Source organism: Cupriavidus sp. SHE (genome assembly GCF_000812445.1).
Taxonomy (GTDB): domain Bacteria; phylum Pseudomonadota; class Gammaproteobacteria; order Burkholderiales; family Burkholderiaceae; genus Cupriavidus; species Cupriavidus metallidurans.
In genome coordinates, this window is the sequence record NZ_JWMB01000015.1 from 1 (window position 1) to 57,671 (window position 57,671).

At 62.0% G+C, this 57,671-nt stretch carries 37 protein-coding genes (2 of these 37 only partly in view); 13 read left to right on the forward strand and 24 right to left on the reverse strand.

Annotated elements, in window-relative coordinates; translation table 11 throughout:
• Positions 1-110: 110 nt before the first annotated feature.
• A complete protein-coding gene (locus RN01_RS06975) occupies positions 111-1,130 on the forward strand; it encodes an inovirus-type Gp2 protein (protein WP_152536326.1) in 1,020 nt (339 codons plus the stop codon).
• A 110-nt stretch (positions 1,131-1,240) separates the two neighbouring features.
• Here RN01_RS06975 and RN01_RS06980 read toward each other — a convergent pair whose 3' ends face one another.
• Together RN01_RS06980 and RN01_RS06985 are read right to left on the reverse strand one after the other, a co-directional pair.
• Positions 1,241-4,444, reverse strand: a complete 3,204-nt coding sequence (locus tag RN01_RS06980) for a hypothetical protein (protein ID WP_152536327.1) — start codon at positions 4,442-4,444, stop codon at positions 1,241-1,243.
• A 1,264-nt stretch (positions 4,445-5,708) separates the two neighbouring features.
• A complete protein-coding gene (locus RN01_RS06985) occupies positions 5,709-6,371 on the reverse strand; it encodes an ABC transporter ATP-binding protein (protein ID WP_024569303.1) in 663 nt (220 codons plus the stop codon).
• Between RN01_RS06985 and RN01_RS06990 the strand changes: the two genes are divergently transcribed.
• From RN01_RS06990 to RN01_RS07005, 4 genes are all read left to right on the forward strand, one after another.
• Positions 6,371-7,717: a glycosyltransferase family 1 protein gene (locus RN01_RS06990; protein WP_133258093.1), complete on the forward strand. Its 1,347-nt coding sequence runs from the start codon at positions 6,371-6,373 to the stop codon at positions 7,715-7,717. The two genes, RN01_RS06985 and RN01_RS06990, sit on opposite strands and share 1 nt — an antisense overlap.
• A gap of 33 nt (positions 7,718-7,750) precedes the next feature.
• Positions 7,751-9,070 carry a glycosyltransferase family 1 protein gene (locus RN01_RS06995; RefSeq protein ID WP_051069004.1) on the forward strand — a complete coding sequence of 440 codons (1,320 nt, stop codon included), beginning with the start codon at positions 7,751-7,753 and terminating at the stop codon, positions 9,068-9,070.
• A gap of 101 nt (positions 9,071-9,171) precedes the next feature.
• Positions 9,172-10,218, forward strand: coding sequence for a polysaccharide biosynthesis/export family protein (locus tag RN01_RS07000; protein WP_160171249.1), 1,047 nt, complete (start codon positions 9,172-9,174; stop codon positions 10,216-10,218).
• A 38-nt stretch (positions 10,219-10,256) separates the two neighbouring features.
• The gene (locus RN01_RS07005; RefSeq protein ID WP_128646616.1) at positions 10,257-10,997 is read left to right on the forward strand and encodes a hypothetical protein; all 741 of its coding nucleotides are present in this window, start codon (positions 10,257-10,259) and stop codon (positions 10,995-10,997) included.
• Positions 10,998-11,378: 381 nt separating this feature from the next.
• On the opposite strand, the gene RN01_RS33815 is transcribed toward RN01_RS07005, so the two are convergent.
• Positions 11,379-12,707 (reverse strand): hypothetical protein, encoded by a 1,329-nt coding sequence (locus RN01_RS33815; RefSeq protein ID WP_128646618.1) that lies wholly within the window; start codon positions 12,705-12,707, stop codon positions 11,379-11,381.
• A gap of 684 nt (positions 12,708-13,391) precedes the next feature.
• On the opposite strand from RN01_RS33815, the gene RN01_RS35000 reads away from it, so the two are divergent.
• Positions 13,392-14,984, forward strand: a complete 1,593-nt coding sequence (locus RN01_RS35000) for a methyl-accepting chemotaxis protein (protein WP_024569305.1) — start codon at positions 13,392-13,394, stop codon at positions 14,982-14,984.
• A 102-nt stretch (positions 14,985-15,086) separates the two neighbouring features.
• Here the strand turns inward: RN01_RS35000 and RN01_RS07020 are convergent, their stop codons facing one another.
• Positions 15,087-15,368: a hypothetical protein gene (locus RN01_RS07020; RefSeq protein WP_024569306.1), complete on the reverse strand. Its 282-nt coding sequence runs from the start codon at positions 15,366-15,368 to the stop codon at positions 15,087-15,089.
• Between the two features lie 100 nt (positions 15,369-15,468).
• Here RN01_RS07020 and RN01_RS07025 point away from each other — a divergent pair, with 100 nt between their 5' ends.
• The gene (locus RN01_RS07025; protein ID WP_017516191.1) at positions 15,469-15,741 is read left to right on the forward strand and encodes a hypothetical protein; all 273 of its coding nucleotides are present in this window, start codon (positions 15,469-15,471) and stop codon (positions 15,739-15,741) included.
• Between the two features lie 324 nt (positions 15,742-16,065).
• Here RN01_RS07025 and RN01_RS32455 read toward each other — a convergent pair whose 3' ends face one another.
• The 3 genes from RN01_RS32455 to RN01_RS07040 form a co-directional block, all read right to left on the reverse strand.
• Positions 16,066-16,728: a PIN domain-containing protein gene (locus RN01_RS32455; RefSeq protein WP_024569307.1), complete on the reverse strand. Its 663-nt coding sequence runs from the start codon at positions 16,726-16,728 to the stop codon at positions 16,066-16,068.
• A 124-nt stretch (positions 16,729-16,852) separates the two neighbouring features.
• On the reverse strand, positions 16,853-17,941 hold the full coding sequence (locus tag RN01_RS32460; protein WP_024569308.1) for a LuxR C-terminal-related transcriptional regulator: 1,089 nt from the start codon (positions 17,939-17,941) through the stop codon (positions 16,853-16,855).
• 457 nt (positions 17,942-18,398) lie between these two features.
• A complete protein-coding gene (locus RN01_RS07040) occupies positions 18,399-19,652 on the reverse strand; it encodes an Ig-like domain-containing protein (RefSeq protein ID WP_160171250.1) in 1,254 nt (417 codons plus the stop codon).
• Positions 19,653-20,479: 827 nt separating this feature from the next.
• Here RN01_RS07040 and RN01_RS07045 point away from each other — a divergent pair.
• Positions 20,480-22,837 carry a YncE family protein gene (locus tag RN01_RS07045; protein ID WP_024569310.1) on the forward strand — a complete coding sequence of 786 codons (2,358 nt, stop codon included), beginning with the start codon at positions 20,480-20,482 and terminating at the stop codon, positions 22,835-22,837.
• 144 nt (positions 22,838-22,981) lie between these two features.
• Here RN01_RS07045 and RN01_RS07050 read toward each other — a convergent pair whose 3' ends face one another.
• From RN01_RS07050 to RN01_RS07095, 10 genes are all read right to left on the reverse strand, one after another.
• Entirely contained in the window at positions 22,982-23,707 is a 726-nt protein-coding gene (locus RN01_RS07050) for a class I SAM-dependent methyltransferase (protein WP_017514312.1), read from the reverse strand.
• An 11-nt stretch (positions 23,708-23,718) separates the two neighbouring features.
• Positions 23,719-24,447, reverse strand: a complete 729-nt coding sequence (locus tag RN01_RS32465; RefSeq protein WP_128646636.1) for a class I SAM-dependent methyltransferase — start codon at positions 24,445-24,447, stop codon at positions 23,719-23,721.
• Positions 24,448-24,468: 21 nt separating this feature from the next.
• Positions 24,469-25,140, reverse strand: coding sequence for a hypothetical protein (locus RN01_RS07060; RefSeq protein ID WP_133258084.1), 672 nt, complete (start codon positions 25,138-25,140; stop codon positions 24,469-24,471).
• 154 nt (positions 25,141-25,294) lie between these two features.
• Positions 25,295-26,797: a mannose-1-phosphate guanylyltransferase/mannose-6-phosphate isomerase gene (locus RN01_RS07065; protein ID WP_024569311.1), complete on the reverse strand. Its 1,503-nt coding sequence runs from the start codon at positions 26,795-26,797 to the stop codon at positions 25,295-25,297.
• 8 nt (positions 26,798-26,805) lie between these two features.
• A complete protein-coding gene (locus RN01_RS07070) occupies positions 26,806-29,292 on the reverse strand; it encodes a glycosyltransferase (protein ID WP_024569312.1) in 2,487 nt (828 codons plus the stop codon).
• A 14-nt stretch (positions 29,293-29,306) separates the two neighbouring features.
• Positions 29,307-30,482: a hypothetical protein gene (locus RN01_RS07075; RefSeq protein ID WP_017512911.1), complete on the reverse strand. Its 1,176-nt coding sequence runs from the start codon at positions 30,480-30,482 to the stop codon at positions 29,307-29,309.
• A 13-nt stretch (positions 30,483-30,495) separates the two neighbouring features.
• On the reverse strand, positions 30,496-31,233 hold the full coding sequence (locus RN01_RS07080; protein WP_017512912.1) for an ABC transporter permease: 738 nt from the start codon (positions 31,231-31,233) through the stop codon (positions 30,496-30,498).
• A 46-nt stretch (positions 31,234-31,279) separates the two neighbouring features.
• The gene (locus RN01_RS07085) at positions 31,280-32,524 is read right to left on the reverse strand and encodes a glycosyltransferase family 1 protein (RefSeq protein ID WP_017512913.1); all 1,245 of its coding nucleotides are present in this window, start codon (positions 32,522-32,524) and stop codon (positions 31,280-31,282) included.
• On the reverse strand, positions 32,521-33,801 hold the full coding sequence (locus RN01_RS07090) for a capsule biosynthesis protein (RefSeq protein ID WP_024569314.1): 1,281 nt from the start codon (positions 33,799-33,801) through the stop codon (positions 32,521-32,523). The genes RN01_RS07085 and RN01_RS07090 overlap by 4 nt, the downstream gene beginning before the upstream one ends.
• A complete protein-coding gene (locus RN01_RS07095) occupies positions 33,798-35,660 on the reverse strand; it encodes a hypothetical protein (RefSeq protein ID WP_080672733.1) in 1,863 nt (620 codons plus the stop codon). Before RN01_RS07095 ends, RN01_RS07090 begins: the two co-directional genes overlap by 4 nt.
• A gap of 375 nt (positions 35,661-36,035) precedes the next feature.
• Between RN01_RS07095 and RN01_RS07100 the strand changes: the two genes are divergently transcribed.
• Together RN01_RS07100 and RN01_RS07105 are read left to right on the forward strand one after the other, a co-directional pair.
• Complete coding sequence (locus tag RN01_RS07100) at positions 36,036-48,074, forward strand: filamentous haemagglutinin family protein (protein WP_024569316.1); 12,039 nt, start codon at positions 36,036-36,038, stop codon at positions 48,072-48,074.
• Between the two features lie 273 nt (positions 48,075-48,347).
• The gene (locus RN01_RS07105) at positions 48,348-49,622 is read left to right on the forward strand and encodes a Hint domain-containing protein (protein WP_024569317.1); all 1,275 of its coding nucleotides are present in this window, start codon (positions 48,348-48,350) and stop codon (positions 49,620-49,622) included.
• Between the two features lie 187 nt (positions 49,623-49,809).
• Here the strand turns inward: RN01_RS07105 and RN01_RS07110 are convergent, their stop codons facing one another.
• Positions 49,810-50,862 carry a substrate-binding domain-containing protein gene (locus RN01_RS07110; protein ID WP_024569318.1) on the reverse strand — a complete coding sequence of 351 codons (1,053 nt, stop codon included), beginning with the start codon at positions 50,860-50,862 and terminating at the stop codon, positions 49,810-49,812.
• Positions 50,863-51,106: 244 nt separating this feature from the next.
• Positions 51,107-52,309 carry a substrate-binding domain-containing protein gene (locus RN01_RS07115; RefSeq protein WP_017513032.1) on the reverse strand — a complete coding sequence of 401 codons (1,203 nt, stop codon included), beginning with the start codon at positions 52,307-52,309 and terminating at the stop codon, positions 51,107-51,109.
• 566 nt (positions 52,310-52,875) lie between these two features.
• Here RN01_RS07115 and RN01_RS07120 point away from each other — a divergent pair.
• The 3 genes from RN01_RS07120 to RN01_RS07130 are packed head-to-tail and all read left to right on the forward strand — an operon-like array spanning position 52,876 to position 55,000.
• A complete protein-coding gene (locus RN01_RS07120) occupies positions 52,876-53,592 on the forward strand; it encodes a hypothetical protein (protein WP_024569321.1) in 717 nt (238 codons plus the stop codon).
• Positions 53,589-54,566 (forward strand): type II secretion system minor pseudopilin GspK, encoded by a 978-nt coding sequence (gene gspK, locus RN01_RS07125; protein ID WP_024569322.1) that lies wholly within the window; start codon positions 53,589-53,591, stop codon positions 54,564-54,566. Before RN01_RS07120 ends, gspK begins: the two co-directional genes overlap by 4 nt.
• On the forward strand, positions 54,554-55,000 hold the full coding sequence (locus tag RN01_RS07130; RefSeq protein ID WP_017514307.1) for a lytic transglycosylase domain-containing protein: 447 nt from the start codon (positions 54,554-54,556) through the stop codon (positions 54,998-55,000). Before gspK ends, RN01_RS07130 begins: the two co-directional genes overlap by 13 nt.
• Here the strand turns inward: RN01_RS07130 and gspM are convergent.
• Positions 54,997-55,509 (reverse strand): type II secretion system protein GspM, encoded by a 513-nt coding sequence (gene gspM / locus RN01_RS07135; protein ID WP_017514306.1) that lies wholly within the window; start codon positions 55,507-55,509, stop codon positions 54,997-54,999. The genes RN01_RS07130 and gspM overlap by 4 nt on opposite strands.
• Positions 55,506-56,696 (reverse strand): type II secretion system protein GspL, encoded by a 1,191-nt coding sequence (gspL, locus tag RN01_RS07140; RefSeq protein ID WP_017514305.1) that lies wholly within the window; start codon positions 56,694-56,696, stop codon positions 55,506-55,508. Before gspL ends, gspM begins: the two co-directional genes overlap by 4 nt.
• Positions 56,693-57,316, reverse strand: coding sequence for a type II secretion system protein J (locus tag RN01_RS32470; protein ID WP_017514304.1), 624 nt, complete (start codon positions 57,314-57,316; stop codon positions 56,693-56,695). Before RN01_RS32470 ends, gspL begins: the two co-directional genes overlap by 4 nt.
• Positions 57,313-57,671, reverse strand: partial view of a type II secretion system minor pseudopilin GspI gene (gene gspI / locus RN01_RS07150; protein WP_080672737.1) — the 3' portion only. The gene runs 52 nt beyond the window's last position; the window shows 359 of its 411 coding nt (coding positions 53-411); its start codon lies beyond the right edge, outside the window — the gene reads right to left on this strand; its stop codon occupies positions 57,313-57,315. The genes RN01_RS32470 and gspI overlap by 4 nt, the downstream gene beginning before the upstream one ends.
• Positions 57,668-57,671: the 3' portion of a GspH/FimT family pseudopilin gene (locus tag RN01_RS07155; RefSeq protein ID WP_017514302.1), read on the reverse strand. 464 nt of this gene lie beyond the right edge of the window; only the last 4 of its 468 coding nucleotides appear in the window; its start codon lies off the right edge, out of view — the gene reads right to left on this strand; it ends in the stop codon at positions 57,668-57,670. Before RN01_RS07155 ends, gspI begins: the two co-directional genes overlap by 56 nt.

Genomic DNA, 57,671 nt, shown 5'->3' on the forward strand with positions numbered 1-57,671 from the left:
AAGTGATCACGTTCCGCCGAAACCAGCGATCAGCTTCCCGCCGAAACAGGTGATCACGTTCCCCCGAAATCGCTGATCACGCGCCCCGAAATACGCACTTTCTCGATGCCGTGCTGGAAACGGAGCAGGTGCCGTTTGATGTCCGGCATCAGGTGGGACGTCAGCAGGCGGTGCGCAATCCAGTGGGTGTGTCGGGGTACAGAAGCCTGGCAGGATTCCTGCCGCTGTGCGGTCAATGGATGGACCTGTACTGGCCGGCGTACGCCTACAGCGTTGATTTGCAGCTCTTCTTTGACTGCTTCATGCAGCATCCACTGGCTCGCATGCTCGGATGCGGTGTGCGGGACGGGATCGCTGACAAGTCAATGGCAGCGAGCCTGTACAACGACTTTGTCGGAACGCTGCGCATGGAGGCAGTGCGACGTGGGGTGAGGAAGTGGCTGTCTGATTGGCGAGGCAATCTCGATGACCAGGAGAGGGCGATCAGGCGGTACCTGGGCGCTTTGTCGGAACAATATCGTTGCCTGGTACCGGTGCGGGTGGATCTCTATTACGCGGACTATGCGACCGCTGACGCCAGCGCGATGGCGCGCACGGGCTGGGCGGCATCTGAGAATGGGGTGTGGGTGCCGATGCCATCAAACGTGGCAATCGGACATGGCAGGCCCGAGACACGTGCTCGAATCGACGCGGCTGTCGCCATCCAAGATCGGGATCGCTTTTTTGAGAATCGCCGTGGAGCCGACCGGCTGCTTTTCGATCGCATGGTGGGCTACATCTGGAAGCTCGAACAGGGCGGGCGGCATTGTGCTAACCATTTCCACTGCATCTTCTTTCTGGATCCCGCGAAGCTGACGCAAGCGGAGCTGTGCCAGTTGAAGTGCCTGATCGGCGATCGCTGGCGCCGCGTGACCCGTGGGCAGGGCTTGATGTACGATTGCCATGCGAGACTCGATCGCGAGGCACTCAGAGCCCGCGGTCAGTGGGCGGTTGATCCAATAGCAAGCGCCGACCCAATGCAACTTGCAACACTCGCCAACTATGTAGTTCGTTACTTTGCGAAGGACGATGACCAGATGGTTCGTGCGAAGCCAACGGCGAGGGCGCGTACGTTGACAATGGGGCGATAGGTCGGGCTACCCCCTCCAGTTTCTTGTGTACTCGCAACTCGAGGCTAGTGCGAGCAGAAGCTTCAGGACATGGCTTACGAGGACACTTGGTCGACCACCGCAAACCACAGTCATTCGAATCGACCGTCCCGATCTCGGTCGCGTTTGGTTTCCCGTTGTCGTTCTTCTATTACAGCTCGGGCGAGTTCAGCTTTCGCTTGCAGTACCATTTCCCTCGCTTCTGCGAGTGCCTGCACTTCGTTGCTATCCAACAGTCGGGAGTTCTCCTCCGCGATTGCGGCCCGGGAACCGCTCCAAGAAGTCGGCCAAAATCGTTCAATGAAAACTTTGAGCACACTCAGTGCATTCGGCGCGGCCGCGAGGAGTGCGGTTGCATGTTCCGACCAGCCGCGCGGCTGATTGCCATCGGCCCGACGCGAAAAAGTGACCACGGAGGCTGCCAGCGGATATCGGACGATTGGATCCTCAGCGCACCAGGCCGTTAGTACATTGGATGGAATGGCGTCCGCCCAGTTTGGCCGATGGTCTACGATGTAATCGAAGTGATAAATTACCGCTTCGCGTTGCTCTTCGTCCCCCCCAAACATGGCGTCCAGAACAGCCTTTGGCTGCGCTGCTGCCAGTGCTGAAAGGAAATCTGCACATTCGAGTGCATAGGTCTGATGAGATTCCACAGCACGCAGCACCGCTAGAACGGCGTCGGTTGCGACTAGGGCGGCATCGGGGCCCGTGAGACAGCATTCGACCAACTGGCTCAGGTTGTAGTCATCCTGAGTTTTGCGCTTTTGAAACGTAACGCGCCGAAGGAGTTCTCTACCTGCTTCGAGTAGCTCAGGGGCCACCATTCGCCCATTGGCTCGGTCTGCGAACATGCGCATGTGGAGTATGTCCAATGCAACGTAGTAGCCCTCGGGATGGTCAGCAATATGGGCGAGCAGGTCGCAAAATGCTCGCGCGTCCAGTTGAGCGGTAGCTCCCCCGTACGTCAAATTCTCAAACATCCTGATAGGCACCTGCTCGCAGCGCAACGCTCGCTTCATTCGCTCCACGCTGCGCCCGTCCAGCGCCACCGATGAATTGAGTAGCGGGAGTAATGGCAAAAGCGCTTGAGACGAGAACGCAGCATCCAGGAATTGCTGGGCAAGCTCCCTATCACTCTCCCAGAGCGCAGCGAGAAAGCCCATTAGTACGCGAACGTCTAACTCCTCGCGCGAAGTACGCTCAGTTTCGCCAACGAGCTTTTCCCAAGTGGCGGGAACGTCCCGAGACCCGCTGGCAAGACCGCGGCCAAACGCCCAGGCTCTAGTTCCGCCTCTCAACAGGTTTGGCAAGATTTGAGCAAGAACAGCATCGTCAGCCGCGACTGCGGCGCCGAGCTCAACAGCCAGTGCTTCCGTTCGCTGAAGAGTACTCGTTGCATCGGGGGCAGCAATCAGTTCGTCTGGACCAGTCCTACCATCCCAATCGCCGCGAATCACCGCGCGCGCCTTGTCTGCAAGGACGGTAGGTCGAAGGGCAACCTCTAAGGCGTTAAGACGTGACTTCAAGTCAGACTGAAAGCCGCTTCCATCGAAGCGGATCGTCTGTCGGCACCCCATCCATCCGTCGAGCCAGAAACAGTTGGACGCAATCCTGATAGACAGCGCTTCCAGCTCGGGATGCATGCCGGCCCACGTCCAAAGTGAACGAAAGCGGTCCCCGAGCAGACCGAGGAGTTCCGAGTTGAGGATTTCCTCGTCAAGCGCTAAGCGCTCGATCATCGAGAGGGTAGCGCTGTACCACTGAACCTCATCAGCTCTGTTTCGAGGCTGATAACCATAATCGCGCGATCGGGCGCCAAAACTGTAGTCATGGAACGCATGAAAGTGGATCGCCTGCAGGACGTTGGCCAACGCTGCCAGGCCGAGTTGACGCGCTCGGCCGTCAGTGGATTTCAGCAGCTTCTCCACAACCCCCAGGCGTTGCTCTATGGTGGCGTGCGTTCCGGAAAGATAAAGTTTGAACAAAGAAGCAAACGTGTCAGACGCTTGCTTGCGGAATTGATCGTCTCGTCCGTCTACCGCTACTCGTGCCAACAGTTCGACACTACGCTCGAAAAGAGACGGCTCATAGGCGATCAGGCGTAGTAGGGAGAAGTACTCCTGCCACGAGGAAGCGGCGATGTCAGGAGCATTTACACCGATCCGTTCAAGTGCCGAAAGGGAGGACTCTGGCAACACCGGGGCGACATTCTTGAACATTGCCATTTCGAGTTCGTCGAACGACTCTGGCGTGCCAAGAAGACCGTCTGGGGCGAGCCAGGACTCGACGATCTTTTCCACCATCGGCTGATCATGCAAATACGACAGTCGTCGCGAAAAAGATCTCGCAAGCCGATCGGATCCATTCTGAAGCAGGTTCTGCTTGATGAATTCGTATGGAATGCTCTCAAGCGCTCCCGCTGCTAGGCGATTCGCGATGGCGTGAGGGAGCACGGCCCGCCAAACACCACGCCGCTGCATCAAGTTGCGACGAAGCAGCTCGCCGATGTGGCGGTACATTTCTGCAGGCGCTTGGCCTGCAAGCGCAGCAATACGCCCAAGTTCGACCCCTGCGCCCGACAGTGTCTCCCCCTCGAACGAGTAAACAAGCGCGCACGCTTGGGCCGCCGCATACAAAGCGTTGTCAGGCTCATGCCGTTGTCGAAAGAGCCTTTGGAAAAGCTCATCATTCGAGAGACCGGCTATTGAGTCTGAGCGTTCAACCGTTTCGGCAAGCGCTATCGCAATTCTCGCGTTGCCGCCAGAGGCTTCGGCGATCGCGTGGATGTCTACTCTTGAAAGGTGTGAATACCGCCGTCCGACCAGACGCTCGATCAATTCTGCGGAAGACGTGTCCAAGGTGATGACCTTGGTTCGCTCGGGTTGGTCGTCACGTATGTCGTACTCAATGGTGAGCACGCTGACAGAGCTGTTCTGCTTGCTGCACAGTTCGGCAAGCCTGTGATGCAAGTCCGGCGGGCAATTGTCAACGATCAAGACTGCACGCATGTTGCTGGCGAGCATGTCTGACGCTAGTCCAATTGGTTGCGGGGTCGGCTCGTCGGAGAGGTTGGCATAAACGGCGAGGGATTGCGACAAAGGCCGCGCCCCAAGACTTGAGTCGAACAAGGCCTGGGCTAACCTCGTTTTCCCGACGCCGGACAATCCAACGAGTCGCACAACTCTGCCGGCTTGGGCCAATTCGTCCCGCAGTTCGTCGATAGCTTGAGCAATTGGTTGTGCGGGCGCATCGACTCGCTGGCCCATGTGCAGTCGAAGCTTGTCATCAAGCAAGTACTCGGCGTCGTCTCCTGCGCCCGCCCATGGACCGTATGGATGCCAGCCCACAAGAGCTCTGCCAACGCGCTCTTTCACCCATGTGACAAGCCCCGGAAACCGGCGAACCCAAGTCGCCAAGCGCGTCCGATCATAAAAGTCCGTCTGGAGCCGATCAGCATTTGGAACGTCGTTCAGCGCCTCCCGTAGGGCATTTTGCCGTGCGAGCAATGTGCGATCAGCGGTCGATCCTTGAGAGCTCACGACAATGTAAGCCCCCGCCGCGTTTGCAAGGTCCTGGATGACAGAGCGGATCCTCCCTGAGGGCCGCATTTCTGCAAGGATCTTCGCCCTTGGCATATCCGGAGTTTTGACCTGAAAACCGGTCAAGCCACGTGGAACGAACCCGTCAATGCTTGCGCCCTTTGCAAGGGTGACTCGTACGTCCAGACCCCCATCCGGGGCCGTTTGATTGCCCCCCCATGTCACCGCCGACGTCGAAAGCCCGCGCGCAAACAGTTCCGCTTCGCAGAGCCGTCCAACCAATTCCCGCAGGTCAATGTCGTTTAGTCGAGCAATCTCGTCTGGCGTGATATCGAACACTGTGTATCTCGGTGGTGAGCTTGAATGCGGCCGAGTGGGGCCTGGTGCTATTCGAGGAAACGAGGTGCCTGGCTGCAAGATGCCATGCAATGAGGTCTGTGCCTTCGCAACTCCGTAACGGCACTTTAACACTGGGACTGTCGTCGATACGAATGCGACCGCGGAAGTTTGACGGAACGGTGAATTCGTATCCTGGGAGCGCTGGCTCAGTCGTAAAGACCTGCAATTTTCGAAGCTCTTGGGAAGGTGCCGCAGTCTTGCGACTGGGTGCGCCCTAGGCAAACGAAGTCCATCTGGCCAGGACGTCAAGGTGCTGTCTGGGGAGAAGGCGGAGTGAGGTCGGTACGTGTCAGCGGCTCTTGACGATCCTGCAGGGACTAGACCGCGCGCGCTGCATTGCTCGCCTGCAGTGCAAATTGGTAATCCTCCTCCGTAGCATTCCGTCGCACACAGTAGAGATGAGGGGCGACTGCCTCGGCGGGGTTGAGAACTCGGGTATGCCTCGCGCAGCCAGGCGGAGAGCGACGAAGTCGTGCAAGGGGAACCAAAGCCGATAACGAATCCGGTTAGTTCGGCGGCGGAGTATATGTCAAATTTTTTTCAGAATCTCAGTAATGGATGACGCAGGTGCGTCACGCTACACCGTCACCCTTCACACCCGTGTCGGACGAGGTTCCCGTCAAGCCGGTACCTCTTGCAGATCATGATGGGCTTTGAGCGCGTCGCTGATGGTGCTGAACAGATGGAGTTGTCCGTCATGCAGAACGGCTCCGCTGCTGCAGAAATCCGTGAGCGTGGAGGGGTCATGAGAGACCATCATCAGCGCAGCGTTGGCCAGGCGAGTACGTAGTGCGTCATGGCAACGCTGGCGAAATCTTGCATCGCCAGCGGCGGTGACCTCGTCGATCAGATAGCAGTCGAAATCCACGGCTAACGAGATTGCGAATGCGAGCCGCGCAGACATGCCCGCCGAGTAGGAACTGACGGGCATCCTGAAATAGCGGCCCAGTTCGGCGAAGTCGTTGACATAGGCAAGGGTTTCGCCGATGGGCTTGCCGTAGACGCGCGCGATAAAGCGCGTATTGTCGGCGCCCGTAAGGCTGCTCTGAAACGCGCTGCTGTAGCCCAGCGGCCACGACACCGAGAACGTACGTTGCACCTGGCCGGAGGTGGGTAGCTCCACACCTGCTGCCAGACGCATCAGCGTGGACTTGCCTGCGCCATTGGCTCCACAGATGCCAAGCGCGGTGCCGCGCTCAATGTTGAAGGAAACGTTTTGAAGGACGGTGGTCGAAACATGCCCCACGAGATAGCTTTTGCTCACGTTCTGAAAGGAGATCATTGGCGTTGCCCGATGTGGTGCGCGGAGTTGATCGGTGCGGAATTATGAGCACGATCCTTCGTAGCGATCAATCGTGGTCGCGGCAAGATACTGCCCGACACCGGGTTGGTCCCCCGGCGACGCCTCCCTGGCTTAGCAATGACTTGTCATCGGGATTGGGGCTGCGCGTAGGTATCGATGCGCGTACGTGGTCGCTTGGGGCAGGCACTGGCGTCGCGACTTACACGCGCACCCTTGGTGATTGCCTTGCGCGTTCGGGCGTACAGGTCCAATGGTTGAGCGGAGGCGTCGCGCATCGCGCGACGGGTGGGGCGTCGCGCGAACCAGTGCTGTCGCGCTGGGGCAGCGCCATCAGGCGCGGTGCGCGCGCGGCAATCTTCGAGTTCCATGAGCAGGGGATCGACGCGCAGCGATGCACGCATGATGGTGGCCGGCTGTTTCGTGAAGCGCAAACTTATTTCACCATCCATCGCAAACTGATGCACGTACGTTGCGCAACACCGCCAGCGGTGATGCACTGGACTTATCCGCTGCCGATCTTTCTTGAAGGGACGTGCAACGTCTACACCGTGCACGATCTGATTCCGCTTACGCATCCGCGCCTGACAGGCGTTGCGTCGGCGCGGCACAGGAGATTGCTCGAGCAGATACTGGCGCACGCACAGCACCTGGTGACCGTATCCGATGCGTCGCGCGAGGACATCATCAATACCTTTGGCTGCGCACGCTCGTTCGTCACGAATACCTCGCAGGCAATACGAGCCCCCTTGCAGCGCGATCCCGTCTTGCCTGCAGGGCTGCGGCCGGGCAGCTACTTCATCTGCTGCGGTATGCCGGAGGCGAGGAAGAATCTTCCACGCCTGGTGGCAGCCCATCGCACCGCGCAACCCGCTCGTTCTCTTGTGGTGGTCGGGCCGCTCTCGCGCGACATTCCTGAGATTGAATCGATGCTCGCGCGCGCGCCAGGTGTGATTCGCCTGCCAATGCTGCCCCATGCAGAGTTGATCGCGCTGATCCGGCAGGCGCGCGCCATGTTGTTCCCGTCGCTAGCCGAAGGGTTTGGGCTGCCTGTGGCGGAGGCGATGGCACTCGGCACACCGGTCATGACCAGCGATGCCGGCGCCTTGCGTGAGGTGGGGGGCGGCAATGCCCTGCATGTGGATCCCTGTGACATTCACGCGATGGCCAAGGCTATCCGTGCGCTCGACACGGACGATCACCTGTGCAGGCGATTGCGGGCTGCAGGTTTCGAGCAGGCGGCCGCGTTTTCACCCCGCGGCTATGTCGATCGGATGGTGATGCTGTACGCGCGCATCTGTGGCGCGCCGGCACTCGGCGCTGTGTAGACGCAGCGGATCGTCATGAAAGAAGATTCAAGCATGCGCATCGGTGTTGACGGTTTTAATCTCGCACTTCCCAACGGGTCCGGAGTCGCCACGTACGCGCGGACACTCGCCTGGTCGCTCAGGCAGATGGGACATCAGGTGGACCTGTTCTACGACTTGCCGGTCGGTCCGCGGGCGCCCGCACGGATGCGCGAAGTGCTTTTCTACGATGCGCTGGATCGCCCGCGCCGAGCGCGTCGCGGGCGTGCCGGAGCCATCGGCGCCATTGCGGCCGTTGGGTCCGCAATAGGGGACGCATTTGGTCGTACAGCGGTCTATGTGCCTCGTGCCGGTGGCGTGATCGCCCAGGGCCTGGAAGGCCGTGTCCCAGAGAGCGATCGCCTTTTCACGAGCGCAGACGTATTCGAGGCTGCCGCACGGCACTTCAGGCGCTTTGGCAGTTTCCTGTCCCTGCGTGTACCGAACCCGCCGGCGATCATGCATTGGACCTATCCGCTTCCCGTCAGACTTGAAGGCGCACGCAACTTATACACGATCCACGACCTCGTGCCGCTACGTTTGCCCTATACGTCGCTCGAGAACAAGCGCTATCACTATCGGCTTATCCAGGCCTGCCTTCGGGATGGCGACTACGTCTGCACGGTCTCGGAGGCAAGCCGCGCGGACCTGCTGAGAATGTTCCCCTCGGCCCAACCTGAGCGGATCTCCAACACCTGGCAGTCGGCGATGCCACTGCCGGAGAACGAGAGCGAAGACGAGGCGCGTCTTGCCACCACTTTCGAGTTGGAGCCGCGTGGGTATTTCCTGTACTTCGGTGCGATCGAGCCGAAGAAGAACATTGGCCGCCTGGTCGAGGCGTATCTCGCATCGCAGGTCAAGACGCCGCTTGTGATCGTGGGCGCCCGTGCCTGGAAGAGTGCGGGCGAGGTGAGGCTCTTGCAAGGAGAGGGTGGGCAGGGGCTGCGTGGGGTCAGTGAGCGCATCCGACGCTACGACTACCTGCCGCGTGCATGGCTCATGACGCTTGTGCGCAATGCGCGCGCCGTCACGTTCCCCTCGATCTACGAAGGTTTCGGGTTGCCAGTGCTTGAAGCGATGGCATTGGGCACGCCGGTGCTGACCTCCAATGTGTCGTCACTGCCTGAGGTCTCGGGTGACGCGGCTGTTCTGATCGATCCCTACAACGTTCAGGACATTGCCGCAGGCATTCGCAGGCTCGACGCCGATGCCAATCTGCGCGCGCAACTTTCCGCCATCGGACAGTTGCAGGCGCTGGAGTTCGGGTCTGAACAGTATCAAGCCAGGCTGCGCGCCATGTACGCGCGCGTTCTATCCTTTCCAAGCAGACCATGACATTCCTTCTTTCCTTGCGACACAACGCAGCGATCGTCTGTGCCGTGGTGCTTTCCGGCTGCGCCTATCTGCCTAGCAGCGGCCCCACGGCGCGTGACATCGTGGACGCGCAGGACAGCGCCGCCAACGCGCTCGGGTTTCGCATCGCCGATCTCGATGCAGATCTTGTGACCAAGCTGGGTGCCGAGCCGGCAGCACCGGCCTCCATCCCGTCATTGGGTAGCGAAGGCGAGGCCGCGTTCGAGCGGATTGGCGCCGGCGACACGCTGAGCATCTCCATATTTGAAGTAGGTACTACGCTATTTGGGCCGTCATCGAGCTTAGGCACAGCGGGCGCACTGGGCGGCGGTGTAGGGGCGGGTCCGTTGCCGACAGCCGCGGCTCAGGCCATGCCGACAATCGCCGTAGCCGCCGACGGCACGATCCCGGTGCCATACGTTGGGCGTGTGAGGGCGGCGGGGCGCACGCCGCGTGAGCTCGAGGATGCGATCCGGGCTGGCCTCAAGGGCAAGTCGCAGGACCCGCAGGTCGTCGTGAGCGTGCGTGACAATCTTGCCAACAGCGTGATGGTGATGGGCGAGGTGAAAAAGCCGGGGAGGGTCGCGCTATCCCCAATCGGCGAGCGCGTGCTTGACATGGTCGCCCTGGCGGGTGGCGCGGCCTATCCGATGACGGATGTTTCCGCACGTCTCACGCGCGGCCGGACGACCCTGGAGGTGCCACTCGCTGATTTGACCCCGGAAAGTGAGGGCAATCTTCTGTTGCGCCCGCAGGATCGGCTCCTTATCGAGCGCCGTCCGCGCAGCTTCTCTGTGCTCGGTGCTGCGGGAAAGGTCTCGCAGGTGCCGTTTGACGCCCCGAAAATCAATCTGGCGGAAGCTGTGGCCAAGGTTGGCGGTCCAGGTGACCTGCAGGCCGACCCGCGCGCTGTCTTCGTGTTCCGTTACCAACCGGAGGCTGCGCCCGTCATCTATCGGCTGGATCTGATGAATCCGACGAGCTACTTTCTCGCGCAGCGCTTCGCGATGCGTGACAAGGACGTGGTGTACATCGCCAATGCGGAGTCCAATGGCCTGACCAAGTTCTTGTCGATGCTGAACCTGCTCTTCTCGCCTGTATATACGGGGAATCAGTTCTTCAAGCGCTAGAGCGCGAGAGTGATCCTTCTTGTGCTGGTCAAGTGCACGTGAAAATGAACCTCGGGGATGTCATTGCCACAGTTGGCCTACTCTGCCTTGCGGGGGCGCTGGTCGCCCTCCTGGCGAGGCCAAAATCGGGGGCCAGCTTTACCATGAGGTACCCGCAAGCTAGGTCATATGCAATCATCGGGTGTCTCCTTGTCTATGTCGGGTCGGTTGTCATCGAGGATTGCATCGGGGAGCATAGGAGCGGGCTCTGGCAGCAAACTGCCCGGGCTGGGAGTGACGACAGGGATCGCGAGAAGGTTGTGTTGCCAGCGTTGGCATCCGACTGGGTGCACGCAACAAGGCCCGTCTCTATTGAGGAATTCCAGAAGAATTTCGCCGGAAGGCTTGGGGAACTCGGGGTTGGGGACCCGCGCGTGATCTTTGACGTCGAGCCGGGCGTGTCGATGGACACGTTCAGCGGTCGGGTGAACGGCAACATTCTCCTGCTCGGTTCTGCGGACACTTCCGGTGGTGCGGTTCGGGAGATGCTCATCATGGTACCCGGCGCTGACGCCGCAAGGATGCTCGCCGCGATACCCGTGATTGTTTGCGCATCTCGTGCTACAGGCCTGGGCCTTGTGTCGGACACCGATGACAGGACGATCTCGGAGATCGTCTACCAGGTCACACAAGGCAACCATACTTCCGGGCCGGCCGTGCGAAAGGATGGGCAACTGGAATACGCCGCCTCATTCAGTCCCGATTTGGGATTGCTCTTCGGTATCATCGTACAGCGTTAGTTGCACTACTGGCAGGATGCTTATGCCCTGCGGCATCTTTATCACGCGTGGCTCTGTTCTTACTATTGTCTAAGCTGAAGCTCGAAATTCCCTTTGATGACTTTACACGCCGCGCGTTAGCGGCCGAGGCTGATGGCCACTGCGCGGCGCCACATTGCAGACGTCCGATCGGTCGTCCGGGAGACACTCAGCCGTGCACTGGCGATTTGATGGCGTCACCGAAGGCGCACCCTTGGTGACGGTTGTGCTGACGCGAAAAGGATAGCGGTTTCCATTCTCGTTGGTCGCTGGCTGCGGTGGTTAAGGTGTCTCAACGGGGCTGTCCAATGCCGCCCGAGGCCGCGCCCGATTGTTCGGGTGCGGCCTCGGGCGGTGAATGGATCACGGTTTCAGAAAAAAGTTATAACTGAACGAAGTGAGTCCGGTCAGCTCAGCGAAATTGTTCAGTCCAACGACACTGGACAATGTGCCATACGTAGCTACGTCGTAGTTGACGTAGTCAGACAACAGCACTCGGGTGCCCTTGGTAGGGATCAGGTAGCTTTGCTGATCGTTTGTCCTCGTGATGACAATCAAGCGAGCGTCATTGATGAGCAGCCAGTTGCTGATCGTTGGTATCTGCGCGGTGCCTTCCGTGAAGTATGTTTCGAACGGACGTCCGCCGCTCCAGATGCCGATGTTCTCCGTTCCAGAGAATACGAACGAATAGCCGACAATGTCGCCGAGGTTGTTGATCCCAATTGCCCAAGAGCTTGGGTTGCTTGCAAGAGGTGGCAATAGCGTTGTGGTGCCGGTGTTGGCGTCGAATTTGAAGGCAGTGTCGACGTTTGGCTGTGTGCTGAGCCATCCAACAATCGTCAGTGCGTTGTTCATCCCAGTCAGGACGACGTAGTTTGCGCTAGCGAAGGTTAGTTTTCGCAGCTTTCTGTTCTGATAGAGGTACGCAGTGTTGATCCCGGTCGCGTCAGTTGACATCACGAGCGCCGTGCCTTGATCGGTGACGGAGGCTACATAGCTTGTCACCTCGTCAGGCGCTCGTGGAATCAGTTCGGTGCTGCTCCCATGAAAGATTGCAGCCTGCGTGTAAAAGTTGATCGGATCGGTCACCACAGCGCCGGCGGCAACACCCTGGCGCGAAACGGCGTTCACGAACGCGCCGGCAATCATGATCTTGACCATCCCACTCTGGTACAACGCCAGTGACGGATTGCCGTCGTTGTCGTACACGGTTCCTATGACCTTGTGGGAGTCAGATACGCCAATTGGGTCAAAGAACAAAAAACCGGACGGGATCGCGCTATCAAGCGCGATGAACGCGTAGTTGAGGGGAAGGTTTCGCGGCCCTCGGGCTGCCGGTGCAGGGCCAACTGAATTAGTGGAGCTTGCTTGAGGCGACAAAGGAGCGTATTTGCCTGGGTGCTTGCTGGCCAGATTCTGATAGACAGCGGCGGGCATATTGGCAAGCTGTCCGGCGAGACATGCGTCTGCAACGCGACTGGACCCTGACCCTGCGTACGCCGCTTTGAGATCTGCAGCAATCTGATCGCGTGAGCGCTGGGCATCGATGAACGTCTTCCCGGTCGGCCCTTGGAAGACGCATCCCATTCGGGTTCCAGGAGCGGTCGGCGGTTGCGCCTGGACCTGGGGCATGAAGATGCTTGCCGCCAGACATAAGAGGCTTGCACAGAGGCGTTGATGTGGCTTTTTCATGATTCGATCCCTTCGTGTTATTGCCGTGAGCGCTCACGGTGTGCGGCCGATGACAATTACGTGCCGACTTGCCGCAAATGGAAGGCACGAGATAAGCCACCGTCCTGGCGTGGTGAAGGCAAGGCAGTGGCCAAAGTGGTGCGGGATATTGCTCATGACGCACCAGTCGGGTTGACTAGTGCAGATCGGATGCTTGGGAAGGAGTTCGACGTGGCGCCGAATCGATGCGGGAATGTTGGCGTAGTCTGGAGGCGCCATGGAGAACGCGTAGCTGTGACATGGCACCTCCTTGTTCTTGCTTCTTGGTAACGCGGCACCGATCCAATATAGAGGATCCGAGCTGCTTGTGAGGGAACGCACTACATTTATCGTTCTTTGGCGGGTACCCTCAACTACGGCGGCAGATATGTAGACGAGTCAACAAATTGGCGATCATCGTTGTGCACGTGTTTGCGCAGTGTGCAATTTCTTGCGGATTGCATAGTTGGCAAATTGACTTACGTCAAAAGGCCTTCCTCGAAGCGGCGCTTTACCCCGATTGGGGGATAAATGAACCAGTCCTATCCGCCGATGTTTACCGATGAAAGCAAGTTGAGTTGAAGCAGATCGCCCATCGCGTCAATCCAGATGGACTCAAGCCACAAGTCAGCTCTGCGAAGCATCAGTCGGAATTGGAGGTATGACTTGAACTCTCTCAAAAACTGGAAGATCGGAGCGCGCCTGAGTTTGGGCTTCGGCACCGTATTGGTACTGATCGCCACCATGGTCGTGTTGGCCGTCGGCCAGCTTACCAGTGTCGGCACACTCAGCGACCGGATCATCAACGAAGACTGGAGCAAGGCGGAAGCGGCGGCCTCGCTCGACGCCTATACACGCGCCAACGGCCTGCGCACGATGGAGCTGTTCTTTGCAACGAGTCCGGATCAAACAAGCAAGACGCATCAGCGTATCGAGTTGAACAAGAAGAAGGTGGACGCTTCTCTCGCAATCCTCGACAAGCTAGTTGATAGCGTTGAGGGAAAGGCCTTGCTCGCCAAGGTCAGGGAGGCGCGCGCATCCTATGCGGAGTCCTTTGGGCGCGTGGACAAGCTGCTCGGGGAGGGTCGGAGAGAAGAAGCGATCCAGACCCTGACCAGTGAAACCCTTCCGCGGCTCGAAGCCTTGAAGGAGCACGTGGTCGCGTTGAGCGAGCGACAGAAGAAAATGGTCGAGGCCCAAGGTGCGGTCATACGGGGTGACATTGATGCCGCGCGCGGCGCGATGCTGGCCACGGGTTTGTTCGCCCTGATACTCAGCGCAGTATTCGCCTGGCGACTGACGCGATCGATTACCGTGCCAATTCGGCAAGCGGTGGAAGTGGCCCAGACGGTTGCGGCAGGTGATCTGACTTCGCGCATCGAGATTGCGACCTCGGACGAGACCGGGGAGTTGCTTTCCGCCCTCAAGACCATGAACGAGAGTCTCGTGTCGGTGGTGGGTGCGGTGCGTCACAGCTCGGAGAGCATCGCTACCGCATCGGCCCAGATCGCGGCCGGCAACACGGATCTGAGTCAACGCACCGAAGAGCAGGCAGCCAACCTCGAGCAGACTGCCGCCTCGATGGAGGAGATCAGTTCGACCGTGAACAACAATGCCGCGGCTGCCCGCCAGGCGACGGCACTGGCAAGCGCTGCCAGCGGCGCCGTGGCCCAAGGCGGTATAGCGGTCAATCAGGTGGTCAGCACGATGGACGCGATCGCGGCCAGCAGCCAGAAGATTGGCGACATCATCGGCGTCATCGACAGCATCGCCTTCCAGACCAATATCCTTGCACTCAACGCCGCGGTGGAAGCCGCACGCGCCGGTGAGCAGGGGCGGGGATTCGCCGTGGTGGCAACAGAAGTGCGTGGCCTAGCTCAGCGCTCTTCTACCGCTGCTCGGGAGATCAAGGCATTGATCACGGACAGCGTCGAGCAGGTTCGTGCCGGGGGTTTGCAAGTCAGCGCGGCCAGCGCATCGATGAGCGACATCATTTCCCAGGTCAAGCGAGTCAGTGATCTTATCGCGGAGATCAGCGCGGCCACCATCGAGCAGTCCTCTGGCATCGGCCAGGTCGGCGACGCTGTTAGCCAGCTAGATTACGTGACGCAGCAAAATGCAGCTCTAGTAGAAGAGTCCGCAGCGGCAGCAGACAGTTTGAACCAACAGGCAGGGAAGCTCGTCGAGGCCGTCGGCGTATTCAAGCTCGGACATCAAAGTCGGGAAAGCTCGCTTCGGGAAAACGCCGTTAGTTACTGATCGAGGTCAGCGGAGAATTGACATCGTCATTTGCCGATAGGGCATCCGATGGCAGACGGGGCTAGCCTACGCTGCGCGTGCGGCGGCCCTTGGGGTCCCACATTAAGTAGACAAGGTGATTCTCGCCTTGCTGCCGGGCGCTGGATTAACCGCGGCGGCATCTACGGTTAGCGCGTCCGGTACTTCCACCTCGCGGATACCGATGCCCTGCACGGCCAGGAGTGCACCTGGGAATGAAGTGCTGTCAACATCGCTTGCACGAAAATTCGTGCCTTGGACATGGAAGTTGACGGTCAATGTCCATAGGCCACGATGTATTCCGTGATGGCGAATCAGGATGGTTGTGAGCTCAAGCGGGCTATTGATCAGCGTGGTGGCAGTCATCGAGGCGCTCCTATGGGTGAGCCTATCACCATTCAACCATGCCTTCGGGGGCTTAGAAAGGTGACCTTGCTAGGGTCCTAAGAAAAACCAGGGGGCAGGCATGAGCGAGCCGTTGCGCAAGATCGTAGTGCAGTACCGAGGCATGTTTGTTCATGCCGTTGCGTTCGAAATCGTTGAAATTGGTAGCGCTAGCCTTTCGCCGGGGCAGAAGTGGGGCTATGTGGTCGGGGTCCGGGAATCCGCAGACCAGGCTGACGACCTTATCTATGGCCCTGCCGGGGATGGCAACGACTATTTCACGCGTGAAGCGGCGGAGCAGGCTGCGCTGCACTACGGCAGGTGCGCAATCGACATCATGGTCGATCTTGGTTGATCGCTTCGAAATAGGGCCTTCTGGATAGCGCCTGGTATGGAGGAGTTGGGAAACTGAGCGCCCAGCAAGTTCCATCGGTGGGGGGGTAAAGGTGGCCGTCACGACCTCCTTACCATGGCTGTTGTGATGTCGACGATGATGGCTAGTGACGCTGCTGCATTGCTCCTCCCATCAAATTTGATGTGGGGCAGTCTCACAGTTCCCGGGTTGGATTCTAAATGTCAATCGGCAAAGGTATCTGATTAATTCTAAGCCGCCACGTAAAAGCCGAAAAGCCGGCCTTCAGCGAGCAGACAAGCTCAACGCGAAGGCTGAAGGCTCCAATCAACGGGCGTAGCGAGCTATGCATCCACCGCACATCCATTCGCCGTCATCGTAGATTCCACCTGTCATGTCAGTTCTTTGATGACACCAGCAACATTCGGAGTAAAAGGCATTGTCCTCGTCTTTGAACCACTCTTGCCTCTCATAGCCCTTTTTGTTTGACGGCAGTAGCGTAGGGTCAGGTGGCGTGGCGAACCTCCCGCAGTTGCTGCACCACTGACCACCGTGGTGCTCAATCGTGCTGGCCTTCTTGCAGTGAGGGCAGACCACTACGTCAGGTGCTCCTACTGGCGTAACGTTGGCAGAAACTAGCTCGGCAATACTCTCCACTCGCAGACAAGTCATGCCGTTGGCGTTGAGGTGGCTCAGGAGGGGATCGAAGCCCTTGTCGCCACTGAGCACGAAGCATTGGGTGTCTGGTGCAGTCTCAAACGTGCGGCCAAGCTCAAATGCAATGTGGAAGTCCAAGGCGTTCTTGCCCGCCCCTGAGATCTTCAGGAAATCCACACGACTGAACCTGTGTGCAGTGGCTGGCTTCGTTGAAGCCTTCGGCGGGTTCTGGTTGGCGCCCACGAATATGATCGCCCTGAAGCTCTCGTCCAAGGGGGACAAATCCACCTTGTGCTTGTTCTCTAGGTCAACGAGCAAAAGCTTCTTGATCATATCTACCTCGTAGGCAAGTACGTGCTCGTTTCAATGACTGTGAGCGTCGATTGCCATTGTCAATGAGCCATCTGGCGACGTCGGCCGTCTGCTCAAGGCCGACCTCAATGAACGATTCTTGCGTCTAGCGCTGCGCCAGAAGTGCCAGCCTTACCAGGTCGACTGCTCGGCTGCAGTTCATCTTCATCTTCAGGCTGGCGATCTGTTTGCGCACGGTGCTTTCCGAAACGGCGTGGTGCACGGCGATTTCCAACGGAGTAAGTCCGGTAACCATGGCCGCCAGGACCTTGGCTTCGCCTGTGGTGACCCCAAAGATAGCGGCTAGCTCCGACTCATCCGTATTTGCCACCGCGATTTGGCGGCGCAACCGGACAAAGGCTAGCCGCTCGTCGCCGAGGCGAAAACGGGGATTCGCAATCGTGATGTCGAGGCTAAGTGTTTCACGCTGAGCCTGGGGGACTGTCAAGCGGGAGGGAGAGCCGCTGCGGATCGTGCCGATGAGCTTCGTTGCCAGGAGCGCTCGCACGTCCCGCGAGGCGTGCCACAAGCGGCCCTGCCGGACGCACAGGCCCTGCCGGTTGTCGAACATCTGGCTGGCCAGTGGGGAATGCCGAACCACGGTACCCCAGGGCGTCACGAGGCAACTTGCCTCGCCCAGAGCCGCAAGCGTCTCTTCAACGGACATGAGTTGCAGCGCCGCAGACTCATGCCTGTGCACAAGCGCCGCCTGCAAGGCGTGGATGTAGCGGCCGGTATCACCCTCCAGCATTCTGTCCTTGGCGCCCTGGATAACGGTCGAGCGCTGGAAGCTGAAGCCGGTACGTCGCTGCGCGTTCTGTTCGAGGACCAGGGCGAGGCTTTGCTCGTGTCCGTGCTTGCGCTGGTAGTCGGTGTAGAACTCCGTGCGCTGGAGTTCGGCGGCGGAGAAAAGCTCGTTGCTGTCGAGGCAGACGCCCGCGGGCACCCTGACGGCGGCTTCGGCCATCGCATCGAGTTTGTAATAGTGCGCTGAGTAGGTGGCAACAGCGTCGTCATCGAGGCCGACCTGGTTCAGGCCCAGCAGGTTGCCGCAGCCGTCCATCATGATCAGTGTCCCGCTGTCCGCTCCGATCAGATCGCGTGCTGTAGTGAGAATGTCATGCCATGGCGGAGTGTCATCCGCAATGTGGGCGACGGCCTCGATGGCGCGCTTGAAAAACAGATTCGACGTCACGGCACTCTCGTGAACTTCCCTCACTGTCGGCTCGCTTGTGTCTCAGGAGCTCTCCCGCTCTACATACGGCGCTACCGTATCCCCGTGGCGGTTGTGGCAAAGCCTATCAGCTACACATGGAGATTGATGCCGGTGGTGAACCCTCTGTTGGAAGGGTTTACTTTGGTTGCTTAAGGTGGGTGTGCAAGCTGCCAAAGCGCATCGAGTCCCCGCGAAGGGGCAGGCGCGTCCGGTCGGCGGGGCGAAACCATACCCCTGCAAAGCTGCGAAACTGGAGCGGACAATGAAGACAAGGCCGGCCACAGGCGAAAGCTCCTATCGGCGCCTTGAACCACAGCGCCGAGAGGGGCTTTCGCCCCATCAGTTGTGTCGAGACGTCCTGTCCTTCAAATCTGGCGAGGACGTGGCGGCAAGACTGATCGGTACCCTACGGAGTCAAAGCGATTCTCGTCCGACTTCACGGGAATGTGAGTTTCGTGCTCGCAGAAATTTCTCTTCCACTGGGTAGCTTGCACAGATAGCTTAGCCAGTCTCCATTCAAGCCGTAACCGTCCTGTGCCGAGTCATAAGAAATGGTTCCCTTGGAGATGTCAGCCGGATTCGGGGTAATCCTTATGACGTCGAGACCAGAGCTCCACCGCAACGAACTGCACGGCAAAGGTGCTGCCGCGTTCTCGTCCACACTGTTGTGATAGAACGTCAGCGCATAGCTGGTTGATGAAACGGTGCCCACGGTAGTGATCGGACCAATGCCAAGGTCTACTGCCCACGTGGGATACAGTGAAACCTGAATGGTTGCGTCCGGCACCGTCAGCCCAACGTCGTTTCCAAGTGCCGAGACAACGAGGGGAAAGGTGGCGTAGCTACCCTTCGCGCCCGTCAATAGCCCACTGCTCAGTGTCGCGACGTTTCCAATCGCAGAGGTAACGACGCCAGCGTACATTGGGGCGTCGGCGGGCGGGGGCGGATTCACTGGCACTGCCGGTAGCGTCCAGCGCCAATAGCCAAACTTGAGCGTCACGTCTTCGCCATCGCTACGAATAACGCTTGCGATGATCGTCGGTGTAAGGTCAGTAGAAATCTTTGCGGTCGCGGACGATAGCTGAATCCGGTACGTATAGTCTGGTATCGCCACAGCGGCGATATGCCCCACGAGCTTCGACCCATCTGGGGCGACTGCCTTGGCTGTTATGTAGGACACGGAAACTGTCTGGGCTGGATTTGAGGCAAGCAACGTGGCCGTTTGACTGGCCGCGCTCACGGAAACCATGCCAGAGTTGCTCGCGACCCACGTCCACCCTGTCGCCTGTGCAGTTACATCGCGCCCTTCGCTGTCGATAATGGCTGCAGTGATGGAGCCTTGCTTGCCATACTGCAAATTCACTGATTGCGAGGGGAACATGAGGCTGTACGTTGGCGCGTCACCCGTCACCACCGTGATATTTGCAATCTGGCTATAGGACGGGCCGCCGGCGGGCGAGAACGTCGCCGTCACCATCGTTCCACCGCTCTTGACCCCAGTTACGATCGCGGTGCCTGGCGAGGACAGATCCGCTGAGACGGAAGCCACCGTAGGGTCGGAACTTGTGAACGTCACAACTGGATCATTCACCGTTGCCCCGTTGCTGTCCACCACGGTTGCCACCAGCCGACCGGCCTTCCCAACAGCCACTTGCGCCGCCGCTGGGCTTAGCGTGAGTTGGTATGACATCGACTTAGGGCTTGTTGCCGGTGGAGTTGCTGCCGCGGCTACCGTCGAGGACTGCTCGCCGCCCCCGCATGCGGCAAGCGTAAGGGCGATACTGATCGCCCCCAAGAAGCGGTAAGACACGAACATTTGACCTCCCAGTCGTTATAGTTCGCGGGAGTATCCACTGGCCGTCAAGCATCGGTCGTCATCATAATTGAGGATGACAAGCCAAAGAAAATGCGAGCCTCGGGCTGGCGCCTTGTGCGCAGTGGCGCGGTGACGGACCGTTGTACAAACGCGTCACCGCCAACATGCAGATTGTGGCGACACGCTGCAGGCGGAATCAATGATGCTCTTCAGGGATACCCTGGGTTAGCCACTAACGCCAGGTGCGCGCTCGATTTGCCCGAAACAATCGCTAATTACCTGAGCCAAGGCCTTGGCCGATTTTTGAAGCGCCTTCTGACAAATCAAACCGCACTTCGCTCGCGGCACAACGTTGAATTCGTGAGGCCACCCGCACGCCCGCTCGGGCGGGGCCATCATCAATTTTGACGATGAACGTTCGAATGCGATGGCGTAGACTCCCACCGCGCCGATTTTGCACGCTACACGTTGTGTCCCCGTTCAAGTGCGGGGCAGTAGGCGCCGGGGCGGACCAGGTACATCCGTAATCCAAGCGTCACCCGCTGGCGATAGAATCGCGCCCGCCAGTGGCCCTGACTTCGGGGATATGAGTCAGAGCAACCCCTGATTTTCAGGGGGCGGAGACTCGAGTCTTTCCGGGTGGCGGCCATCTTTGGGCAAAGTCAAACAGCAGAAGAGCAAAACAAGACAGGTCGAGGGAAATGAGCCAGAAGAACGGGTTTTCGCGGTCGGGCGGGCAGGTGGTGCAATGCTTGCTGCCGGCCTTGGTGGTAGCAGCGATGATATCGCCGGCTAACGCTGCGGATTGGGCGGCAATACAAAAGGGTCTGGAGTCGCTGAAGCCCCTGGCTCAGCAGATGGATCGCGATAGCGAGAATCGCAGGCGCCAGCAGGAGGCAGACCAGGCTCGACTGGAGGCCGAGCGGCAACGCAAACAGCAAGCGGAAGCGCGAGCTAAGGCGGCCGAGGAGCAAAAGGGGCGGCAGGAGGTTGCCGCCCGTGCAGCCGCAGCAGAGCGGGAGAACGCGATGCTCTCGCCGCCCCCTGAATGGGCCGGACTGCCGGTACTCAATCGCCGCGTTCTCGAGCGCAAGGGCACGGGCGGGCAGGGGGCCGATTTCGAGGTCACGGCCAAAACCAAGATCGCGTTCTCGTCGGAGGGCGACTATGCTGCCTATGTTGACGGCAAGGGCGATCTGATCCTTCGCCAGCTCGCCTCGGGATCCGAGCGGGTTGTCCGTCAGAACATTCCACTTGGCGAGTACTCGTACTTCTACTTCATCGGCAACAAGTACATCCAGTACAACGACGGGAAGAACACCAGTATCTTTGATTTCGACGGCACTGGAGCCCAATTCGGCGGTCTGACGAACGTCGTCGCCTCGGAAGGCCGGGTCATCGCAGTCGAGTATGAATCGAAGCCGATGAGTTGCAAGGCCGTGGCGGAATATGACCTGACGGGAACGTTGGTGTCGCGCGTCGATATGGCGGGGAAGGGCTACAACCTATGTCATCCGTCGTACGAGAAAGCCGCGCAGCTGGACTTCATCGCGCTCAACGAGAGCACAGGGGAAGTGGCCCACTTTGTTGGTAGCCAGAAGGTGTCCACGTTCACTGCCACCACGCCGGGAAAAATCAGCCAGGTCGCGCGCGTGGACGAGAATTTCGTCGCGGCATTCTCATACCGTGACTACAACCCGCAGCCCACCGGGCTTTGGGATATGCGTTCTGGCACGAAGGTCTGCGACCTCCCAAAGGGTGCTGTCGTGTGGGGCAAGAAGGGACGCTTTTTCACACATGAACCTGCGGCGGCTTTGGATCCCAATACGTGCCAGCTGACGACGTTGGCGAGCGGCAAGATCGCCAGCATCGACGAGGACTATCTGACCGTCTTCGACCAGAACACGGGCGACATCACCCTGTACGACGTGAAGACATTGCAGCAGGTCAGGCGCATTGCGACCCAGAAGTCCGGCAAGACGATGGCGCGCCGCCCGAAGGGCGGGAATGTCGTGTTCGTTGGCCCGGAGTATTTCAACAACGAGGGCGGTGGCACGACGCAGGTCTATGACATCAAGACGGGGGCACTACTGCAGGAGGTCCCGGGATGGCTGAGCTACAGCGCGAACTACACGACGGATGACGCCAAGGCGAAGAATGGTACCTTGCACACGGCGAAGGTCTGGAAGCTGCAAACGGGACAGATCGCCAACTCGGACTTCACGAAGTTCGTCGAGACGCTGAAGAAGGACAAGTACGAGACAACTACCGAGTATCGGAACCGCGTCGCGAAGGTTTCTTATCCCTACCAGATCGACGTGGATGTGAAAGACTACAACGCGGACGGCTCGTTCATCGAGGCGCAGTATCAGGGTGTGCCGATCGGCGTGCCGATGGCCCCTGCGCAGGCCCGGCGACTCGATGGACAGACGAAGCTGACCCTGCAAGGGCAACTGCGTGTGGTGGATGATGAGTTCGTCATCATGCGCAACGCGTCTGTGAAGGCATCGGATGGAACGACGATTTCCGTGCCAGACAGCAAGGTACCGGCACGTCGCCCTGGTAGTGCTGCGACTAGTGCGGCCGCCAAGGGGGCAGATGCTAGCGTTGTCATGCAATCCGCTGGCGCCGGCACCCCCAGCGGCGGGATGCTTAAGACGGGTGGCAAGGCTGGCGGGGCTTGCAGCGGAAACTTCGGCTACATGGCCTCACAGCTGCCAGCGTATACGGACCCAGGCCTTGCGACGGTTCGCAGCCAATTGCTTGCGCAGTCAGTGTCCTCTCTCGCGGCGGAGTTGAAGGCACAGGGGCGTACCATATCTGCGTTGGATGAGCCGATCGCCGAAGGCGAGCGCGTCGCCGCCGAGGCGGCTCAGACTGCTGATCAGACGTTTGGCGGTCCCGGTACGTCGAGCATCCAGCTTGCAAAGAACGGTACGCTACCGCTTCAATTTCCCTGCGTCGGGATTCACAACGCTGCAGTTTGCGCCTACATCATCAACAAGTGGTCGGCACAGTTCTACCGCGAGGCGAAGAAGCAGTTAAGTCAGTGCGTGTGAGTTGACTGACGGCGGCGAAGTAGAACGCCCGGTGCGCTTCGAGACGGTGTGCGCTATCGGACCTTCCGGGAATCGGCGACGAACCAAAAAAAACGGCTAGCGGGAGAACCGCTAGCCGCCCAAATCGCCAAGCTCCCCAATCCTTCAGTTGGCCGTCGCCTGTCCGGAAGCAACCCACGCGCGCGTATAGTCGCTCTGCTGCACAGGGAGCAGTGCAACATGGCGAATCTTGCGCGCAGCGACCATCAAGTAAGTAGGGCCAGCCGTAGGTCCGATCTCGTCTCGGCGACCCAGCATCACTGGATCCACCAGGTCCATTGGCGTGGGATAGCCGATCAAGTCCATCAAGCACATTGATTCAATCTCATAGCCGGCATCTCGTGAGAACACGCGCCACATGAGTTCTGGACTGAACTGATAGAAGCCATGTCCAAGTTGATTGTTGGCCGCGTTGACAGAGAGGAATACCCCACCCGGGCGCAACATCGCGTGCACGTTGCTCAAGGCCATCGGCACATTGAAGACGTGCTCGATGGTGCCGCCATCGAAAATGCAATCGAATACGCCTCTCAATCGGTCCGGCACCGGGCAATTGAGGTCATGCAGCAAGGTGGAGCCTTCATAGGCCGAGTTGTCCATTGCCGTGATCGAGGTCGCACCCAGCCAGGAGAAGAGTGCCTCGCCGTAGCCTGTCGTGCCGGTCAGAAGGTTCAAAGGCGTGCCCGGCGCGTGCCTGTCCAGAATGCGCTGCGCTACCGGTGCCTGGTCGGGGTGGATGTGGAAACCCTGGCGTCCCAACCACAGCGTGTTGCCAAGCGGCCGGCGGCGTGAGCGCAGCAGAAAGTCGAGGACATAGATGTCGATACCCATGCGCGTTTCTCCTACCAGCGCTTCTGGATGACTGCCAGTTTCGGCGGGCTGGCTGGCACGAAGGGCTGGTTTAGCGTAAAAGCGAAATCGATGTCTGCGGCCAACGCTTCGATTCCTTGCAGTTCGGCAGCCGGGAGGGAAGGGAAGGTGTGCGAACGGAACCAGTGATCGACTAAGGTAGCCGTCGGAATGGTCGCTGGCAGCGAGCTTTCGTAGTACGGCGACTGCCAATGCAGGTCCTCGATGATGTAAAGCCCGCCCGGACGCAGCTTCGGGAAGAGGTGCAGGAAAGCCAGTTGCTGATGAAAGGATGCGTGCGACCCATCATCGATGATTAGGTCGTATGGGTCGCGATTGGCTATCGCGCTTTGCAGATCTGCCGCCGAGCCCGAGTCACCTCGTGTGAAGTGAAAGCGCGGGTGCTGAAAGAAGCTGAAGTCAGAAATGTCAAAGCCGTGGATCGTCGCATTTGGGAAGTACTGCAGCCACATGCGTACTGACGGTGCATCGGGCGGGCGGCGCTCGGCGTCATTGCCGACTTCGGGTCCGCCGGCGCACAGACCGATCTCAAGCATTTGTCTTACCGCATGTCGACGCGGCTGTAGCAGCATGTCGTAGACAAGTGTGTACGAGTGCGGCTCAGGGTGTGCGGTGCCCTTGTCCGAGCGTGAGACATTGGCCAGATTGGTTAGGGTGACGTCGATTGGCGTGTCCCTGACGGTTGTGGGTTCCGTGAGCATGATGGAGTTGTAGGGTAGATATCAGGCTGGACCGGCGGCAGCGCTGCGCTCGAGCACGGCGGAGACTTCGCCTGCAACGTGGTGAAGGCGTTGCTCGATGTCGGCGTTCTCGGCGCGAATTGCCTGACGTACAAAGCTGGCCCAGGGAGAGTTGAAGAACGACTTTTCTTCGTGGAGGACCAGATCGGCAGACTCGGGGTGCTTATCGAGAATCTGGTGGAACATGCCTTGGTCGTCAGGAATCTGGCCGTTCCAGTCGATGGCGTCGCGCTCGAGCTGGTAGCGAGAGAGAAAGGACTCCCAGTCGCGAATGATGGCGCGCATAAACGGGTGCGCCAAGTTAAAGAGCATCACTCCGATATTGACGTTCCAGAAGAAGTCGGTGCTGTGACCGGCCGGAGCGGCGATCATTGCATACTGGCTCTTGTCTCGTAGATAGGCAGGAAGGTCGAACTCCATATCCGCAATCCAGGCGTCAGCATCCACGAAGAGAACCCAGCCGCGAAAATCGCGCTGGACAAGTTCCTGCAGCAGGTCGATGCGGTTGTATGTGGCGTGCCACGGGCGATTGCCGCGTTTTAGCCCGACGAATGCCTGGTAGCGCAGGCCGTGGCGTTGGCAGTAGCGGCGCGCGGTCTGTGCCGTCACCATCAGCATGTCAAAGTATCGGCTCGTGGAGTCCGATGTCTGCATCAGGATCACCTCGGGCTCGCTGGGGATCAGGTGTACGTTTGTCATCGTGTAATCTGGGAGCAGTGGCTGTGTCAGAGCAAGCGCCCAGACACTAAGCGGCACGTATGACTAGCTTGGGGCAAATTCTGGGTAGATTTCCCCATGAATTTGTCCGCTACCGGGTTGTTCCAGTCCGGCCGTAGACGTCATCGAACCGCACGATGTCATCCTCCCTGAGGTAGCTCCCTGACTGCACCTCGATGATTTCGAGTGTCGTCTTGCCCGGATTTTCGAGTCGGTGGGGGATCCCAAGGGGGATATAGGTCGACTGGTTCTCGCTGAGCAAGAAGGATTCCTCCCCACGCGTCACGCGTGCCGTGCCGCGGACCACAATCCAGTGCTCTGCGCGGTGATGGTGCATCTGCAGGGAGAGTCGAGCTCCTGGCTCCACCACCAGCCGCTTCACCTGGAAGCGCTCGCCCTGGTCGATCGACTCGAAGCTGCCCCAGGGGCGATCCACCCGCCGATGGGTGCTTGCCTCAGTACGGCTTTGTGCCCGGATCTTTTCTACGGCTGCCTTCACGTCCTGTACGTGCGCCATGTCGGCCACCAGAACGGCGTCAGGCGTTTCCACCACCGCCAGGTTCCGTGTGCCCACGCAGACCACGAGCCGGCTGGTGGCATGGGCGAGCGTAGCCCGCGCGCCCTCGAGCAGCACCTGCCCGCGTGCCGCGTTGTCGGCGGCGTCGCGCGGCAGGCGTTGCCAGATGGCATCCCAGGCGCCGAGGTCGCACCAGCCGGCGTCGAGCGGCACCACGGCCGCAGGAGTGTCGCCAAGCTGCTCCATCACGGCGTAGTCAATCGATTCGGCATGGCATGCGGAGAAGGCGGAGGCGTCCAGTAACAGGCCGTCGGGCAGTTGGGCGGCATTGGCGTGCGCAAGCTGACACGCCATGAAGGTCTGTGGATGAAGCCGGCCAACGAGGGAAAGCCACACATCGGCGCGAACCACGAAGATTCCACTGTTCCACCAGTAATTGCCGCTTGTGACATAGGCTTCTGCAACCTCGCGCGAAGGCTTTTCGACGAAGCCATCGAGTCGGCGGGTGCTGGCGCTATCCAGGGATGTCCCAAGTCCGATGTAGCCATAGCTCGGTTCGGGGCCGGTCGGCACTATGCCAAGGGTCACAATCGCGCCCTGATCGGCATGCGCGGCAGCAGTTGCGACCGCATGCTGGAAGGCGGCGATGTTGGTGATCGCATGGTCAGCCGGCATCGCCACGATTACTGTGTGGGGATCGATCGCTGCGATATCGAGCGCTGCGGCCGTCAGCGCAGGGGCGGTGTTTCGTGCGCAGGGCTCGAGCAGTAGCCGTGGATTGTGGCCACCGTTTCGCAGCAGACGTGCGGTGACTTCGGCGTGAGCCTGGCCACAGACGACCATAATCTCGGGCGACAATTGCGGGCCGCGTGATTCGATGCCGGCCAGTCGTGCGGCAGTGGCACCAAGAAGCGTTGAATCGTCAATGAGGCCCGCAATCAGAGGCTTGGGCATCTGTTCGCGCGACAACGGCCATAGGCGTGTCCCGGAACCACCAGCCAGGATGACGGGCTGGATTCGAGTGCGCGTCGCCGTGGCCTGCGTGGAATGTACGACGTACGTGTCAATAGCTTCCATGTCCGCTCCTACAGTTCGGCCAGCAACTGCTTGGTCTGATGCGTAGCCTGTGGGAGGCTGCCGGACTCCAATAGATCCAGTGGCTCGGGGGGCTCGGAGAGGGCATCAAGATTGCCAAGCGTCACCGCTTCGAGCAGTCGAAGTCGGGCGGCATTGTCTGCACTTGCGCATAGATAGAGGCCAAGCACCGCTGGGCCGATTACGCGTGAGTCCGCCCCTTGGGTGGAGTCGGCAAGGGGCTCATAGTCCGTCGCGTAGAGCGACAATTCAAGCGCTTGTCCAACAGGCATCTCCGCGTCGAGCGTGATCCAGCGCGTCTGGCCGGCGTCGAGTTTGCCTTCGCTACAACTGCCTTGGCCACATTCGAGTCGAAATCGTGTTGTGCGCGACGGCAGGCCGCGCACGTACAGAGAGACACGCACATTGTCGCCATGCAAAGTCTTGGGCAACCGCATGGCAAGCCGGCTCTCGCCAGGCTTGCTCCAGCAGCCCCAGTCTTCGACGCCATGCCAGCCGTCACCGGCACGCAGGCTCTCGGTGACGATCGCGCCATGCGAAAGCGATGTGTGGCGTGGTGTGGTCATGGGGTAATAGCGGCCAGGCGCCAGGGTGGGAGAGCAATCGCCATTGGGCATATCCGCCGGCAAGTCAGCCTGCCAGCGGCCGACGGCCAGCGCCAACTGCGTGCCCAACTGCTGCCACGTGCGGGGGTGGAACTCACTCTGGATGCGCCTCTCGCGCGCCTGGCGATAGGGCGTGTCGAAAATGAGCTTTTCCAGTACGCGTAGTAGTTCGGCAGGAGCCTGCGGATCGAAATACTCCGCGAGTAGCCCACCGGCCTCGGGGAGTGAGGCGACATCGGATACTGCTGGTACCTTGCCATAGCACAGCGATTCGGTCACCGGTAGGCCCCATCCCTCGTACAGGCTCGGGTACAGCGTGAACAGGCAGCGCTCGAAGAGCAGCGCCACCTGCGGGTCGGTCAGGCCAGAAAGAAGGGTGACACGACTTCCCAAGACAGGGTCTTTCTCGAGCATCGCCAGTGCAGCCTCATTCTTCCAGCCCTTGGCACCGACGCACACCAGCTGAGGCACGTGACGGGCGCCGTGATGCGCGATTAGGCTAGTCCACGCGCGAAACGCGGCCAAATGGTTCTTGCGCGGCTCCACCGTGGACAATAGCAGTACAAACGGCTGGCGACTCCAGCCCCATCCCTGCATGCTGGTGGCTTCAGGGGCGCGCATTTCTGGCTTGCGGATGTCCGCATCGAGCCGGATGACCTCGACGTGATCTGGTGAAATCGGTTGTCCCAGGCGTACCGCGGCAGCCATCAGGTCGCGTCTCGTGGATTCCGAATTCACGAGATAGCGGTCCGCATGGGCGAATGCGCCCAGCAACCAGGTGACGAATCGGTCGACCAGGTCATCGACGCAATACTCGGGCATCACCACTGGAATCAGGTCGTGCACGAACGGCACATAGCGTACGCCATAGCGGCGCTTGGCAAGACGCACGTGCAGGAGGTACTCGGGGAACCACGAGGTGCCAAGGCTGACAAGCCACGCACCGCGCGGAAATACCATCGCTTCGCTGCCGAGCATCAGCGTATCGAGCCGCATGAGCGTCTGCTGCCATTCGGACTCGGTCTCATTGCCGTGGCCAAGGCACATCTGGCAAAGACGAGCAAAGAGCGCGCCGGGCACTTCGAGCCAGCCACGCTCGCCCAGATAGCAGATCATCGGCGCCGGGCAACCAGGTTCGTGTGCGGCCGAGATCAGCTCGAGCTGCACGCGCTGGATGCCGGTAGGCAGGCGAGACCCGCGAAAGTGGTGGATAAGGTCAGTGGCGTCGAAGACGAACGTTGCGACCCGGTCGGCAGGCTGATGCTGGCGCAGGGCATTCCTGTCGAGCTTGCGCAAGATCTCCACGGCGCTTGCTAGTTGCTCGCGCGCGTGCTGCGCCGATTCGGCCTGCCCCGGGGGGAGTTCCTGGGAGCGGGCCGCCTCCAGCAGGGCCGATAGTGCGTGTACTGGATCTTCTGTCGGCATGGCGGGGGGCGGTTGATTCCACGCTGTGTTCAGATGAGTGACATCGGCGCGTATGCCGCGCAGGCTCAAGGCATGCACCTCGCGCAGTGCATCGGCGTGGCCAGGTTCCAGCATGAGCGCCTGCGCATAGCAGGCAGCGGCTTCGTCGAGCTCGCCGGCAAGCTTGGCAGCGTGTCCCATCTGCAGATGGGTGTCGGCAACGTCGGGTGCTAAACCGAGTGCACGGCGGTAGGCTGTGCGGGCTTCATACAGGTTTCCGCCTTCCTTGAGCGCGTGGCCATACTGCACCCAGATCGGCGCCATCGTAGGCGAAGCGTCAAGCGCCTGGCGATAGTGAGTCGCCGCGGCTGGCCAATCGCGCGCGTCGCGCGCGCTGTCACCGGCGGCGACGAGCGCTGCCGATTTCGCATCGGCGTTATTGGACCACATGTTCTTGAACAGTTTCACAGAGCATCTCCAGGTCAGGCGGCGTGTTCGCGTACGCCGGCAACAATCAGCCAGCCGATGCCGTATGCCACCAGCAGGCTCGCGAACACGCTTGTCACGATCAATAGGCTGCGCGGGTACAAGGCGCGAACCGGAAGGTTTGGCTCGACCACGCGAACGATGTAGAGTTGTTGCTTGAGGGCGTTTTCTCGAGCGGTTTCAAGGGCTGTTGCGACGCCCGCATAGCGCTTGGCTGCGAAGTCCAGCTTCATCTGGAGGCGCTGGTAATCGGCCATGCGCGGGGCCGTGCCCTGAGCGTCTGTCATCCGCGCGTTCTGCGCCGAAAGTTGCCGCTCGAGACCCACTACGCGATCTCGCAGCGCTACCACCTGTGGGCTGTCGCTGTTGACGGTGGCCTGCATGGCCGACAGTTGAGCGCGCGCCTGCGCGAGCGCTTCTTCGAGCCGGCCAACGAGCGTCAGTTGGCCGGCGCCGGTCTTCTCCGGATCGATGTCGCGCTGCTGCAGTCGGAAGGCGGTCAGGGAGCGCTGCGCGTCGATGACCTGGCTTTCGGCTTCCTTGAGTTCGGCCGTGGCAACACGCACGGCGTCCTCTACGGCCCGCTGGTTAAAGGCGTTCACGCGTGACTCGCTGAGTGTGAGCAGCCAGCTCGCCAGTGCTTGCGCATCCGCCGGACGAAAGGCATGGACGCGCAAGGTGGTGATTCCGGTGTCCTGGCTGAACGCGACCGTCACCTGCCGCCTGTAAAAGCGCAGTAGCGTCTCCGGGCTCGGCTCGACCCACCAGAGTCTGGAGACGATATCGGCCTCGGGGCGGCGAAAGAGCGAGACCAGATCGACTTTGTCATGCAACGCCGCCACGGCGTCGTGGGAGCCGAGATAGTCGCCCACACTGAACGACTGCGCCTGGGCGTCATTGAGCACACCGGCGAGTCCGAGCATCTGGCCAAGTCCGTTTGCGCCCTGGGGCAACTGCGACTGCGTGGAGCGAACCACGAAGCGGGCTTCGGACTCGTACTGGTCAGCGGCTATCGCGAAGTAGTAGAGCGCGGCCAGGAGCGTGGGAAGGACCACCACGGCCAGGAAGATACGGTGCTGGTACCAGAGAGTCGCGAGGCGTGGCGCGCGGGCCTCGGGTGTCGGAAGCGGCGGAAGCTCGGTGGCGCGGGCTGTCGAAGTATCGGCGGTCATGGCGGCAAGCGGATTAGTGATGGATGTGGCGGCGCAGAATGCGCAGGCAGGCGAGGCCTGCCAACGTCAGCGCGAGGCACCACGCCACGATGTAGAACGGGTCGATATAGGGACTGTCGAAGCTCTCGAACTGGCCCACCCGAAGCAGCTCAAAGATTTGGGTGAGCGGCACCCACGACAGCCAGGTACGGTAGGGCTCCGGAATCCACTTGAGCAGAAAGAAGGCGCCGGACATCGGCATGGCGAGATACACCACGGGGTGAATCAGGCGGTGAGCCATTTTGCTCAGGTAGGTGGCCGTGCACACCAGCATCGATACGCCGAACGAGAACCATGTCATCAGCGCCAGTGCTGCCAGCATCAAAAGCGGACGCGCTGGAGGCTCGGCCACGCCGAGTGCACAGGCACCCGCCAGTAGCAGCAGGAGCGCCACCACGCTGGAGGCTGCCTCGAGGATGGCACGGGCGACGAGCATGTCGAAGATCGTGACCATGCGGTGGTACAAGAGCGGCTGGTTGGCATGGAGCGCCCCTTCGGCGCGCGTGATGATTGAGCGGAAGATGATGAAGGCGCAGTAGCCGCCAAGCGCAAACGGTACCGGCAGGATCCCGCCCCGATGGTGTGAGTCGCCGATATGGATCAGCGACACGGAGCCGGCCAGTAGCATGGGCTCGGCGATCAGCCACAGGTAGCCGATGTTCTCGCGCCCGTAGCGGGTGTGCAGCTCGCGCATGATCAGGGCGCCAATCACGCGACATTGCACCTGGAGCCCGTAGCGCAGTGTTGACCGTGTCGATTCAGATCGCAAGATTGGCCTCCCGTGAGCGAAGCGCGGTTGCAGGCAGCCGGTCGATCGCTTCGAGAACGACGCGGCAGTGATCGTCCCAGGTGGGCGCGCGCCATGCGGTGATGCGTCCCAGTTGTGCCTGCCGGCGTGGTGCGTCCTTATCGAGGTAATCTCGGATGGCCTGCAGCCATGCCGGACCGTCCAGCGGATCGAGATAGTCGGGGGCGCCGCCGCCGGCTTCGCGTAGCGCGGGCAGGTCGCTCGCAATGACCGGTACGCCAAGCGCGAGTGCTTCGGCCACGGGCAGGCCAAAGCCTTCGGCAAGCGAAGGCATCAAGAGGGCTCGTGCACCGCGCAGAAGCGCGGCCACTTCACGGTCGGATTTGCCGTGCGACAGTGTGACCACGCCGTGCAGCGCGCTCGAGCGCTCCAGGAGGTTCAGAATGTGCGCGTTCTCCCAGCCGCTGCGTCCCACCAGGTGCAGTCTCGGAGCACGCGCAGGGCCCATCTGGGCAACGAGCCGCTGCCAGAGCTGGAGCAGCAACAGGTGATTTTTGCGCGGCTCGATCGTGCCAAGCATCACGAAGTACGGCGCTGTGGCTTGCGGCGTTGAGGGCGGCGCTGTCGCCATCATTGGCGTCACGCCAAGCGGTGCGGTCAGCAGCCGCGCGCCGCGCGTGATGCGGTTGATCTGTGCACCAATCGCATATGTGGTCGCCTGGGAGTTGCAGATCACGAGGTCGGCCAATGCATCGACCGTCTCGATGCGCCGGCGATGCACTTCGGCCACTCCGGCACGCGCGAATTCGGGGTGGGTGAGTGGGATTACGTCATGCACGAGGCAGGCCAGGCGCGCCCGCTCGGTCGCCAAGGCGCGCGCCACGGCAGCAGGGCGTTCAAGATTCGTATGCGAGAGCAGTAGATAGACGCCCGGTCGGCCAACCTGCGCTGGCCATCGAAACCTAGGTGAGGTAAGGCATAGGACTGACCACAGCCGCAGGGCGGCTTGCCGACTCTTCGACTTGTCGCCGCGCCATTGGCGCGCCGTTTCCTCAAGGAACCTGTGGGCAGCCGAAGCCGGCAGGCGTACATGCCAGCCACACGGATGCATGGCCGTATGGACGAGGCGGTCATTCGCGTGGCGTGACAAGTAATCGGCGTACGCCATCTCCACGCGGTCGATGCCGGTGGGCGTGGTATGGCGCGCGCGGCGCATGAGCCGGGTGATGTCCAGCAGCAGTTCGGGCCCGTTCATGCAGGAACCTCCGCCAGCGGCTCGTCAATGGCGATCTCGCTGCCATAGGCGTTCACGGCAGAATCTCCTGCGAGCAGGCGTTTGCACACGGGGGCGATCAGGAGATCAATGGCGGCCGTGTTATGAAAGCCACCGCGCAGCAGGCAACGATCCCGCAATACACGACGAAACGCGTCGAAGAGAGCCGGATCTGGCGGGCATGGGGCATGCCAGAACGCGGCCAGCTCCTGCTGGTCGGTGAGTCCTGGCATGTCATACACGGCGCTGCCCAGCACGTGTACGGGGACGCCAGCCGCCAAGGCAAGCGTGCCGGTGGTGCTGTTGACGGTCACCATGCCGCTTGCGTTGCGCGAGAGGACGTCGATGTCACCTGCGTCGAACCAGACAAGGCGCTCGGTCGTGCCAAGGCGGCGCGCCTCCTGCATGGCAAGGGCGTGCCAGTCTGTCACGCCGTTATCAAGCGGATGGGACTTGAGAACGAGCAAACAATCCTCGGGGGCGCTCAACGCAAAGCTCTTGATGACAAGGCGCATCGCATCGGCAATCCCGCCAAAGGGGGAATGCACGCGCAGCTGGAAATCGGAGTCGAGTTGAAGCGGGAAGAGGTAATACGGTCTGCCGGCAAGTCGGTCGAATGCCTTGATGGCATTGCGCTCCATCGTTCGGCGGCGCATCAACTGTCCCGCCCACCCCGCCAGCTCTCTGGCCGGGTGGCACGGACGGTGCGACGCATAGTGCGGAAAATAGGGCCACGAGAGCCATGCAGCAAGGTAGTAGAACAATGCGACGCGAGCACGCTCCCCGAAGTTTCCTGGCACCGGCAGGTCCTCCCCGGACCCCGGCAAAGAACAGGAGTCACCGGCACGTGCTCGGTACCAGTGTGGGTCACGCGGTAACGACGAGTAGCCGTTGACACCGTCGCGCTCAAGCGTGATCCAGTCGGGGCGCAGGTAGCCTTCCTCGAAAACATGAACCCGCAGACCGTCCCTTGTCGCGACCCTGATGGCCGCTTGGTGTAGCGGGCGGCAATCGCCAAAGAGCACAAGGTCCGTGATCGCTAGCCGGGACAGTTGACGGACGAGCCACTCGGGCCATCGGCTTTCTCGGCCACGCCAGGAGATGGCTGGGCCGGCGCGCCAGTCGAGCGCATCGCCGCCGTGGAAGTTGATGCGGTGAACGGTGTGCCGCCCAGCGCGCAGTGCAGTGGCCAGGCGGCTAAAGAAAGCGCCCGGGGGGCCCTGCAGGAAGAGGAAGTTACGTGGCGACGCAGCGTTCATGACCACGCCCCCACCAGGCGGGCATGCATGGACCACAAGCCGCGTCGCATGCGGCCCTGCCATTGGCGCAATCGTGTCAAGGCCGACGGTGCCTGGCGGCTGCGTTGCGTGAAGCGGTGCACGAGTACTTCGGGCGGGCATGGCAGACCGGTCTGCGGATCAAGGTAGCGGGGATAGAGGAGAAGGGTGCCCGCGACGAGCTCGTCGAGCGTCAGTTGACGCGTGCGCCATGACATGGGTGCCAGATCGCGAGTCAGGCCCCATCCGGCATAGAAGGGTTGCCCATGCACAATGACCTCCCGGCCTCGTAGCAAGGCCTCGAAGCCGGCAAGCGACGTGAGCGCATGGACCGCATCCACGACTTCAAGCCATTGGGCAAGCGATGTGGTGCGCGCGATGGTATCGGCGTAGCGCAGGGCATCGTCATCGCTTATGCTGCCTGGCCGATGGCCGGCTTCCACATCGGGGTGCGGTTTGAAGACGATGTAGGCGTCGGGTTCCACCGCACGCACGCGACGCAGCAATTCCAGGTTGCAGTTGATGCCCGCACCGCCTAGGCGCAGCGATGCATCGTCGGTCACCTGTCCGGGCACCAGGACGCTTCGCCTTCCTTGTGGCAACAGCGGCAAGTCCGCTTCGCGATCCTCGCGCCCGTACTTGGTAATGCGGTGTGTGACGAGCATGCGTCGCAGAAAGCGGGCGCGGCGCAAAAGCGATTGATCGAATGCCGTGGTGGAGAGCAGCCCTTCCAGGTCGCTCCCACTGTTCGGGTCGTAGTAGATGCCGCGCCGATCGACCACAATCGACATCGGTGGATAGAGGTCGCTGCCAAGCCCACGCGAGCGGATGAAGCCGTCCTCCACGCGATAGAGCGGCACGCCAGCTTCGCGGGTTTCGACGGCGAGTTCCAATGTTTCACGGGTTGCCCACACGGCCACTGCGCCGCCCACCTTCTTCGCGTGCAGCGTCGGGCGGCGCGTGCCGGCAAAGAAGGGAACGGCGCGTGTGCCATCGTGAAAGAAGCGCGAGATATCGTGCCGCTTCCACAGAGCCATGCCAGTACAACACGCCACTGCGCGATTCTGGTGGCAGAGCGTCCTCCAAAATTGCAGTAACTCGATCACGGCCTCACAGCTGCAGGATTTCCCGGTGAAGGGGTCGATATAGCGGGTACCTTCGCGCAGCACTGCATCGGCAAGTTGTGCGAGCGAACGCGGCGCCTTGCGCTCGGTGAATCCCACGTCATGCGTGAGGCCGCGCCCGGAGAGGTAGCCGGGCTGCACGCACGTGACAGGCTTTCCGGCGAGGAGGGCGAGAAAGCCTACGGTGTCATTGCCATCAACAATCACGCGATCGCAGCGGTCGAGCAACGGCCACGGGTCTACCGGATCGTGCAGCAACACGCCACCGAGCGCGCTCACTTGGGCGTGCAGGTTGCTCTTCCAGTGCGCAGTCGTAGGCATCACCAGACAGGGCGTCAGGCTCCAGCCGTGTGCGAGGGCAAGCATCTGCTCGGCCTCTCGCAGATTGCCGGGTCGCAACAGCGCCAATGAACGCGTACCGAGCGCATCAAGCATGGGGGTTGGGTCCGCACCCCAGAACGTGCCGCCCACTCGCGCTTTGACCACGGTGTTTGCCAGGGAAATGTTGCCGCTGCCTGCCGGCACTTGTGGCATGACATCGAGCGCTGCGTCAATCCACCCTTGCTCCGCAGCTTCGCGCGCGAAGTGTGTCTCGCTCAGTGGAGGGCTTTTCCATTCGAAATCCGGCGCCGCAAGTACGCCCGGTGCCCGGCGCCGGCCGCCGGAATGGGCACTCGATTTCTGCTCTTGCTGCGGCGGCGACGGGCTCGATGGCATGGAGGCTGTGGATGGTTGGCTATAGCCCTGTGTGTCGGGCGAGGACGGATGCTAGGCACCCTTCGCGTCTCGCATGTGGCGAAATCTCCGTAGATCGTTGTTCCGCGTCGCGTTGTGCTGGTGCTGCACTGGGGCTGCCCCACTTCTGCTCCTGCTCTGCGGCTAGGCTCTTTAGACCGACGTAGATTCGTGCATGAATCACGTGCGACAAAAACTAAGTAGAAATCTGTCGCCCGCGTGCTACATCGTCTCTATGCACGCGTCTCCCGAGCCCTTGTGCCGTGGGCCCTGCGCGAATCTGCGTATTTCTAGTCACGAACACGTCACCGGTGGTCTTCAATCTGCCGCGATTTCGAAGCGATCCCTTATTCGGCAATGAACAAGCTGCAAAAGCCAACGTGGCGGGGCCACAGTCGTGCGCGTGCAACGGCATGGAGCGGTGCGCCGCGCCCTGTGGCCAAGGCCGTGGCCCTTGTGGTGGCGGCGTGGTCCGCACAGTGGTCCACCCAGGCGAGCGCGGCTGGCCCCGCATTCAATGCGGCGTGGATCAACCAGCAGGCCGGCCGGCAGGCGGCGGCTGACGCCGCGCGTATCGGTACGATGACGCAATGGGGCGCGACACTCACCGCGCAGCAGATCCAGCAGATCAACGAGCAGACGCGCCTGTCGATTGCGAACCTTGGGCAGGTGGCGCAGGCCGCTGCGGCCGCAGCCGAAGCACAGCGCAAGGCGCGCGAAGCCGCGTTGAAGGCGGGAGGAAGCGTTGCCGATGGTCTGGCCGATGGCGGCCTCAAGATCGATACCAACGTGGCAACGGCCGGATGGAGTGGCGCGGACAAGCCCGTCCAGACGATCGATCCCGCGACAGGGCGCGTCCTTGTCAATGTTCGGCAGACCACTGATCGCGCGATCCTCAACTGGGAGACGTTTAACGTCGGGCGCAATACGACGGTGAACTTTAACCAGTTGTCGAACTGGGCGGTGCTCAACCGCGTGAATGATCCGCTCGCGCGACCCAGCCAGATTCAGGGGAAGCTAAGCGGCGCTGGCACGATCATGGTGCTCAACCGCAATGGCATCATCTTCTCCGGCTCAAGCCAGGTGGACACGGGAAATCTCGTTGCCGCGGCGGCGCGCATGAGCGATGCGCAGTTCTTCAATAATGGCCTCTACAGTCAGGCATCGGGCAACAGCTTCACGCCGAGCTTTACTGACGCCAATGGCAAGCTGATCATCGAAGCCGGCGCGCAGATCAACACACATGCGCCTGCGTCTGTCACCCAGGGTGGTGGCTACGCGCTGCTTCTCGGTGGCGAAGTGCGCAACGATGGCACGATCATCACGCCTCGCGGCCAGACGCAGCTTGCAGCAGGGGACAGCTTCATCCTGCGCCCGGGCTACAGCTCGGACAGCAACCAGATCTCCACCACGCGCGGCAATGAGGTGGCTCCGGTGCGCGCGGCAGATAGCCCTGCGGGACTGGTGGTCAATAGCGGCGTGATCCAGGCCGAGCGCGGTGACATCACACTTGCCGGCCACGACGTGCAGCAGCAGGGTGTGGCATTGGCGACCACTTCGGTCGCGCAGCGCGGGACGATCCACCTGCTGAACTCTGCCTCCGATACCACGGGTAAGGTCACGCTTGGCAAGGGCAGCGTGACGTCCGTGCTGATCGAGGACAGCACGGACACCGCGCTGGACAGCCAGCGCGACGCACTGATTGCGGACTCGAAGACGCAGGATGATGCCCGCGCTAACTCCAGCGCAATGCCTCCGGTGTTTGACAATCTGTCGCGCCAGCCGGACCGCCGTGACCAGTCCCGCGTGGAGATCGTGAGTGGTGGCTCCGTCAACTTTGAGAATCAGTCGCTGGCACTTGCAACCGGCGGTCAAATCGCAGTAAGCGCGACGAGCCGCACGTTTGTCGCCGACGGCGCTCGCCTGGATGTTGCTGGTGCGCCAGCAGTCAAGGTGGCGATGGAGAGCAACAACGTCAAGATCAGCGTTCAGGGCAACGAGCAGCGTGACGCGCCGGGCAGTCGCGATAAAGGTAGCCTGAATAGCAAAGACGTATGGGTTGACGTGCGCGATCTGACTCTGGTGCCTGCTGGCACAGGCGGATATGCCACTGACCGGTACTACACGCCCGGCGGCCTGCTTGAAGTGTCGGGTTATCTCGGCACGACTGGCCACACGATCGGTGAGTGGGCCGCCGTGGGCGGAGCCGTGCGACTCAGCGGGAGCGAAGTAATTGCCCAGAAGGGCTCGAGCATCAATCTCGCGGGTGGTGTGGTGGCGACCGCCGATGGCCTCATCCGCACGAGCTACGTGCGCGGCACGAATGGCCTTCTGTATGACGTCAACCGAGCTCCGGGCGATCTTTTGTATAGCGGTGTCTATAGCGGCTTTGAGGTCGACTATGCGCGTTGGGGGGTGACCGACCGCTTCTACAACGTGGCGCTTGCACCGGTATTTCGCTGGCAGAAGGGCTACGTGAGTGGGCGCGATGGTGGTGCGCTGCTAGTGGATGCGCCCACTGCCGTGCTCGAAGGCGATCTGTTCGCAGGTGTGCTGCAAGGCGAGCGCCAGTCGGCGCCGCGCGTGGCGAGCGTGACCGATGGCTACAAGAGTGCACAGAGCTCCGTGGCCCGCGCTGGCCGGCTGGCGCTGGGCGCTTATCTTAACGATACGGCGCTGCTAATCCAGCCGCAGGTAGATGTGCGTTTCACGGGTGGCGATGCACAGGCGTGGCTGACAGAAGGCATGGCCGCTGATGGCGTGCTGCCTGCGACACGAATGGGCACGGCGTGGGTCGATGCCGCGCGCCTTTCCCGGTTTGGGCTCGGGGGCATCGAAGTCTTCAGTGGCGGCAGCATCCGCGTGGATGCTCCAGTCACGCTTGCCGATGGTGGCAGCCTGCGCCTGGTGGCGCCCGATATCGACATCGCGGCGTCCCTCACGGCGCGTGCGGGCAGCATCTCGATCGGCAACCTGATCGACAGCAGCAACGTGCTAGTCCGGGATGGCCGCGCTCATGTTGCCGTGGCGTCGGGCGTGACGCTGGATGTGCGTGGCAAATGGGTGAACGCGCTGCAAGATGGCAACACCGCTGCTGCGCGTGCCTTTGCAGATGGTGGGTCGGTTGAGGTCGCCTCCACCCACGGCGTGGCGCTGGCCGAAGGCTCGCGCATCGACGCATCGTCGGGAGGAGCTGTACTCACAAATGGCGCGCTATATGGCGGCACTGGCGGCGCCATTTCCCTGACAGCCAGTCATCGACGCGGGTATAACGCCACGGGCGTGATTGTCGATCCGGCAGCTACATTGCAGCTTGGTGGCGAGTTGCTCGCCTACGGCGCGAAGCGGGGCGGCACGCTAGCGCTGTCGGCCGGCGCGGTGCGTATCGGTGGCGGTCAGCCCGCCGCCAGCGGTGAACTGGTGCTACCGGAAACCTTGTTCACCAGTGGGTTTTCCGCGTACGACATCAACGGCTTCCGCTCGCTCGATGTGGCATCTGACGCGCGTGTGGACGCGGTGCAGCCAGTCTACAGGCTGACTGAGGCCAGCCGGTCCGTGCCCACAGGGACGGATCCCGCGCAAGCCATGCCGGTCTTCCTGCCACAGCTTCTGCTTGAGAACCCAGTGAGTGCGACGCTCGCGCAGCGCGGTGGTGCTGATCTCACGCTGCGCTCATCGGGCGTCTTTGCCCCCGATGGGACGATGACCGATGGCGGCCGTGTGACGATTGCCACGGGGAGCCGCATTGGCGTGGATCCGGGCCGTACAATCCGCATAGATGGCAAGGATCAGGTGCTTGTGGATGGCACGCTGACTGCGCATGGAGGCACCATCGCCGTGGTCAATACCGGTGCCCAGACGGAAGCCTACGCGAGCCAGCTTGCCGTGACCATCGGCGACAACGCGCGGCTCGATGTTTCGGCGCGTGCGCTGACAGCGCGCGACCAGCACGGCCGCACCTACGGCATCGTGCCGGATGGCGGTGCGATCATACTTGGCAGTGAGGGCGGTGTCCCGACGGGCGTGTCGAATATCCCGATCTCGACCGATGCTTTCGTCATCATGCGTCCTGGCGCCGTGCTCGACGCTTCGGGCACATGGGCAACGCTGGCTACTCAAGGGGTAGCCAGTCCTCTGGATCCGCTGTTTGGCGCGACGTATGAGGCGACCAGCGCGGGCGGGAGCATTACGGTCCGTTCGTATAATGGTTTCACGCTCGACGGCACGCTGCGAGCGGCCGCAGGCGGCGCCGGTGCGAGTGGCGGGAGATTAGCACTGGAACTGGAGACGCGCATCTATGGCGGTGCCGCAGACAGCCTGCCGGAAGTAATGCGCGTGCCCAGAGAGATCGTCATCAGTCAAAGCGATCTCGCACCGCAGCCGTTTAGAGTAGGTTACGGCGCCATCAGTGCCAACCGCGTGCGCGCCGGCGGATTTGACAATCTATCTCTCCATTCGCGCGACGCGATTGACTTCCGCGGGGACGTCGAACTCACGCTGGGCCAGCACCTGAACCTAACTGCCGGCTGGCTTACTGCAAGCGAACTCATAACGGGGAGCGCTTCGGTCGTACGACTCGCTGCACCCTACGTGTCGCTTGGCGCCCCTCCGGCCACTGTGAAGTTCTCCAACGCAGATGCCTATCCGGTGATTGATCTGCCACGCGCGCCGGTCTTCATGCCTGCAACTGCCAGTCTGAGCGTCAGTGCAGACTTGATCGACCTTGGCAAGATCGATGTGTCCGGTCTCAGCGGCATCATGGGTCATGGTGGTGGGCGCACGCAGGCGGTCACCCGGCCCGGCTTCGCTAGCGCTGACTTTGAAAGCCGTGGCGACATTCGCGTGTTGGGTACTGTGCGTGGCAATGTCGACCTGACGCTGGGCGCCGCGCAGATCTATCCGGTCACAATGGGCGAAGCGGCGTTACTCGGCGCGGGACATATCACGTTGCGCCGGACGACCGACGATCTGCCCGCGCCGCCGCTTTCGGTACTTGGTGCGCTGTCGGTGTTCGCGCCGGAGATTGAGCAGGGCGGTATCTTGCGCGCGCCGCTGGGCCGCCTCACGGTTGGCGCTGGCGCGGGGCAGCCCACCTTGTTCGGCGAGCCATTCGTCACCGATAAGTTGACCTTCCTTCCCGGCAGTATCACATCGGTGAGCGGGGCCGGGGTCAGCGTACCGTTTGGCGGCACGGTGGACGGCATCAGCTACACATACGGCGGTACCGATGTATCTGCGGGTGACCTGAAAGACCTTTCGCTGCGGCTATTCGGCAGTGGCATTACGCTTGGTGGCAAACAAACCACGGTAATGGCCGGTGCCACGCTTGACCTTTCGGGGGGCGGCGATCTGCGCGGCGCGGCGTTTGTTAGCGGACGTGGGGGATCTGTGGACGTCCTCGCCACGGCGCTTGCCAATGCGAGCCCTGCCAATAAGTTCAGCAAGGCAGGCAACGCAGTCTATGCAATTGTGCCGGGCGTGCAGCCCGGCGTGGCACCGGTGGATGCTGCCGCCGGCGAGGCACCCGCCGTGGGCAGCCAGATCACGCTGCCGGCAGGCATTCCGGGACTTCCTGCCGGCATCTATACGCTCATGCCGGCTCGCTACGCATTACTGCCGGGCGCCTTCCGCATCGAGCTGAGCAACACGCCAGCGCTGGGTGGGCAGGCAGTGATGGCGCTGAACAACGGTTCTTATGCGGCCGCTGGCGTACGCAGCGTAGCTCATACCAGCCAGCGCGACGCGCAGCCGACGCAAACCATCCTCACGTCGGGCGAACTGGTGCGCAAGTACGCCCAGTACGCCGAGATGAGCTATGCGGACTTCGCCCTGGAGCGTGCGGCAACGTTCGGCAACCCGTCGCCGCCGCTGCCGGCGGACGGGAAGGTACTCCTGTTCAACCCCTCCGTCTCTGCGACGGCGGGCCTTGCCGTACAGTTCGATGGCAATGCCATTTTCACGGCCGCCCAGGGCGGCAACCCCGGTGTAGCGGCAGTCAACCCGCTCGATGGAGGGCTCATCGAGGTTCTTGGCCGCAATGCGAATCCAACAGTCGGCTACATTTCGCTACGCGACCGTGACCTGAACGCGCTGGCCGCGCCCACGCTGATGCTCGGTACGGCGCCCTCGCGCGAAGTAGTCTCCGACACGGTCAGTCTCGGCACCAGTGCCGATGCTGTGGTGTTGCGGCAAGGCGCAGCGCTTTATGGTCCAGAGGTGTTCCTGGCTGCGGGGCCCGGCGGCATCACGCTGGAGAGCGGGTCGCGTATCGATACCCTGGGCCGCGGCACCCTGACCTCGAACCACGCGGTAAATGCCTACACGCTAAACACTTACCGGGGCTCTGGTGGCATGAGCGTGCTTGCGGTCTCCAACAACTGGCTCAATATCCTGCCTCCAACACAGGCGGCGGGGATGAGCACTGGCGGCATTCGGATCGAGGATGCACGTATTTACACTGAGGGGTCGTTTGCGTTGGCGCTACGTGGCGCGGGCGCACTGACGATCGATCCAGCGATGCGCTATGGGGCGCGGGAACTGAGCCTTTCGGTACCGGCCATCAACCTCGGCGAAAGCGCTGCGTTGGCTGCTGCTGCGCGTGATAACGTACTGCCGGCAGGCCTGGAGTTTGACCAGGTCCTGTTAAACAGACTGCTTGCGGGCAACGACGAACCCGGCGTGCCCGCGCTCGAATCGCTGCGGCTGGGTGCGCGTGAGTCAATCAACGTGTTCGGGACCGTCAACCTGGACACCATCGACCCGGCTACTGGCCAGCCGCGCCTGAAGACGCTGGTGCTCAACACGCCCGCCATCTACGGACGGGGCGGCGCAGGCGACACCGCCACGCTGAGCGCAAGCCGCCTGGTTTGGAGCGGTGTTAGCGACGGTGTCGCCTACAGTGACATAACGCGGGCTTCCAGTGTGTCGCCCGGTGCAGTGCGCCCAGGTGGTGCGGGCACGGGAAGCGGCACGCTGAACTTGGTGGCCGACGAGATCGTGCTTGGCTACGATGGCAAGTCCATGCCCGACAGTCGTCTGACGTTGGACCGTCTTGTACTGGGGTTCTCCACTGTCAACCTGCAGGCGGCCGGCAGCATCACTTCCAACCACCGCAATAGCCTTTCGGTCTATCAGACGCAAGGCGATTATGTCCCCGGCAGCGGCTATACGCGTACCGGCGGCAGCCTGAATCTGCTGACGCCCTTGCTGACCGGCGATGCTGCTTCGGTAACCCGGTTTGCTGCCGGCGATGCGCTTACCGTGGCGCCGCCCACGGGTCAGGCGCCGGCAGGTGCCACCAACGCCGCGTTGGGCGCGGAGATCGCGCTGCAGGCGGACACTGTGATGCTGGCCACCCGAGTGGCGCTGCCAAGCGGCAAACTCACGGTGGAGTCGGTGCACGACATCATGTTGACCGAGGCTGCGCAACTGGACATGGCCGGGCGCGGGACGGTCTACTTCGACCAGACCCGTTACAGCCCAGGCGGCGATGTCGTGCTGGAAAGTAAGAGCGGCAATATCCGGCAGGCGGCTGGGTCGCGCATTGACCTGTCGGCACCGCAGGCCGCGGGCGGTCGGCTGCAGGCGACTGCCACCAGCGAGGGCGCGGGCGTGGTTGATCTGGCGGGTCGCATCGACGGCGGTGGGGCGCTGGACAATGCGGATGCCGGCACTATCGACGTGCGCGCCCGTGTGCTCCCTGACTTTGCCGGTCTCAACCGGCGCCTGAATGACGGTGGCGTTTTTGGCACGCGCAGCTTCCAGGTCAAGCAGGGCGACCTGGTCATCGGCGACGAACTCAAGGCTCATGCAGTGAGCGTTTCAGTCGATGGCGGCAGCCTGACCGTTAGCGGCACAATTGACGCCAGCGGTCACGCGCCGGGCAGCATCCGGCTTGCCGCGCGCGATAACCTGACGCTGGGCTCGAACGCTCGGCTTGACGCGCACGGCGACACGCTGGCAGTGGACAGCTACGGTGCCCCGATCGATGCTGCCAACCGCGCTACCGTGGAACTGACGGCGGCCAATGGGATGTTGACGCTTGCCGGCGGCGCATCCATCGACGTGCGAGCCGCTGACGATGTGCCGCGCGGCACGGTGGTGCTGAACGCCAGCCGTGCCGGGGGGGCGGCGGGGAGCGACATGCAGATCGATGCGGCTGCGCCGCTGCGCATCGACGGCGCGGGCAGCATTGCGCTGTACGGTTTTCGCCGCTACAACAACGCCCCGTTGGACCCATTGCTCGCCACCGATGGCAGGCCCATCCAGAACATCACGCAAGCATGGCTGGACGGCGTGCACCGGGATAGCCAGGCATTCATGCAGGGCGCTGCCGGCAACGCGGCATTGCAGGCGCGCCTGGCCGGTCTGCGCACGCACGGCGCTGCCTTTCATCTGCGCCCCGGCGTGGAGATCGTCAGCGCCACGTCCGATGGCCACCTGAATGTGCTTGGGGACTTGGACCTGTCCGGCTATCGCTATGGTCCCGGTGCAACGTCGGTGCGCGGCAGTGGCGAGCCCGGAGCACTCGTGATCCGCGCAGGCGGCGACCTGAGCATCCTTGGCAGCATCAACGATGGCTTTGCGCCGCCGGCGCAGACCCGGGACGACAGCGGCTGGAAGCTGTTCTCCGGCATCGACCCGGGGCGCGGTGAATTGGTGCTGCCGGTGGCCATCACGCTGCGTGGTGGTGCCAGCGGTACCGCCACGTCATTCACGGGCATCACTGAGGCACTGGACTTCGATCTGCCGGTACGGGCAGGGGGGCTGCGTGCGGACGCCGTCATTCCCGCGCGCGTTACGCTAAACGGCAACGCGAACCTGCCTGCCGGCACAGTGCTGCGCGCCGCGGTGCGCGACGCCGCAGGTAATGTGGTTTATGCCGCCGGGACCGTACTGGCGCAAGCCACCACGCTTACACGCAATATGCAGCTCGATGCCGGCTCGGTGATGTCGGTGAACGTGCAGGTGACAGCATTCACGGTGCCAGCTGGCACGCCGCTGTCGATATTCACAAGCGGCCCCACGCTGGCCAAGAGCGTGCGCTTGGCACCGGGCACGCGTTTGCCGGCCGGTGTGAACGTGCAGTTGGCCAATGCTGCCGATACCGGCACGGTGGCGAGCGTAGACCTGCGGCCGGTGGTCGGTGGCCGGCAGGGTGACCTATGGGCCGTCGCGCCCATGTTGGCACCGGGTTCCGAGTCATGGTCGATGCGGCTAGCCGGCGGCGCCGATACTGCGGCGGCTGACGCGCGTGCGCTGCGAGCAGGCAGCGCGCTCGACGGCGCGGGCAATATCCGCCTGTCCGATCCGCACTACTCGGCAGCCACGTCGACACGATACCCGGTCTTTAGCGTCGTACGCACCGGCACTGGTGATCTCGATATGCTGGCCGGTGGCAGCATCATGCAGGCCACGCCTTTCGGCATCTATACCGCAGGCACACAAGCGGGCGGAATTGGCGCCAACGGGGCCGATCCATACAACTTACCGCGCGGTGTGATCGCGGGTGGGGTCGTGCTGCCCGGCGCGGTGGCGGGTTACGAAAGCCTGGTCACCGGGGGCAACTACCAGGCCTGGTATCCAGAGCGTGGAGGGAACGTCACGGTGACCGCGCAAGGCGACCTGAGTGGCGACCTGTTCGGCACGCAAGGCAACGGCACCAGCTATAGCGGGCAGGTGGCCTCCAACCTGGTCGGTAACTGGCTGTGGCGGCAGGGCGGCGCTGGCATCAGTCAGGCCAGCGCGTGGTGGATTAACTTCGGCACGTACGCCTCCCCCTACCGTGACCTGAACTTAAGCGCTGTCACGGCGCCGCAGGTGATCGGTTTCACCGGCATCGGTGCGCTGGGCGGCGGTAACGTGCGCATCGATGTCGGCGGTAACGCCGGTGTCATCACCAGCCGAGGGACCGGTACGATGGCGCACAGTTCCGGTCTCAACATTGCCGTGGGCGGCACGGGCCGCGTCAGTGCAAACGGGCAGGTGCTACAAACCGGCGGCGGCAATCTCGACATCCGCATTGGTGGCGCGCTGAATCCGTCAAGCGTGATCTCGCAAGGCACGTCGCAACCCGAAATGTTCGGCAGCTTGGTCAACCTACGCGGCGATACACGACTGGCCGCCGGTGCGCTCGGGTATGTGGCGGCCGAGGGTACGCGTAGCCAGCCCGACCCCACCGATCCGCGCTGGCAGAGCCCGGCTGATACCACGCTGCGCACGCCCTCGATCGGCGCCGGCATGCTGCTGGCGTTGGGTGATGGCGAGACCAGCGTGTCCACACGTGGGGACATTGTGCTCAACGCTGCCACCGATCCGGGGCGTGCACAGTTGGCTAACCCCACACCTTATCGTTACCAGGGTGTCGACTATGCGGGCGGCGGCTATACGTGGTTCACGCTCTGGACCGACCGCAGTGCCGTCTCGCTGTTTTCCAGCGGCGGCAATGTCGCGCCGACCACGCTAAGCAGCCGGAGTGACAGTGGGCTCGCCAATGCGTTCAGCACGGATGGCCGCTATGTTTATCCGGGCAGTCTGACCGTTACAGCCGCGACCGGCAGCATTTTCTACGGCGGTGGGCCGACAGCAAATCGCACGCTGATATTGGCGCCGTCGGCCGAGGGCCGGCTCGAACTGCTGGCGGGGGACAGCATTCGTGGTCAGGGATATGCCATCAGCAGGTCCGGTGCGAATCCGGATCTGCTACCAACGCCGGCACAGCCTGCATGGGTAACGGGTAACGGCGCGAACGCGCCTACGAATGTCACCGGGGTCGGCGGCGCTACGGTGGGCGCTCGCAACTGGCTGTTCACGTACCAGGCCGATACTGCGAGCGTGCAGCGGCACGAGGTTCCCCAATCGCCGGCGCTCTTCTACGCGGCAGAGGGTGATATCGTTGGCCTGCGCACGGGTGAGATCCTGCGTTTCAACACATCGCTGTCGGGCGCCCCCGACCTGGCTGGCCAGACGTGGTACGTGGGTGCAAGCCCGGTGCGCGTGATGGCCGGGCGGGACATCGTCAACGCGGGCACGCCACCGGGTGCGCCAGTCTTGTCGGCCCTGCAAGGGGCACAGTCCAGCGGCAACCTCTTTGTCCACAGCGATCCGCGTGATATCTCGGTGGTGGCTGCGGGCCGCGACATCTTGCAATCAAGTTTCAGCGTGGCAGGCCCTGGGCTGCTGGAGGTGCGCGCCGGGCGGAACCTGTACCAGGGTGCAAAGGGTTCGCTCGAGAGCGTTGGCGCCATCGTCGACGTCGATCCCACCAGTCGCAATAGCGGCGCTTCAATCGTCGCGCTCGCGGGCGTAGGCCAGAACGGGCCTGACTACACCAGCTTTGCTACGCGCTACTTCCAGGCTGGTAACACTGCCAACCCCGCAATCGGCCTGGACGATGCCGCCAATGCCGGCAAGGTCGCCCACACCTACGAGCGCGAGCTGGCCGCGTGGCTAGCGAAGCGGCATGGCTTCTCCGGCAGCCCGGAGGAGGCACTGTCCGCGTTCATGGCGCTGGGCAAGGAGGAGCAGGGCATCTTCGTGCGCGAGGTGTACTTTGCCGAACTGCGTACCAGCGGCCGCGAATTCAACGATGCGGCAAGCCGCCGCTTTGGCAGTTACCTGCGCGGACGCGAGGCGATCGCAACGCTGTTCCCGAGCCAGGACGCACAGGGCAAGGCGATCGCATATGAGGGCGATATCACCCTGTTCGGACCGTCAGGCATTCGCACCAACTTTGGGGGCAACATCGAGACGCTGACGCCCGGGGGGCGCACGCTGATCGGGCTGGAAGGCAAGGTGCCGCCAGCCTCGTCCGGTCTGCTGACACAGGGTTCAGGTGATATCCGCATGTACTCGCAAGGCAGTGTCCTGCTGGGGCTGTCGCGGGTTTTCACGACCTTTGGCGGCGACATCTTTGCGTGGTCCGCCACGGGTGACATCAATGCGGGCAGGGGGGCCAGGACCACGGTGGTGTTCACGCCACCCCGCCGACTTTATGACGACATGGGCAACGTCACGCTCTCGCCCACGGTGCCAAGCAGCGGCGCGGGTATCGCAACGCTCAACCCGATCGCAGAAGTGCCACCCGGCGACATCGACCTGATTGCGCCGCTGGGCACCATCGACGCGGGCGAGGCGGGCATCCGCGTTTCGGGTAACGTCAATCTGGCCGCGCTCCAGGTGGTCAACGCCGCGAATATCCAGGTGCAGGGAAAGGCCACGGGCTTGCCGGCGCTGGCCAGTGTGAACGTAGGCGCGCTGACTTCAGCCAGCGCTGCGGCTAGCGCCGTGACGCAGGCTGCGGACGACCTGGCACGGCAGCAGGCAGCGAATGGCAGGGATCGCAAGTCTTCCGTGGTCTCGGTGCAGGTGCTTGGGTTTGGCGAGGAAGGGCAGTAAGGCGGTGGTATCCGGGTGTATCAGCCGGGTGAATGCATGACAGGGCATCGAGGAACGTGCCCTGCGGCAATCAATTGAAGTTTAACGACGGGAGTGGAAATGGCTGTGGATCTTGATTTGACTCTGCTAAATGGAATGAACCTTGGCAAAGGCAATAATTTGGCAGATGCGACGTGGGGGGGGCTCGTACCACTGGGCGATGGGACGTACAACGTGGATTACGTCGATCCAGAGGGGACTTACAATCCCAGCCAGGTTTGGTCGAACGTCACAATGTTTGTGACGGCCAATGGCGATGGCACTTATGCCGTAAAGTTCGGCAGCAAGGACCATGATGTTCTTGGCTCGCTGCCGGACTACAGTTTTCCTGGTCAGATGCAATTCGGCAACGTTGTCGTGGAAGCGTACAACGCCGATTCCGTGTTGCTGAAAATGGATGGATTCGGCACCTACTACGTCATTAGTACGGAGGATCTCTATGCATCTGGTGGCGGGAATCCAGTTCTGACGAACTCCTACTTCGACTCCACAGGCACGGCGCCGTTTGGTCTGGTGGAAGCTCCTTGCTTTGCCGCCGGCACGCTGATCCGCACGGCGCGTGGTGAAGTCGCGGTGGAGGACCTGCAAGTTGGCGACGCAGTGATTACCATCGCTGGCACGCAACGACAGATTCGCTGGATCGGCCACAGCGAAGTCCATTGCGCCCGTCACCCGCGTCCGTGGGCGGTGCAGCCCATCCGCATCCGTGCCGGCGCGTTCGGCGATCACCAGCCGGCGCGCGACCTGCTGGTGTCTCCCGGTCACGCTGTTTATGTGGCGGGCGTGCTGATCCCTGCAGGCTGCCTCGTGAACGGCGCGACCATCGTGCAGGAAGCGGTCGAGCGCATTCACTACTACCACATCGAGCTGGACAGCCACGACGTGCTGCTGGCGGAAAACCTCGCCTGCGAAAGCTACCTGGACGACGGCAACCGTCACAGCTTTGCCAATGCCGGCGAGCATGTGGCGCTGCATGGCAGGCTGGACCCGCAGAGTTGGGAAAATGCCTGCGCGCCGTGCGTGATGGCCGGTCCGCAACTTACCGACGTGCGTCAGCAACTGCTGGACCGCGTGGTAGCGCTGGGATACCGGCGCGAAGAAGATGCCGGGCTGTGTCTGCTGGCTGATGGCGCGCGCGTGCAGGTTCTGCATCGGCAAGGGCAGCGAAGCTGGTTCCTGCTGCCGGCCGGCACGAGGCAGATTCTTCTCGCGTCGCGCGGCGGTGTGCTGGCCCAGATGTTCGCGGACCAGCAGGACGATCGCAAGCTGGGCGTATGCGTGAGCGAAGTGAAGGTGGACGGGCAGCCGTTGGCGCTCGATGGTGAGGCCCTTGTCGAAGGCTTCCATCCGCTGGAGACACAAGGTTCGGTGCCATGGCGCTGGACGAATGGGCAGGCACGGCTTTCGCTGCCGCCCGCGGACGGGCCGGTGATGGTCGAAGTGGCAGTGGTCATGCAGATGGTGTCGTGGTGGGAGCCCGAGCTTCGGATGGTCGAGGCCGCCGCCTAAGGCTTGAGCGAACCGGCGATACCTGTACATCTCCGGTGATTGTCTCTCTCTCCCTCTCTGGGAGAGAGGGTGGTGGGGCCTGCGAAGTGACGCGCCTTCCCGACAGACAATCAGCTGCTTGGTATAGACGCTCTCCCGCCCAGCGGGAGAGCGTAGGCATTTTCGGGATGTCTTTTTTCTTGAAAGATCAGCGGCCAGCCTTGCCCGAGCAGGCGGTGGCGTTGCCGATGTTCAGGTTCATGCCATCGACGTTGTCGAGCAGCTTTTTGCGGATGCTATCGACGATGGCCGTCGGCAGCTTGGCGAAACCATTGCCTTCGATGTTGGCCGTGTTATCGTTGACACCGCTATACGTGTAGTGGCGGTCTAGGAACGCTAGGATCTTGTTGCGCACCGTGGCATTGCTGTAGCACTGCACGTGGTCCAGGAACGTCAGGCCGGAGATCGGGTAGCCCGAAGCCGGGTCGGCGGCGGTCGGTGCCCAGCTGTCTGGCCTCGACAGGTCGCTGCCAAGCGTGAGGCCGCCCAAGGCTGTGGCCGTGTTCGCTGCGGTCGGGGCATAGACAACGTTGTTGTTCTTGTTGCGCAGAGCGGCGGCCTTCAGGTTCGTCGTCGCCGCAGGCGAGCTTGGTGCCAGAGTAAGGTTGATGAAATCTGGACTCAGGTAGCCGATGACGTTTGTACTGGCTGCGACGGCTTCACGCATACCGTAGCTCGCGTCGACGCCACGGAAGCGGTACTTATCTGCGGCTGGTATCGTCGCTACCACGTCGGAGTAGCGCGTGGTCACCGGGAATGTGATCTGCGAATTGCCCGATGCAATGCTGCAGACGGATGCCAGATGGCGCGTGAAAATCTCCGTCGTGCAGTTACTGTCGCTGCGAAAGATCACGTTGATGCTTGTTGCCGGGAAAGCGACGTGGACCTCGTTCCATGTTTTAAATTTGCCCGAGAAAATGCTGCAGAGTTGGTTCGTAGTCAAGACCAAGTTGGAAACGCCCGACACGTTGAAAGGGATCCCGACGGCCGTTCCTACCGAAGGCATCTGGATCAGATTGCCTTCGGTAACCGAGCGGTTGACGTTGAAGTTGTTGATTTCCGACGTGGTTAGAACGGAGTCGCTGCCGATATAGTGTACGGCGGTGTCCCAAAGGATCGGGGATGTTGCCGGCTGATATTCGTCGAATCGTTGTTCAGCAAAGAGATTTTTGCGGTGTCGCTGTCTGTCACGCGATACCAATAGTCGGCCGGGAAACTGGTGAATTCCGCGTGGTAGAGGATCTCGGTCGTCGAGGTGCCACCGCCAATCACGGTTTGCCCCATGGCGACTGATGAGCTCAAGGCGATGGCCAAGCAGGTCGCCTTGATCAAGGGTTGCTTCACATTCACAATGTTAGTCCAATAGAAGTGAAAAACGGCCCGGAGCAACCCGGGCCGTCTGATGCCGCCAGCTCAGCGCTGACGGCTGACGTCGTGATGCTGAATCAGCGGCCAGCCTTGCCCGAGCAGGCGGTGGCGTTGCCGATGTTCAGGTTCAGGCCACCGACGTTGTCGAGCAGTTTGTTGCGGATGCTATCGGCGATGGCCGTCGGCAGCTTGGCGAAACCATTGCCTTCGATGCGGTTCGTGTTGTCGTTGACACCGCTATACGTGTAGTGGCGACCCAGGAACGCCAGGATCTTGCTTTGCACCGTGGCGTTGCTATAGCACTGCACGTGGTCCAGGAACGTCAGGCCCGAGATCGGATAGCCCGAGGCCGGGTCAGCCGCGGTCGGTGCCCAGCTTTGCGGCTTCGACAGGTCGGTGCCGAGTGCGAGGCTGTTCAGAGCCAGCGTCGTATTCGCGGCGGTCGGCTGGTAGTTCGTGCTGCTGTTCTTGTTGCGGAGGAACGCCGCCGTCAGGTTCTTCGTTGCTACGGCCGAGCTAGGAGCCAAGGTAGTGTTGATGTAGTCCGGGCTCAGGTAGCCGATCACCGAAGTACCGGCATCGACAGCATCCCGCACGCCGGCGCTCAGGTTGGCGCCCTGGAAACGAGCCTGGTCGGCAGCGGGCATCAGCGCCACCACGTCGGAGTAGCGCGTGGTCACCGGGAATGTGATCTGCGAATTTCCGGAGGCAACGCTGCAGACGGAAGCCAGATGGCGCGTGAAGATTTCCGTCGTACCGCTGCTGTCGCTGCGGAAGGCCACGTTGATGTCAGTCGCCGGGTAGCCAACGTTGACCTCGTTCCACTTCTTGAACTTGCCCGAGAAGATGCTGCAGAGCTGGTTCGTGGTCAGGGTCAGGCTGGACACGCCGGACACCTTGAACGGGATGCCGACGGCCGTGCCGACCGAAGGCATCTGGATCAGCCCGCCTTCCGAGGCGGAGCGGTTGGTGTTGAAGGTGTTGATTTCCGAATCCGACAGAACGGAGTCGCTGCCGGCGAAATGCACAACGGTGTCGGTGCGATTCGGGGTGAAGGCCTGGTTGAAGGCCGTCGGGCTGTTGGTCAGCAGGGACGTCTTGCCCACGCCGCTACCCGTCACTGCGTACGAGTAGTCGGCCGGGAAGTCGGTTTTTTCCGACTGGTACAGGTATTCGGGCAGCGACGCGCCGCCGCCAACCACGGTTTGGGCCATGGCGGCCGAGGAACCCAGGGCGACGGCCAGGCAGGCCGCCTTGATCAGTGCTTGCTTCACGTTCACAGTACTACTCCCAAAGTTAGGGTGATTCGCATGGATGAATCGACGCATGACTTCTCTTCCTGCGAACTTCGGATGGAAAACGTGAAAGGGTCCCGAAGTCCGCAACCGAATTCTCGGCATTCGGAATGAAGACGACAGGAAGCAATCGTGAAGAAATGAGCGTAGCGGCTCATGCAGTTTCGTTATGTTCCGCAGGGCGCGGGACACTGTTCGAGCATGAGGTGGGAGCTTGCGACGGAAGGCTGCATGGGAACGCGTGGTTGGCGCGTGATTATGATGAAACCGGGTCTCGTGCGTGACGCGATATTCGCAGATTTGATCACGGTAGCGCAAATAATCCTTCGTAATCTTCTGATGCCGCCTTTGTTGCGGCATGCATAACGCGATCTATGACATAGACGCCGCCATTGCCGCGAAGGTTCGTCGGGTCGGCAAGACCCGATGACGGCATGGTTCGCGCGGATCATCGACGCAGCGCGGTGTGCCGGACCAGGGGAGCACTGTGGGAACTCTCGAACTCAAGAGGTCCACAGATGAACATAGCTTTGCATCCGATTGAATCACGCATGATGACCGTACAGGAATATCTGTCCGAGTTTGGCGTGGCAGTATTTGGCGAGCGGGCGCCGCACGCCCGTTGCCCGCTTTGCCACGAGGTGCTGTTGTTGATTGGCGCGAACAGCATGCGTATCCCGCCGCGCTTCAGCCACCGAACGCGGACACGCGCACGCTGCCCGCTGGTGCGCTATGGCGAGCTGCCGGACGATATCGCCGTGACAGTCACCGCGCAGCCTACGCTGGCGCGCCTTCAACGCGCCGCGTACTTTGCACGCTGGCAATGGCACTACGGGTTGATGCGCGACGCGGCCCTCGCGCCATCGATGAACATTACTCGCTTCCTCGCGCTGGCGGAGTTGGCTACGCAACGGCAACTTTGGTCTATTCCGGCACTAAACCTTGCCTACGTGCCCTACATCTTGCTGGCGATGGCCGGCTATCTTCCCGGTGAGCGTGGCTATCGCCGCGGAGGAAGTTCGGTACGCTTCTGGTTCGACGCCACCGTGCGCGACGTGGCCGACCTTCATCGCAAGCACGAGCACGCGCCACGGCTGTTCCGCGCCCACTATGCGCGGCCGCGTATGTCGCGATTCCCGATGCAGACGCATCTGTTTCAGTTGGACGAGGTCAGACTCGACCCCGGTTACCTCGACCGGCCCATGCCGCTGGTGAGCGCGGCCGACGTGCAGGACTGCTGGGACTGGATGTCAGGGAGCGGCACGTGAGACCGCCGCGCGGCTCGCAGCGCGGCGCTGCAGTGGTCACTGCCCTGCTGGTAGTGGCGCTCTGCGTGACGCTGGTGACCACCATGTTCGTGCAGCAGCAGACCGCCACACGCGCGCTGGAAGCGCGCCGCCTACGTGCACAGGCCGATGCGCTGCGGGGCACCGTTGTGGATTGGGCGGTGACGGAACTGGTGGAAAGCGCGCGTGAGTCGGCGGTGGATCATCTGCAGCAACGCTGGGCGCGCGCCCGTCCGCAGGCGCTGTTATCTACATGGGTCGGTGGGCAGGTACTTCGACGAGCAACCTTTGAGCAAAATGGACAAGACCCGTTGATCAGCGCGGCGATCGAGGACGCGCAGGCGCGTTTCAACCTGATGACGCTGGTCACTGCGTCCGAAGGCGGCAAACCTGCCGGCGTACGTGCCAGCGGCACGGCGCTCTATCGTCGCCTGCTTGGATCGCTTGGCATTGACAGCGCGCTAGCGGGGCCCACGGCGGACTACATGCTGCGCAGTCTCCAGCCGGACGGGCCGCTGCCGATCGCGGACGTTGCTGGGCTGCTGGCGGTACCAGGCTATTCGCGCGAGACGGTCGAGCGGTTGACGCCCTACGTGGTGGTGCTGCCAGCCCCTACGTCCGTCAACATGAATACGGCGGGGCCAGAGGTCCTGGCCGCGTCGATCCCGGGGATCACGGTGTCGCAGGCACGCGCGCTGGTCGCGGATAGGGAGCGCGCTTGGTTTCGTAGCGCAGGCGACCTGGAGCTGCGGTTGAAGGCCATCGCGCCGGCGCTACCGGAGGCGCAGGGCCTGTTGGTGGAAGCACGCAGCCAGTATTTTCTGGTGCATGGTGAGATCAGGAACGGGCGCGCGGTGCGGCGGGTGGAGGCATTGATCCAGCGCGATGGTATTGGCGTGAGCCTGCGTACGAGTGTGGTGTGGTTGCGCGAGCCGGAGGTGCCATGGGCCGACTAAGCAACGCTGTGCGTACCAGCCTGGCTGTCTGGCTAGCTTTCCTGCCCGCGGCATCCATGGCTGACTGCTTCGACGATGCAGCCACCTACCATGGCGTGCACCCAATGATCCTGCGCGCGATTGCCTGGCACGAGTCGCGATTCCGGGCGGACGCCGAGCATCGAAACGAAAACCAGACCATCGATATTGGCCTCATGCAGATCAACTCGGTCCATCTGGCGGAGTTGAAGCGTTACGGGGTCAACGAGAGCACATTACGGAACGGCTGCGCGAGCGTCTACGTAGGCGCCTGGCACCTGAGGCGCAAGATGGCCAAGTATGGCAATACTTGGGAGGCCGTTGGCGCCTACCATTCGGAGACTCCCGCCTTGCGTGACAAGTACGCACGCACGATCGCCGACGTGCTGCGTCGCTGGCAGGCACCGCCGCGCTAGCGTTGCAGCTCGGCGCTGGCGGAAACTTCGCCCGCAGTGCCGACAGTGCTGGCGGCGCCAACGGCGCCCTGCCTGCGCGCCTCCATGGAGATGACGGCCATTGCCTGGCGCTTGCGCATGTCGGCAAGCCACTGCATCCACGCGTGAAACGATACCTTTTCGACCTGCACCCGAAGCACGCCGTTGGCTACCTCGATCTTGGCGGCGCCTATGCCTGCAGCCTCCAGAGAGCGCTGCGCGTCGGCGCGAAGGGCGGCATCGTCGAGTAGCGTGGGGCTGGGTTGCCTGGCAAGCGTCGCTGCCGTTTTCGCCAGCGCCTCGAGGCGATCAAGCTCAGTCTTTTCGCCAGGGAGCTCTCGCTCGATTCGTGCGACAGCTTGCGAGGCGGGCGCCCAGCCGGCAAACCAGCCGCTCACCGCCAGGAGGACAGCGCCGCAAAGCAAGAGTGCGCGGCGATCCCGCAGGGGCATGGCTTGCCAGGTCTCGTGAAGTCGGGTGAGCGTGTTCATGATGCAATCCTCATCGTCCATTGGCCGGACTCGAAGCGCGCTGTGAGACCAGTCTCGCGTAACCTCTGGCGTAGCGCATCGCTGTCGATTGTGGCCGTATCGGCGAAGCGGGCCTGTAAGGTCCGCTCACGATAGGTGATTTCGGTGACGGCATCTTTGGGGATGGGACCAAGCGCATGTGCAAAGCGGCCGGTCAGGTCGTCAAGGTCGCCTGCGACGGGAAGGCCTCGGCTGCGAGCGAGCTGGTCGAGTTGCTGCTGCATCTGCTTTGGGGCATCGACAATGGGGCCGACGCGGGGAAAAGCCGTGCGAACCAGGGATTCCATCTGGTCATGGAGCCCCGACTGCCGGTGAGCAAGCCACCACCAATGCGCATTGATCCCTGCGACGGCCAGCGCGATGGCGCATGCGGCGAGCCCGACAGGCCAGCGCCAGCGTGCCGGGCCGCTTTCAGTGGCGCGGCGCGCGCTGTGGCGCAGTTCGAACTGGCACATGTCGATATTTCCCAGCGCGTCGGCCCCAGCCGCCCAGAGTGCCCAGCCGGCATCGTCTCCGTGGACGGTGGCGTCTGGCACATGTGCCGCGAGCCACGCGGGTACAGCGTCGGCTGACATGGCAATACCAAAACCGGTGTCGGTAGAAGTGCGTACGGTCAGGCGCCTGAGGTCCTGGTGACCGGCCGAAGCGTCCATGATGGGTTCAATGACCGCTGCGGCAGTGCCTTCGCCGAGGGGTACACACAGTGCTGCAGGTACGACGCGCAGGCGACGCTTGTCAAAGCTCGCCAGGCAGCTGGCTAGCCACGCCCGGTCGATGGCGGCAAGGGTGGCTTCGCCGTTCTCGTGGCGCTTGAGTACGGCGATATGGCTGTCCTCGGCGTTGGCAAGAAGGCGCTCTTCCAGCAGTCCAGGTAGCGCCTCGCGCAGCCTGGCACCGTCAACGGCTGGTATGGGTAGCCGCACCAGCAGCACATCGCGAGCGTCAGCGAGCACGATGGCTTGCTGCGCCGCGGGAAGCTCCAAGGGGAGGCAATCGCCCGAGCGGACGATTTCGCCCGTCTCGTTGGCTACGGCGTAGCTGATCGTGAGAGGCGAGTCTGTAGCGTTGGAGGCCTGTGTGGGTCTGGCGGGCAGCCGCGCATAGCAGCGTGAAAACTGGTTCCTGGTCATGTTCCGCTCACGGATCAAGGGCTACTGCTGGTAAGGACGCGGCGGTACGCGTTTGGCGGAGAGCCCGTCAGCACGACGATCTCGATTCCACCGACGGCGTTTTGTGGCAAGGTCGGCGCGGTGCCCGCGGGTACAGCGGGTGGCTTGCGCTCGCCGTCGGTCGATGCCCAGCCACGCTTGCCGTTGTCATTGACCCATCCGCGCACCTGCATGGCTGCCGCACGCCCGACGAGCGCCTGGCGCTGCGCAGGGGCTGCGAACAAGGCCGCGCGTGCCTGGGGGCGGCTTGAAAGCGGCGCCGACAACTCGCGCCATAGCACGCCCTCAGCACTGCGATAGCGCACCACCTGCCATCGAGGGGGGCCACCCGGGGTGTTGGCGGTGCGCACGATGCGAATCTGCGTGCTATCGAAAGCAATGGCGTGGGCACCGAGATCGGTGTCGGGCACGGCGTCTGCAAGATCAATGGCAAGCTGGTCGAACAGCCGGTCGGTCTCGCGCAAGTCCGCCATCGCGTCGATCACACCTTGCTGGCCACGGATGATGCCGGTCAGTGCCCGATATGACATCATCGCCACGATGGCCAGCAGGGCCACCGCGATCACCATTTCAATGAGCGTGAAGCCGCGGTGCTTCATTTCTGCATCACCTGAGCAAGCTGCGCGAGCCGCGTGCCGGCATCATTGGCGCTATATACCGCCACCGTCACGAGCAGCAGTCGTGCCTGGCTTGTGGTCATCACGGACTCTTCGCAGACGAGCGCGACGATTCCCTGATTGCAGGCAAAGCGGCGGGAGCCAATGGCAGGGCGCGTCGCAGCCAGGCGCAGTTCCGCAAGCCGGTTCGCCGCGCTCCAGCCGGCCACCGTGCGTGCGCGCAGACCATCGCTGCTATCGGCCATCATCCCGGCCGCGCGCATGCACGCGCCAAGCGCGACGGCAACAATCACCAGTGCCACGAGCACTTCGATCATGGTGAATCCTGCCTTGTCAT

Excerpts from the sequence above, each read along its gene's own strand:
- RN01_RS06985 (WP_024569303.1), bottom strand. The coding sequence starts at position 6,371 with ATGATCTCCTTTCAGAACGTGAGCAAAAGCTATCTCGTGGGGCATGTT.
- RN01_RS06995 (WP_051069004.1), top strand. The coding sequence starts at position 7,751 with ATGCGCATCGGTGTTGACGGTTTTAATCTCGCACTTCCCAACGGGTCC.
- RN01_RS33815 (WP_128646618.1), bottom strand. The coding sequence starts at position 12,707 with ATGAAAAAGCCACATCAACGCCTCTGTGCAAGCCTCTTATGTCTGGCG.
- RN01_RS07020 (WP_024569306.1), bottom strand. The coding sequence starts at position 15,368 with ATGACTGCCACCACGCTGATCAATAGCCCGCTTGAGCTCACAACCATC.
- RN01_RS07025 (WP_017516191.1), top strand. The coding sequence starts at position 15,469 with ATGAGCGAGCCGTTGCGCAAGATCGTAGTGCAGTACCGAGGCATGTTT.
- RN01_RS32455 (WP_024569307.1), bottom strand. The coding sequence starts at position 16,728 with ATGATCAAGAAGCTTTTGCTCGTTGACCTAGAGAACAAGCACAAGGTG.
- RN01_RS07040 (WP_160171250.1), bottom strand. The coding sequence starts at position 19,652 with ATGTCATACCAACTCACGCTAAGCCCAGCGGCGGCGCAAGTGGCTGTT.
- RN01_RS07045 (WP_024569310.1), top strand. The coding sequence starts at position 20,480 with ATGAGCCAGAAGAACGGGTTTTCGCGGTCGGGCGGGCAGGTGGTGCAA.
- RN01_RS07050 (WP_017514312.1), bottom strand. The coding sequence starts at position 23,707 with ATGGGTATCGACATCTATGTCCTCGACTTTCTGCTGCGCTCACGCCGC.
- RN01_RS32465 (WP_128646636.1), bottom strand. The coding sequence starts at position 24,447 with ATGCTCACGGAACCCACAACCGTCAGGGACACGCCAATCGACGTCACC.
- RN01_RS07060 (WP_133258084.1), bottom strand. The coding sequence starts at position 25,140 with ATGCAGACATCGGACTCCACGAGCCGATACTTTGACATGCTGATGGTG.
- RN01_RS07065 (WP_024569311.1), bottom strand. The coding sequence starts at position 26,797 with ATGGAAGCTATTGACACGTACGTCGTACATTCCACGCAGGCCACGGCG.
- RN01_RS07075 (WP_017512911.1), bottom strand. The coding sequence starts at position 30,482 with ATGACCGCCGATACTTCGACAGCCCGCGCCACCGAGCTTCCGCCGCTT.
- RN01_RS07085 (WP_017512913.1), bottom strand. The coding sequence starts at position 32,524 with ATGAACGGGCCCGAACTGCTGCTGGACATCACCCGGCTCATGCGCCGC.
- RN01_RS07090 (WP_024569314.1), bottom strand. The coding sequence starts at position 33,801 with ATGAACGCTGCGTCGCCACGTAACTTCCTCTTCCTGCAGGGCCCCCCG.
- RN01_RS07095 (WP_080672733.1), bottom strand. The coding sequence starts at position 35,660 with ATGCCATCGAGCCCGTCGCCGCCGCAGCAAGAGCAGAAATCGAGTGCC.
- RN01_RS07100 (WP_024569316.1), top strand. The coding sequence starts at position 36,036 with ATGAACAAGCTGCAAAAGCCAACGTGGCGGGGCCACAGTCGTGCGCGT.
- RN01_RS07105 (WP_024569317.1), top strand. The coding sequence starts at position 48,348 with ATGTTTGTGACGGCCAATGGCGATGGCACTTATGCCGTAAAGTTCGGC.
- RN01_RS07120 (WP_024569321.1), top strand. The coding sequence starts at position 52,876 with ATGATGACCGTACAGGAATATCTGTCCGAGTTTGGCGTGGCAGTATTT.
- RN01_RS07130 (WP_017514307.1), top strand. The coding sequence starts at position 54,554 with ATGGGCCGACTAAGCAACGCTGTGCGTACCAGCCTGGCTGTCTGGCTA.
- gspM (WP_017514306.1), bottom strand. The coding sequence starts at position 55,509 with ATGAACACGCTCACCCGACTTCACGAGACCTGGCAAGCCATGCCCCTG.
- RN01_RS32470 (WP_017514304.1), bottom strand. The coding sequence starts at position 57,316 with ATGAAGCACCGCGGCTTCACGCTCATTGAAATGGTGATCGCGGTGGCC.